The 57,671-nt window shown below is 70.1% G+C and carries 44 protein-coding genes (2 of these 44 only partly in view); 31 read left to right on the top strand and 13 right to left on the bottom strand.

From position 1 onward, the window contains the following. Positions 1–4,510, bottom strand: the 5' portion of a protein-coding gene (locus tag ASF25_RS20805) for a type I polyketide synthase (RefSeq protein ID WP_056306633.1). Its footprint begins 1,961 nt before the window's first position; 4,510 of the gene's 6,471 nt are visible here — the first part of the coding sequence; its start codon is at positions 4,508–4,510; its stop codon lies beyond the left edge, outside the window. A 298-nt stretch (positions 4,511–4,808) separates the two neighbouring features. Here ASF25_RS20805 and ASF25_RS20800 point away from each other — a divergent pair, with 298 nt between their 5' ends. The 3 genes from ASF25_RS20800 to ASF25_RS20790 all read left to right on the top strand — a co-directional run bounded on the left by ASF25_RS20800 (position 4,809) and on the right by ASF25_RS20790 (position 13,010). Beyond that, positions 4,809–9,425 (top strand): MupA/Atu3671 family FMN-dependent luciferase-like monooxygenase, encoded by a 4,617-nt coding sequence (locus ASF25_RS20800; RefSeq protein ID WP_082503006.1) that lies wholly within the window; start codon positions 4,809–4,811, stop codon positions 9,423–9,425. Positions 9,426–9,820: 395 nt separating this feature from the next. Further along, positions 9,821–11,149 carry a polysaccharide biosynthesis/export family protein gene (locus tag ASF25_RS20795; RefSeq protein ID WP_162238653.1) on the top strand — a complete coding sequence of 443 codons (1,329 nt, stop codon included), beginning with the start codon at positions 9,821–9,823 and terminating at the stop codon, positions 11,147–11,149. A 118-nt stretch (positions 11,150–11,267) separates the two neighbouring features. Then, positions 11,268–13,010, top strand: coding sequence for a tyrosine-protein kinase domain-containing protein (locus ASF25_RS20790; RefSeq protein ID WP_056306630.1), 1,743 nt, complete (start codon positions 11,268–11,270; stop codon positions 13,008–13,010). 146 nt (positions 13,011–13,156) lie between these two features. Here the strand turns inward: ASF25_RS20790 and ASF25_RS20785 are convergent, their stop codons facing one another. Next, the gene (locus ASF25_RS20785) at positions 13,157–13,372 is read right to left on the bottom strand and encodes a hypothetical protein (protein WP_056167296.1); all 216 of its coding nucleotides are present in this window, start codon (positions 13,370–13,372) and stop codon (positions 13,157–13,159) included. A 1,655-nt stretch (positions 13,373–15,027) separates the two neighbouring features. Here ASF25_RS20785 and ASF25_RS20780 point away from each other — a divergent pair. From ASF25_RS20780 to ASF25_RS20755, 6 genes are all read left to right on the top strand, one after another. Continuing rightward, on the top strand, positions 15,028–15,822 hold the full coding sequence (locus tag ASF25_RS20780) for a response regulator transcription factor (RefSeq protein ID WP_082479327.1): 795 nt from the start codon (positions 15,028–15,030) through the stop codon (positions 15,820–15,822). Between the two features lie 243 nt (positions 15,823–16,065). Then, complete coding sequence (gene poxB / locus ASF25_RS20775; RefSeq protein WP_056306629.1) at positions 16,066–17,826, top strand: ubiquinone-dependent pyruvate dehydrogenase; 1,761 nt, start codon at positions 16,066–16,068, stop codon at positions 17,824–17,826. 75 nt (positions 17,827–17,901) lie between these two features. After that, positions 17,902–18,645, top strand: coding sequence for a (Fe-S)-binding protein (locus ASF25_RS20770; protein WP_056167303.1), 744 nt, complete (start codon positions 17,902–17,904; stop codon positions 18,643–18,645). Next, positions 18,642–20,186: a lactate utilization protein B gene (locus tag ASF25_RS20765; protein ID WP_056267334.1), complete on the top strand. Its 1,545-nt coding sequence runs from the start codon at positions 18,642–18,644 to the stop codon at positions 20,184–20,186. Before ASF25_RS20770 ends, ASF25_RS20765 begins: the two co-directional genes overlap by 4 nt. Then, positions 20,183–20,776 carry an LUD domain-containing protein gene (locus ASF25_RS20760; RefSeq protein ID WP_056267332.1) on the top strand — a complete coding sequence of 198 codons (594 nt, stop codon included), beginning with the start codon at positions 20,183–20,185 and terminating at the stop codon, positions 20,774–20,776. Before ASF25_RS20765 ends, ASF25_RS20760 begins: the two co-directional genes overlap by 4 nt. Positions 20,777–20,910: 134 nt before the next feature. Beyond that, positions 20,911–21,771: a transglutaminase family protein gene (locus ASF25_RS20755; protein ID WP_056167310.1), complete on the top strand. Its 861-nt coding sequence runs from the start codon at positions 20,911–20,913 to the stop codon at positions 21,769–21,771. Positions 21,772–21,830: 59 nt separating this feature from the next. On the opposite strand, the gene ASF25_RS23325 is transcribed toward ASF25_RS20755, so the two are convergent. Then, on the bottom strand, positions 21,831–22,322 hold the full coding sequence (locus tag ASF25_RS23325) for a hypothetical protein (RefSeq protein WP_056306628.1): 492 nt from the start codon (positions 22,320–22,322) through the stop codon (positions 21,831–21,833). A 247-nt stretch (positions 22,323–22,569) separates the two neighbouring features. Between ASF25_RS23325 and ASF25_RS20745 the strand changes: the two genes are divergently transcribed. Further along, positions 22,570–23,829, top strand: coding sequence for a glycosyltransferase family 87 protein (locus tag ASF25_RS20745; protein ID WP_056306647.1), 1,260 nt, complete (start codon positions 22,570–22,572; stop codon positions 23,827–23,829). 172 nt (positions 23,830–24,001) lie between these two features. Here the strand turns inward: ASF25_RS20745 and ASF25_RS22360 are convergent, their stop codons facing one another. From ASF25_RS22360 to ASF25_RS20700, 8 genes are all read right to left on the bottom strand, one after another. Then, entirely contained in the window at positions 24,002–24,370 is a 369-nt protein-coding gene (locus ASF25_RS22360; protein WP_244473120.1) for a PilZ domain-containing protein, read from the bottom strand. 174 nt (positions 24,371–24,544) lie between these two features. After that, positions 24,545–26,128 carry a cytochrome c gene (locus ASF25_RS20730; RefSeq protein WP_056306627.1) on the bottom strand — a complete coding sequence of 528 codons (1,584 nt, stop codon included), beginning with the start codon at positions 26,126–26,128 and terminating at the stop codon, positions 24,545–24,547. 34 nt (positions 26,129–26,162) lie between these two features. Further along, on the bottom strand, positions 26,163–26,510 hold the full coding sequence (locus tag ASF25_RS20725) for a hypothetical protein (protein WP_082479323.1): 348 nt from the start codon (positions 26,508–26,510) through the stop codon (positions 26,163–26,165). A 4-nt stretch (positions 26,511–26,514) separates the two neighbouring features. Then, positions 26,515–27,009 carry a TspO/MBR family protein gene (locus ASF25_RS20720; RefSeq protein WP_056168846.1) on the bottom strand — a complete coding sequence of 165 codons (495 nt, stop codon included), beginning with the start codon at positions 27,007–27,009 and terminating at the stop codon, positions 26,515–26,517. After that, positions 27,009–28,190 (bottom strand): geranylgeranyl diphosphate reductase, encoded by a 1,182-nt coding sequence (locus ASF25_RS20715; RefSeq protein WP_056168843.1) that lies wholly within the window; start codon positions 28,188–28,190, stop codon positions 27,009–27,011. Before ASF25_RS20715 ends, ASF25_RS20720 begins: the two co-directional genes overlap by 1 nt. 14 nt (positions 28,191–28,204) lie before the next feature. After that, positions 28,205–29,542, bottom strand: coding sequence for a BCD family MFS transporter (locus tag ASF25_RS20710; protein ID WP_056306626.1), 1,338 nt, complete (start codon positions 29,540–29,542; stop codon positions 28,205–28,207). 129 nt (positions 29,543–29,671) lie between these two features. Further along, entirely contained in the window at positions 29,672–31,126 is a 1,455-nt protein-coding gene (gene ppsR, locus ASF25_RS20705) for a transcriptional regulator PpsR (RefSeq protein WP_082479319.1), read from the bottom strand. A gap of 35 nt (positions 31,127–31,161) precedes the next feature. Then, the gene (locus ASF25_RS20700) at positions 31,162–31,989 is read right to left on the bottom strand and encodes a cobalamin B12-binding domain-containing protein (protein WP_082479345.1); all 828 of its coding nucleotides are present in this window, start codon (positions 31,987–31,989) and stop codon (positions 31,162–31,164) included. Between the two features lie 365 nt (positions 31,990–32,354). Here ASF25_RS20700 and bchF point away from each other — a divergent pair, with 365 nt between their 5' ends. The 20 genes from bchF to ASF25_RS23320 all read left to right on the top strand — a co-directional run bounded on the left by bchF (position 32,355) and on the right by ASF25_RS23320 (position 54,665). Further along, positions 32,355–32,861 carry a 2-vinyl bacteriochlorophyllide hydratase gene (gene bchF, locus ASF25_RS20695; protein WP_056306625.1) on the top strand — a complete coding sequence of 169 codons (507 nt, stop codon included), beginning with the start codon at positions 32,355–32,357 and terminating at the stop codon, positions 32,859–32,861. Continuing rightward, positions 32,858–34,141, top strand: coding sequence for a ferredoxin:protochlorophyllide reductase (ATP-dependent) subunit N (locus ASF25_RS20690; RefSeq protein ID WP_056306624.1), 1,284 nt, complete (start codon positions 32,858–32,860; stop codon positions 34,139–34,141). Before bchF ends, ASF25_RS20690 begins: the two co-directional genes overlap by 4 nt. A gap of 4 nt (positions 34,142–34,145) precedes the next feature. Continuing rightward, positions 34,146–35,723 (top strand): ferredoxin:protochlorophyllide reductase (ATP-dependent) subunit B, encoded by a 1,578-nt coding sequence (bchB, locus tag ASF25_RS20685; protein WP_056306623.1) that lies wholly within the window; start codon positions 34,146–34,148, stop codon positions 35,721–35,723. Then, entirely contained in the window at positions 35,698–39,459 is a 3,762-nt protein-coding gene (locus ASF25_RS20680) for a magnesium chelatase subunit H (protein WP_056306622.1), read from the top strand. Before bchB ends, ASF25_RS20680 begins: the two co-directional genes overlap by 26 nt. Continuing rightward, complete coding sequence (bchL, locus tag ASF25_RS20675) at positions 39,456–40,349, top strand: ferredoxin:protochlorophyllide reductase (ATP-dependent) iron-sulfur ATP-binding protein (protein ID WP_056168789.1); 894 nt, start codon at positions 39,456–39,458, stop codon at positions 40,347–40,349. The genes ASF25_RS20680 and bchL overlap by 4 nt, the downstream gene beginning before the upstream one ends. Before the next feature lie 14 nt (positions 40,350–40,363). Further along, positions 40,364–41,080, top strand: a complete 717-nt coding sequence (gene bchM, locus ASF25_RS20670; protein WP_056306621.1) for a magnesium protoporphyrin IX methyltransferase — start codon at positions 40,364–40,366, stop codon at positions 41,078–41,080. Next, positions 41,077–42,516: a BCD family MFS transporter gene (locus tag ASF25_RS20665; RefSeq protein ID WP_056306620.1), complete on the top strand. Its 1,440-nt coding sequence runs from the start codon at positions 41,077–41,079 to the stop codon at positions 42,514–42,516. Before bchM ends, ASF25_RS20665 begins: the two co-directional genes overlap by 4 nt. A 17-nt stretch (positions 42,517–42,533) precedes the next feature. Beyond that, on the top strand, positions 42,534–43,310 hold the full coding sequence (gene puhA, locus ASF25_RS20660) for a photosynthetic reaction center subunit H (protein ID WP_056168782.1): 777 nt from the start codon (positions 42,534–42,536) through the stop codon (positions 43,308–43,310). Beyond that, the gene (puhB, locus tag ASF25_RS20655) at positions 43,307–43,984 is read left to right on the top strand and encodes a photosynthetic complex putative assembly protein PuhB (protein WP_056168779.1); all 678 of its coding nucleotides are present in this window, start codon (positions 43,307–43,309) and stop codon (positions 43,982–43,984) included. Before puhA ends, puhB begins: the two co-directional genes overlap by 4 nt. Positions 43,985–43,996: 12 nt before the next feature. Then, the gene (gene puhC, locus ASF25_RS20650; RefSeq protein ID WP_244473119.1) at positions 43,997–44,461 is read left to right on the top strand and encodes a photosynthetic complex assembly protein PuhC; all 465 of its coding nucleotides are present in this window, start codon (positions 43,997–43,999) and stop codon (positions 44,459–44,461) included. Continuing rightward, positions 44,458–44,760 carry a hypothetical protein gene (locus tag ASF25_RS20645; RefSeq protein WP_056306618.1) on the top strand — a complete coding sequence of 101 codons (303 nt, stop codon included), beginning with the start codon at positions 44,458–44,460 and terminating at the stop codon, positions 44,758–44,760. The genes puhC and ASF25_RS20645 overlap by 4 nt, the downstream gene beginning before the upstream one ends. A gap of 23 nt (positions 44,761–44,783) precedes the next feature. Continuing rightward, positions 44,784–45,839 carry a magnesium-protoporphyrin IX monomethyl ester (oxidative) cyclase gene (gene acsF, locus ASF25_RS20640; RefSeq protein WP_280137371.1) on the top strand — a complete coding sequence of 352 codons (1,056 nt, stop codon included), beginning with the start codon at positions 44,784–44,786 and terminating at the stop codon, positions 45,837–45,839. 4 nt (positions 45,840–45,843) lie between these two features. Then, positions 45,844–46,707 carry a putative photosynthetic complex assembly protein PuhE gene (gene puhE / locus ASF25_RS20635; RefSeq protein ID WP_082502998.1) on the top strand — a complete coding sequence of 288 codons (864 nt, stop codon included), beginning with the start codon at positions 45,844–45,846 and terminating at the stop codon, positions 46,705–46,707. A gap of 69 nt (positions 46,708–46,776) precedes the next feature. Continuing rightward, positions 46,777–47,994, top strand: a complete 1,218-nt coding sequence (gene hemA / locus ASF25_RS20630) for a 5-aminolevulinate synthase (protein WP_056267292.1) — start codon at positions 46,777–46,779, stop codon at positions 47,992–47,994. A 63-nt stretch (positions 47,995–48,057) separates the two neighbouring features. After that, on the top strand, positions 48,058–49,209 hold the full coding sequence (gene bchI, locus ASF25_RS20625; RefSeq protein ID WP_082483845.1) for a magnesium chelatase ATPase subunit I: 1,152 nt from the start codon (positions 48,058–48,060) through the stop codon (positions 49,207–49,209). Beyond that, the gene (locus ASF25_RS20620; protein ID WP_056306617.1) at positions 49,206–50,912 is read left to right on the top strand and encodes a magnesium chelatase subunit D; all 1,707 of its coding nucleotides are present in this window, start codon (positions 49,206–49,208) and stop codon (positions 50,910–50,912) included. Before bchI ends, ASF25_RS20620 begins: the two co-directional genes overlap by 4 nt. A gap of 10 nt (positions 50,913–50,922) precedes the next feature. Beyond that, a complete protein-coding gene (bchO, locus tag ASF25_RS20615) occupies positions 50,923–51,819 on the top strand; it encodes an alpha/beta fold hydrolase BchO (protein ID WP_056306616.1) in 897 nt (298 codons plus the stop codon). 44 nt (positions 51,820–51,863) lie between these two features. Next, positions 51,864–53,390, top strand: a complete 1,527-nt coding sequence (locus ASF25_RS20610) for a phytoene desaturase (protein WP_056306615.1) — start codon at positions 51,864–51,866, stop codon at positions 53,388–53,390. Further along, positions 53,371–54,516, top strand: coding sequence for a phytoene/squalene synthase family protein (locus ASF25_RS20605; RefSeq protein ID WP_056306614.1), 1,146 nt, complete (start codon positions 53,371–53,373; stop codon positions 54,514–54,516). Before ASF25_RS20610 ends, ASF25_RS20605 begins: the two co-directional genes overlap by 20 nt. Next, positions 54,513–54,665, top strand: a complete 153-nt coding sequence (locus ASF25_RS23320; RefSeq protein WP_200918887.1) for a hypothetical protein — start codon at positions 54,513–54,515, stop codon at positions 54,663–54,665. Before ASF25_RS20605 ends, ASF25_RS23320 begins: the two co-directional genes overlap by 4 nt. 36 nt (positions 54,666–54,701) lie before the next feature. On the opposite strand, the gene ASF25_RS20600 is transcribed toward ASF25_RS23320, so the two are convergent. Together ASF25_RS20600 and crtD are read right to left on the bottom strand one after the other, a co-directional pair. Then, positions 54,702–55,562 (bottom strand): carotenoid 1,2-hydratase, encoded by an 861-nt coding sequence (locus ASF25_RS20600; protein WP_056306644.1) that lies wholly within the window; start codon positions 55,560–55,562, stop codon positions 54,702–54,704. After that, entirely contained in the window at positions 55,559–57,085 is a 1,527-nt protein-coding gene (crtD, locus tag ASF25_RS20595; RefSeq protein WP_056306613.1) for a 1-hydroxycarotenoid 3,4-desaturase CrtD, read from the bottom strand. The genes ASF25_RS20600 and crtD overlap by 4 nt, the downstream gene beginning before the upstream one ends. A gap of 109 nt (positions 57,086–57,194) precedes the next feature. On the opposite strand from crtD, the gene ASF25_RS20590 reads away from it, so the two are divergent. Further along, positions 57,195–57,671, top strand: partial view of a polyprenyl synthetase family protein gene (locus ASF25_RS20590; RefSeq protein ID WP_056267276.1) — the 5' portion only. The gene runs 393 nt beyond the window's last position; the window shows 477 of its 870 coding nt (coding positions 1–477); its start codon is at positions 57,195–57,197; its stop codon lies beyond the right edge, outside the window.

Below are 57,671 nucleotides of genomic sequence, written 5' to 3'. Positions count from 1 at the left end.
ACCCCGTCCGGGCGCCCGCCGACACGAGGCTGCGCACGTCGAGGCGGAAACCGTCCCGTTCGGGCTCCAGGCGCACCTGAACCCGGCAGGCTTCACCGTCCGGCACGTGGAGCGGGCGGAGGAAGATCAGATCCTCAAGGGCGAACCCGCCCTCGATGCCGTGCTCGCGCAGGGCCTGGGCGGCGATTTCCAGATAGCCGGTCCCGGGCCAGATCGCCTCGCCCGTGGCCATCCGGTGCTCGTCGAGAATCCATTGGTCCGTCGCGCTCCAGCGCCCTTCCAGACAAGTGCCGCCGGCCCCGTCCTCGGCCCAGGTCGTGAACAGCGGACCGCGCGGTGCCGGCCGCACCGGCGGCGTCCGCGCGGGCGCGACGGAGCGGGCGGCGAGGCCGATCTCGTTCCAGATGCCCCAGTGGATCGCCACCGTCCGGCAGGTGCCGTGCCCGGCGGCCGCCTCCGCGAAGGCGTTGAGGTAGGCGTTGGCCGCCACGTAATCGACCTGACCGGCCGGCGCGGTGTCGGCGCTGGTGGAGGAGAACAGCACGAACAGATCGAGGGGGTCGTCGCGCAGCAGGGCGTGCAGATTCTGCGTGCCCTGAATCTTCGGGGCGAACACCGCCTCGATGTCGGCCTCGGACTTCATGGCGACGAGGCCGTCCCGCACCAGGCCGGCTGTATGGATCACGCCGTTGATCGGCCCGAACCTGGCGTGGGCCCGCGCGATGATCGCGCGCAGTTCCTCCGGATTGCTGACGTCGGCGCACCCGTAGAGCACCTCCGCCCCAAGGGCTTCCAGCTGGCGGATCCGCGCGATCGAGCGGCCGGTCCGCCCCTCGATGCCATGGACCCGCAGGAGATCGTCCCACAGGTCGCGCTCGGGCAGGATCGAGCGTCCGACCAGCACGAGGCGCGCCCGGTACTGCCGCGCCAGCGCCTCGCAGATCGTGCCCGCGATGTCGCCGAGGCCGCCGGTGACGAGGTAGACGCCACCCTCGCGCAGACGCGCGCGGCCCGCCTCCGCCGCGTCGAGGGCGAGGGGGGCGAAAGCTTGCGTCCAGCGCCGCGCACGCTGGTAGGCCACCGTCTCGGTGCCGGGCTCGGCGATGAGATCGTCCCACAGCCGTTCGAGGTCGCCGCCTTCCGGCGCTGCGGGGCGGGGCCGCCGGCCGAGGCGTGCCGGAGCGGCGGGTTCGGGCCAATCCATGTCGATGGTGCGGATGGTGACGCCCGCCATCTCCTTCGGAATGACCAGGGCGGGCCCGAGCACCGTCGCCTTGTCCGGATGGGCGGGCACACGACCGCCGACGGCCTGCATCCCGTTCGTCACCACGGTGACGTGGACCGGCGCGGCCTCGCCCAACGCCTGCATCAGCCCGACGAGGCAGGAGAAGCCGCGTTCCAGGGTGTGGTGGAAGGCGCTCGACCCGGGCCGGACCCGCTCTTCGCGGGTCAGCAGCCACAGGTGGAGGATCCGGTCGGGCCGGCGTCCATCCGCGTCGAGGGCCTGGACCAGGGCTTCGTAGGCGGGCCGGCCCTCTTCGGCGCAGAGTGCGTAAGAGTCGAGGCCACGGCGGCCGAACTGATCGCCCGGCACCACCTCGGTGACCCTATGGCCGGCGGTGCGCAGGCGGGCGATGAGATCCGGGCCGACGCCCTCCCCATCGTGGAACACCAGCCACGTGCGGGGCAGGGGATCGCACTGTGCCTCCAGGGTCGCCGCCGACTGGCGCCAGACCGGTCGGTAGCCCCATTCGGCGATATCGGGCCGGCGCGTCGGCACCGCCTCGGCCGGGTCGGACGCACGCCGTGCCACGGCATCGAGGAAGTAGCGCTTGTGCTGGAACGGGTAGGTCGGCAGCGCGACGCGCCGGCAACCGCGCCCGGCCCACAGCCGGCCCGGATCGAGCGTCAGGCCCGTCGCCCACGCCCGGCCGAACGCGGCGAGGAACGACAGGCGGGCATCCGTCGCCTCGTCGGGGTGCGGCAGCGTGTTGAGGATGGCATCGGCCGGGATCGTCCCCTGTGCTTTCACGACGGACGACAGGGCGCGACCGGGGCCGACCTCGACGTAGACGCGTGCCCGGTCGGCGGCGAGGAGCGCAAGCCCGTCGGCGAAGCGCACCGTCCCGCGCAGGTGCGAGACCCAGTAGAGCGGATCGCGGGCCTGGGCATCGGTGAGCCATGCTCCGGTGAGGTTCGAGACCACCGGGATCATGGGCGCGCGCAGGTCCAGCGTGCGCAGGTAGGCTTCGAAGCGCGGCAGGATCGGGTCGAGCATCCGCGAATGCGCGGCGATGGCGATGGCGACGGGGGCCGCCTCGACGCCCTCGGCGGCGAGCGCCGCAGCGAACGCCGCGAGCGCGGCCTCGGGGCCCGAGACGACGCACAGGCCCGGGCCGTTCACGGAGGCGAGGTCGAGGTCCGCCGGCAGCCGGGCGCGCAAGAGGCTGGCGTCGAGGGCGACGCTGAGCATGCCGCCGCCCGTCACCGTATCGAACAATTCGCCGCGCAGGCGCACGAGACCGACCGCCTCGCGGAAGGTCATGACCCCGGCGACGCAGGCGGCGGCGTTCTCGCCCATGGAATGGCCGATCAGCGCCGCGGGCGTGAGGCCCCGGCTCGACCAGAGCCGGGCGAGGGCGACCTCGCAGATCAGGATCGCCGGAAGCTGGCGGGAGGGGCGCAGCAGCCACGCGGCGGCCTCCGCCCCGTGCGACGACGCGCCGAGCCAATGCGCTCGGATTTCGGAAGCGACCGCCAGCGGCAGGTAGCAGAGGCCCTCGTCGGCGGCGGCACGGAAGACCGGCTCGCCGTCGTAGAGTCCGCGCGCCATGCCGGGGTGCTGCGCACCCCCGCCCGGAAACTGGAAGACGGCGCCGGACACCTCCGGCACCACCGTATGGGTGTGGCTGCGGCGGCTGTCCCCGCCGGTCAGGAGCGCGATCGCCTCGGCCCGGTCGGCGACCACCAGGACCCGGCGGTGCTCGAAGTGCCGGCGGCCCGAGAACAGCGTGTAGGCCACGTCTCTGAGCAACAGTCCGGGCCGGCGTTCGAGCTCGGCCGCGAGGTCGCGGCCCGCCGCGTCGAGGGCAGCGCGGTTCCGGGCCGAGAGCAGGATCAGCTCCGGGCCGCCGGACCCGGCGGGTGACGCGGCGATCTTGGGAGGGGCTTCGAGGATCGCATGGGCGTTGGTGCCGCCCACGCCCAGGGCGTTCACGGCGGCCCGGCGCGGACCCGTGATCCGCGGCCAGGGCGTCAACCGGTCGGCGACCGCGAACGGGCTGCCGGCGAAATCGATGGACGGGTTCGGCCGCTCGAAGCCGAGGCTCTCGGGGATCTCCCCGTGCTGCAGGGCGAGCAGGGCCTTGATCAGGCCGACGACACCCGCCGCCGTGTCGAGATGCCCGATATTGGTCTTGACCGAGCCGACGCGGCAGAAGCCGCTGCGCCCGGTGCTCTGGCGGAATGCCTGGGTGAGCGCCGCGATCTCGATGGGATCGCCCAAGTAGGTACCGGTGCCGTGGCACTCGACGTACTGGATCGCGTCGGCGCCGATCCCGGCGAGGCCCTGCGCCTCGACGATGGCGCGGGCCTGCCCGTCGATGCTGGGGGCGAGGTAGCCGGCTTTCTCGGCACCGTCGTTGTTGATCGCCGTCGCCTTGATGATGCCTTGGATCGGGTCCCCGTCGCGCAGGGCGTCGGCGAGCCGGCGCAGCACCACGACGCCGACGCCGGAGCCGAAGACGGTGCCGGCGGCCCGATGATCGAAGGCGCGACAGACACCGTCCGGAGCGAGGATCTCGCCGTCCTGATGGAGGTAGCCGCGCCGGTGCGGCAGCTCGATGGTGACGCCGCCGGCGAGCGCCATGTCGCATTCACGGGCGAGCAGGCTCTGGCACGCGGCGTGGACCGCGACGAGGGAGGTCGAGCAGGCCGTCTGCACGCTCACGCTCGGCCCCTTCAGGTCGAACAGGAACGAGGCGCGCGTGGTGAGGAAGTCCTTGTCGTTGCCGGTGTGCCGCAGCAGGAACAGGCCGGTCTGCTCGACCAGATCGCGATGGCTGAGGACGTTGTCGTAGAAGTAGCTGCCCATGCCGCAGCCGGCGAAGACGCCGACCGGCCCGGCCTCGCTCTCCGGCGGTCGGGCGGCGCTCTCCATCGCCTCCCAGGCACATTCGAGGAAGTGGCGGTGCTGGGGGTCCATCACGGCGGCGTCCTTCGGGCTCATCCCGAAGAAGTCGGCGTCGAACATCTCCATGTCGGGCAAGTCGGCGGAGACCGGCACATAGTTCGGCAGGCTATAGCGGGCGGGCGATTCGCCGGCGGCGTCGAGCTCCTCCGTCGAGAGCCGGCGGATCGAGGAGACGCCGCCGCGCAGGTTCTCCCAGAATTCCCGCGTGTTGCGGGCCCCCGGGACCCGCAGCGCCATCCCGATGACGGCGATGTCGGTCTCCGAGCTGTCGACGCCGTGGATTTCGGCTTCCGGTGCCTGCTGCGTGAACGCGGACATGGGACGTACGGGCTCCCTTGCGACGTGACCCTGGTTCCGGCTCCTCCTCGCGGCGGGGCACCGGGCATGGACCTCACGCTAGCGAGGCCGGCCCCATGGGCGGTCCGGCCAAAAAGGCGGCCTGCCCGTTCCCCATGCGGTGAATCCCCCTGTCCACAAGGCGTAGGCGTCGCCCGATTGAAGGCGTGGAGCCTCGCTCGGCCCCCGACCTAGACCGGAGGCGGCCCGGCTCGAAAAAGGCCCCGGACACGGGCCGCAGCCGTTTGGGCCAGCGCATTCCGAACCGAGGTGACGTGCGATGAGGGCTCCCTCCGAAATCCGGCTCGTTCTCATGGGCGACCAGTCGCTGCTCGTGCAGTGCGGCGCGATCGCGCTCCACCGCGGGTACCGCGTGATGGCGGTGGTCACGGGGAGCGATGCGGTCGCGCGCTGGGCCGAGGGCGTCGGGTTGAGCGTCGTCGGCGCCGAGGGCGAGGTCGCGGCCTCGCTGGCCGAGTTCGACTACGACTGGTTCCTCTCCATCGCGAACCTGCGCATCGTGCCCCGCAGCGTCTGGGGCAGAGCCCTGGAGGGAGCGGCGAACTTCCACGACGGTCCGCTACCGCACTACGCCGGCGTCAACACACCGGCCTGGGCGATCCTGAACGGCGAGACGGCGCACGCGATCACTTGGCACGCCATGACCGACACGATCGATGCGGGCGGTGTCTACGTCGCGCGCCACTTCGACATCGCCCCGGACGAGACCGGTTTCACCCTCAACAGCCGCTGCTTCGAGGCCGGAATCGAAGCTTTCGGCGAATTGCTCGACGGGATCGAGGCGGGCGGGCTCGTACCCCGGCCGCAGGATGCGGGCGCCCTCACGATGTACCGCCGGCATCGGCGCCCGGCCGCCGCCGGTCTGCTCCGGTTCGACCGGTCCGGAGCCGATCTCGCCCGGTTCGCCCGCGCCCTCGATTTCGGGCCCGGATACGCCAATCCCCTGGTTACTCCGAAGATCCGCATCGGCGCGGACGCCTACGCTGTGGCCTCCGTGGCGCCCACCGGCGCATTGACGCTGTCCCCCCCCGGGACGGTGCTGGGCGTCGATTCGGACGGGCTCACGGTGGCGGCCCTGGACCAGGCCATTCGGATCGAGGGTTTGACCGATGGGGACGGCGCACCCGTGAATCCAGACACACGGTGTGCCGTCGGCGATACCCTGGCGGTGCCGGATGCCAACGAACTCGAACGCCTCGCCGCCATGACGGATGCGGCGGCCCGCAACGAGGCCTGGACGCGGGCACGCCTCGCCAGTCTGGCACCGCTGGCACTGCCGGAGATCCGGCCCCCGGGGACGGGAGCGGCGGTCATGCGGAGCCTGCCGCTCGCGCTGCCGCCGGAGCTGTCGGGCGTCCGCGCCATCGCGGCGCTCGCCGCCTATCTCGCCCGCGTCTCCGGGGAGCCCCGCTTCGACGTCGCCTACGCGGACGCGACGGTGGGGGCGGCCGGGCGCACCGATCCGGGGCTGTTCGCCGCCGTCCAGCCGATGCGGATCGAGGCCGAGGGCGTGTCCGGGGCGGCCCTGGAACGCGCGGTCGCGGCCGAGATCGCCTCCCTGCGGGCGCATGCCACCGCTTTCGCCGACCTGCCACGGCGTACCCCGGGGCTCTCCCCCTCGCGCTACGGGATCGGCCTCGTCGAGGCCACAGCCCCCGCGCCGGAGCACGCGCTCCCGGATTGTCCGCTCACCCTGGTGGCGGGCACGGGGCAGGCCTTGATCGTCTACGATGCCGGTCGCCTGCCGGCGGCGGAGGCCGAGGCCCTGGCCGAGCGTCTCGAGACATTGGCGGCCGCCTACGCGGCCGAACCCGATCGTCCGGTGGAGGACCTTCCGCTGATCTCGGAGGCGTTGCGCAAGCGGATGCTGTTCGACTGGAACAGCACCGGGACGGCGTACGACGAGACCGCCTGCCTCCACACGCTGATCGAGCGCCAGGTCGATCGCACGCCCGATGCCACCGCCCTCGTGTGCGGTACGCAGACCTTGCGCTACCGCGACCTCGACGGGCGCGCCAACCGGGTCGCCCACGCGCTTCGGGCCCATGGCGTCGGGCCGGACCAGCCCGTCGGGCTCTACGTCGCCCGGGGGCTCGACCTCGTGGTCGGGGCGCTGGCGATCCAGAAGGCCGGCGGCGCCTACGTGCCCCTCGACCCCGACTACCCGCGCGAGCGCCTCGCCCTGATGATCGCGGATAGCGGCCTGTCCGTCGTCCTCACACAGGAGGCCCTCGCCGGTCTGGTGCCGGGCACGCCCGGGACGGTTCTGTCCATCGAGGACGCCGACGCGACGGATCTCCCGGAAACTCGCCCCGAATCCGGCGTTACGGCGGCGCACGCCGCCTATGTCATCTACACCTCGGGTTCGACGGGGCGTCCGAAGGGCGTGGTGATCGAGCATCGCAACGTCGCGAATTTCTTTACCGGCATGGATGCGCGGATCGCACACGACGAGGCTGAGCCGACCTGGCTCGCTGTGACGAGCCTGTCCTTCGACATCTCGGTGCTGGAGTTGTTCTGGACCCTCGCGCGCGGCTTCAAGGTCGTCGTCGCCGCGGCCCCGACCGGTGCGGCACGGGCGCGAACTGCCGGTCCGATGGCCTTCAGCCTGTTCCACTGGGGCCAATCGGACCGGTCCGACGCGCAGATGTATCATCTGCTCCTGGAGAGCGCGCGCTTTGCCGACGCCCACGGCTTCACGGCGGTCTGGACCCCCGAGCGCCACTTCCACGATTTCGGTGCGCCCTACCCGAACCCGGCGGTGACCGGTGCGGCGGTGGCGGCGGTGACGCGGCGGGTCGAGATCCGGGGCGGCAGCTGCGTCCTGCCCCTGCATCATCCGGCCCGCGTCGCCGAGGAATGGGCGGTGGTGGACAACCTCAGCGGGGGACGTGCCGGCATCGCCTTCGCGTCCGGCTGGATGCCCGAGGATTTCGTGCTGCGGCCCGAGAATGCGCCGCCGCGCAACAAGGAGGCCCTCCTGCGCGATGTCGAGACCGTGCGGCGCCTGTGGCGCGGCGAGGCCGTGCCGTTCGAGGCGCCCGGCGGAGGAACGGTCGACGTGGTGACGCAGCCGCGCCCGGTCCGGAGAGAGTTGCCGGTCTGGATCACCACCGCCGGCAACCCCGAGAGCTTTCGCGAGGCCGGACGCCTCGGCGCCAACCTGCTGACCCATCTGCTCGGGCAGTCCATCGACGAACTGGCCGAGAAGATCGCCCTCTATCGCGGCGCCCTGGTCGAGGCCGGCCACGACCCGGCCGCCCACACCGTCACGCTGATGCTCCACACGTTCCTCGGTGAGGACCGGGACGCCGTGCGGGCGCTGACGCGGGAACCGATGCGGGACTACCTGCGCAGTGCCGCGGCCCTCATCAAGCAGTACGCCTGGGCATTCCCGGCCTTCAAACGCCCGACCGGCATCACCCAGCCGATGGCCATAGACCTGCGGGCCGTCGCCCCGGAGGAGATGGACGCGATCCTCGATTTCGCCTTCGAACGCTACTTCGAGGACAGCGGCCTGTTCGGAACCGAGGCCGACGCCCTGGCGCGGGTGGCGCAGCTCAAGGACGTCGGCGTCGACGAGATCGCCTGCCTCATCGATTTCGGCCTCCCGACCGCGACCGTGCTCGACGGCCTCCGCCCGCTCGCCGCCGTGGTGGCCACCTGCAACGTCCCTTCCACGGCAACGAGCGAGCCCGAAGGGCTCGGCACACAGATCCGGCGGAACCGGGTCACGCACCTGCAATGCACGCCGTCCATGGCCGGCATGATGCTGATGGCGCCCGAGGACCGGGCGGCGCTGGCGGGCTTGTCCCACCTCTACGTCGGCGGCGAGGCGCTGTCCGGGGATCTGCTCGCCGATCTGCGGGCGGCGGGCATTGCCGAGATCACCAACATGTACGGCCCGACCGAGACGACGATCTGGTCCGCGACGCAGGAGGCCGTGGCCTGCGCCGGGACGGTGCCCCTCGGCCGCCCCATCGCCAACACGCGGCTCTACGTCCTCGACGCGCGGATGCGGCCCATGCCACCCCGCTGCCCGGGCGAACTCTACATCGGGGGCGCCGGGGTCGCGCGGGGCTACCTCGATCGCCCGGACCTCACGGCCGAGCGCTTCCTCGACGATCCCTTCGTGTCGGGCGGACGGCTCTACCGGACCGGCGATCTGGCGCAGTTCGAGGCGGACGGCACCCTGCATTTCCTCGGACGCCTCGACCATCAGGTGAAGCTGCGCGGCCACCGGATCGAACTCGGGGAGATCGAGGCGGCCCTGCGGGCCTGTCCGGGGGTGCGTGAGGCGGTCGTCACCGTGCGGGAGGACAGGCCGGGCGATCAGCGCCTCGTCGGCTACCTCGTCCCGGACGGGCCGGCCCCGGCGGCGGAGACGTTGCACACAGCGCTCGGCCGCACCCTGCCGGAGATCATGGTCCCGACCCATTTCGTCGCCCTCGACCGCCTTCCGCTGACGCCCAACGCCAAGATCGACCGCAAGGCGCTGCCGGCGCCCGTCGCGGCGATGGTGGCGCCCGCGGTCGCGGAGGCCGGCGAGCCGGGCAACGCCCTCGAAGTCGCGATCGCCGAAGTCTTCCGCCGGGTGCTCGGCCTGGAGCGGGTCGGTCCGGGCGACAGCTTCTTCGCCCTGGGCGGTCACTCGCTCCTCGCGGTTCAGGCCCATCGCGACCTGAAAGCCGGCCTCGCGCCCCGTCTCGCCATCACCGACCTGTTCCGCTTCCCCACGGCACGGGCGCTGGCCCGCCACCTCGCCGACGGCGCCGCCGCCGGAGCGGCGCTGGCGAGCGTCTCCGACCGTGCCGCCCAGCGGCGCAACGCGCTCCGGGCCCGCGCGGGTTCGGTGCGCGATACGGCATCCGGCTGAAGCGGCCGGACGCCGTATCGCCGAGCCGGCGGAGCGTCCCAAATCACCGGGGCGTCTCAGATCGGCGGCGTTCCCGAGCGAAGGGGGCACGCCGGGTTCCGACGACACCCGCGATGCCCATCGACGGCATGCGGACCGGCCATCACGGGGCCGGCTTCACGGCGAGCGATTCGCCGGGGGCCGGCCCTACGCCGTCCCGGAAATCCCGGCTGGAAGTCACCGTGCGACCGCCCCGCGCCGGGCCCTCAGTCCAAGGGGGTAGTCCCGGCCCCATTGGACGGATCCCTGTCCCACGAGTGATCCGTCCTTTGCGCTCCGATCCTCGAATGGCCGAGTCCGGGCCCGATCTTGGCCGCAGCTATGATCCTCCGGCGACCGGCAGCGATGGGTTGGCCATGTTCCCCTCAAGCATCACCTCGTCCGTCAATCACCTGCGCGCCGCCCTGTGCCTCGGGCTGTGCGTCATCGGATCGACCCCGCTTCGGGCCACCGATGCCGTGCAGTACCGGCTCGGCGCCCAGGACCGCCTGCGCATCCACGTCTACGAATGGCCGGCCCTCACCGGCGAATTCACCGTCGGCGCGGACGGGCTGATCTCGCTGCCGCTCATCGGCGACGTGCCGGTCTCCGGCCTCCAGCCGGCCGACCTCGCCCAGGAGATCTCGACGCGCCTCAGGACGCGAGCCGGCCTGTCGGAACCGCCGAACACCGCCGTCGGGGTGGCGCAGTACCGCCCCTACTACATCATCGGAAGCGTCGAGCGCTCGGGCGAGTACGCCTATCGGCCGGGCATGCTGGTGCTCAACGCCGTCAGCATCGCCGGGGGGGCCTACCGCCGGCCGGACGCAATGACCTTCTCGGTGGTCCAAGAGCGGCTGAAGACCGAGGGAGAGCTGCCGATCCTCGCCCAGAGGAGCCGGGAACTCGCCGCCCGCGAGACGCGGCTCAAGGCCGAGATCGCCTGGCTCGAGAAACCGGCCGCCGCCATCGGTGGGGCGGAAGCCGCGCCTGAGACCGCGCCGGGCCTTTCCGGCAGCGAACAGTCGATGCTGCGCGCTCAGCGCGGGCACCAGCAGAGCGAATTGCGGGCCCTGCAGCAGTCCATCACCCTGCATCAAGACGAGATCGTCTCCCTCAAGGGACAGCGCGAGGCGACGGAGAAGCTCCGGCAGTCGGTCCTGCGCGAGCTTGCCGAAGTGCGTGATCTCATCGTCCGCGGCCTGACCGCGACGTCGCGCGTCCTGCCGCTGGAGCGCACCCTGGCCCAGATCGAGCGCGAGCAGAAGGAGTTCGACACCCTGGCCCTGCGGGCCCGCCAGAACATCAACACCGCCGAGCGGACCCTCGCCACCGTTCGCTCCGAGCGTACGGTGGCCGCCCTGCGCGACCTTCTGGAAACCCAGACGCAGATCACCGAGACCAACGGCCGGATCGCCTCGGCGGAGCGCATCGTGCGCGAAAGCCTCGCTCAGGCCGGCGAAGGCACCTTGAGCGCTCGGGGCGAGCCCACCGTGCACTTCACGTTCTCGGTCGTGCGGGTCGAGGATGGCGAGACCCGGGAGTTCGAGGCGTTCGAGACGACGCCCGTGCTGCCCGGGGACATCCTCAAGGTGCAGCTGCAGCGCCGCGAGGGATCGACGCCCGCCATGGCTCAGACCCGCCCCCCGGTCCCGCGCGTCGCCGAGGAGGCGCGGGCGAAGCGCACCGCCGACGTGGTGCGCTGAAACCGCCGAGGGAGAGCCGGGCGCCGGACGCTCCGCGGCAGGTATTCATACGGGCAACCCGGGGCGAAACGGCCCTGACGCCCCCGACGAAACCCGCTTCAATCGAAGGCCGAGAACGATGCTGCACGTCAAGGGAAGTCCCGCCAGCCTCGTGGGCAACCCGCTCTTCCTCGGGGGGGAGGGCGAAACGATCGACTGGCGCTGGATGATGAGCGCGGTCCACCGCCGGCTCGGTCTCATCGTCAAGCTGGCGCTGGTCTGCGCGGCGCTGGCGGCGGTCTACGTCGTCATGCGACCGGTGATCTACAAGTCGCACACCCAACTCCTGCTGACGAACCTGAAGCTGACCTTCAGCCGGGACGACGCGCTCTTCGCCGAATCGCTGCCCGATCCGTCCTTCCTCGAGACGCAGATGCAGATCGTGCGCTCCGAGAGGATCGCCCTTGCGGTGGTCGATCGTCTGCGGCTCGCCGAGAGCAGCACGGAGATGCCCGGTCTCGTCGAGCGGCTCCGTGAAGGCGCCGCGAGCTGGGTCTCCGGGCTCATCCCCGAAGAACCGGACGGTGCGGCACGCAGCCCCCTCGACGGCGCATTGCGCGGCATCGCGGAGGCGCTCCAGCCCGCCGCAGCGGATGGGCCCCGCAACCCGGGGGAGATGCGTCGCGCTGCCATGCGACGGCTGCAGCAGGATTACAGCGTCGAACGGGTCGGCATGAGCAACATCGTGATGATCGTCGCCACCGCCCCGGATCCCGAAGAGGCGGCGCGGATCGCCAACGAGATCGCTCGAGCCTATGTCGACGATCAGGTCGCCGCGCGGATCGAGGCGGCGCAATCGGCGAGCATCTGGCTGCGCGAGCGTCTGCGCGATGTCGGGCCGAAGACGCGCATCATCGCCCAGGGCGCCCCTCCCACCGACAAGAGCAACCCGCGCGGTCTCCTGATCGTCGCGCTCGCGGCCTTGGCCGGATGCGCCTTCGGGGTCACCTACGCCCTGCTGCGGCAGATGCTCGACCGCACCGTGCAGAGCCCCGAGCAGATCGTGCGGGCCACCGGGGCCGAATGTCTCGGCATCGTGCCGCGGCTGCACCGTGTCGCGCGGTTGCGCAGCTGGCGCGAGCGCCTGCGCCGCAAGGGCCCGTTGCTGCGGCAGCTTCCGCTCAGCGGCTACGCCGCGAAGCATCCGTTCTCGGCCTTCGCCCAGACCATGAGCCACGCCAAGGTCGCCATCGACGCGGGCCTCGCCGGCCGGGTTCCGCGCTGGATCGGTGTGACTTCGACCTTCCCGGGGGAGGGCGCCTCCACGGTGGCCGCCAACCTCGCGCACGTCATCGCGGCGTGCGGCGAGCGGGTGCTGCTCATCGACTGCAACGCCACGGATTCCGGGCTCACGAAGCGGCTGCTGCGCCAGTCGCAGGACGGCCTGATCGAATGCCTCGCGGTCGGCAAGGCGCGGCCCGCCGACCTCGTGCAGACCGACCCCGCGGACGGGCTCCACTTCCTGCCCATCGGCCACGCCACGTCCCACTGCAGCGCGCCGATCTGGACCGAGGCGATGCACACCCTGCTCAAGGGGACGAAGAAGGACTACGATTACGTCATCTGCGACCTCGCCCCCCTCGCGTCCGGCGCCGAGGTGCGAGCGGCGGTACAGTATCTCGGCGGCGTCATCCTGGTCGCGGGCTGGGGACAGGTCGAGGCGGAGCATCTGGGTATCGGCGTCGCGCAAGCCGGCCTGCTTCGGGACAAGCTGCTGGGCACCGTCCTCAATCGGGTGAACGTCGCCGCACTCCGCCGTGCGGGCTCCCCGGCCGCCGCCTTCCTGTACCGTGCGAGCGGCCGGGCCGGTGCTCGCGCCTGATCGGTGCATTGGATCGGACCGGCGGACCCGGTCTCATTTCCCCGGTGCTTCCGGGGCAGCGGGTTGCCGTCCATGCCGGGCGGTCAGGCGGATGCCCAGCGGTCAGGCGGATGCGGGGGCTCGGCCTGTCTGATGGGCGATGTCGCTCAGACCGGCACACGCTTCCTGACGATGCCGTCCGCGTCCCGGACGACGAGGAACCAGCCCCGGCCGGCCCCCTCCAATTCACCGGAGGCGCGCATCTCCTCGACGCCGGAGACGACCTGTTCGAGCGCGCACGCAAGATCGGCCGCCAGAACGCCCTCCTCGTCGCGGATCGCCTCACGCTTGTTCTCAAGGTCGAAGTGAAAGCGAGACTGCAATTCAACCTCCCATGGATGCAGGCTGCATCTCGACAACGGGAAGAATACCTTCGTATCCGGAGAAGGCTCCCGTACCAAATCCGACCGATACTCATCAGATCATATAAATTAATTTACTGTCTGACATTGATCAGGCCGATATCATTGCAATATACTTCCGGAGCATGCACTTTGGAGGTACGGACCGGTATCACGGTTTCATCCCGATCGACGTGCGTCGGTAGGCCCACCCTGCACGATCCACGCGCAAGCTGCACCGGAGAACGCGCATCGAGATCGCGATGCACATCGGATCCCGTCGTTCCCCAAGGCGAGCCGCAGGCGGTTCGGCCCGAGTATGAACATCGATCCTGTCGCCCCGGAGGCGAGACTTATACGAGCCAGGCCAGTGCCTTCTACCCCGGAGAAGGGGCTCGAGTGCGCGATCTATTTGCGGAGATCCAGTGCCGTCGAGCGGCACAGGCGACGCGCCATGGCATCTAGGGCTGATTGTCGTTCGATTTCCCGCTCCGCGACAGGCGCTTCAAAATCTTGCGGAGATGCGCGCGCACCGCTTCCCGCTCATCGGCGATGGGGTCCGGTGTGGAACTGCCATTGTCATGAACGAGGGCCCACATCGGCTCAGACCTCCCTTGAAATCTGTCGTCGGGATTAGAACACCCGGGATATCCGTACGTCCAAAAGCAGACATCAAATGCAGCGATGTTTCGCCGTAAGACGGACACTATCATCTCGCAACGGAGAATTTAAGTCTCAAGGTGAGCGAATCCCAAGCCCGCCGCCGGATGCGGCATGTTTCGGGTGCGGATGATTACTGACTTCGTCTCTGCATGCGGGCGATCGGCTGTTCAGCCCACGGTGACGCCGGCCACTGGGGCGCGGCGAAACCGGATGAGGCCCGCCGTCGACGGTGCCTCGGCGAAGCGTTGGGCGAACGTGGAGGCGATACGGCAGATGAGGACCGCCAGGGTGCCCCCCCAGCCGTGGCGGTCGCTCGCGCCCACCGCCACGAGGGCGGCGAAGGCGAGACGAGCTGCGCCGGAGCGACCAGCGCACCCTCGTCGGCTGCGGGGCGGCCGCCGCCATCGCGGCAGCCAGGACCAGGACAGCCCTGGGGAGCGCCCTCCAGGCCCCCGTCGGGATGCCGGGGAAACCCAGCAACGCCCTACACAGGAAGCCGGCGATCGCGACGGGTGGAAGCGGGGGCGGCAGTGGACGACCGTTGCGTCATCAGTATCGCCGTCGACTGCCGCCCCCAGGAACTCGAACTGAAGCGTATGGGTCGGCCCCGCGAAGGACGATCCTTTTTCCCGATGATGAGAAACCGACAGAAGACATGGCTCCTACGAATGGGTTTGTCGTCCGCGGCTGGAGAAATGCGATAGGCACCATTTCATCGAAAACACGGCCGAGACTGCATTCGGTGATTCCATCCCAAGGCATTCGACCAGACGAACACCAGGACAAGGACGCGAATACGCCAAAAGGGGTAATGAGTTAGCTTGACAAATCCGTTAAGATTTCACTAACATCTCTCATCGCCGATGGCGTGTCGGATCGTGGAGATGGGTACGAGCGTCAAGGCTCGGGCAAAAACTAAAAATTGTCAGAAAATAGTATTGGTATCTAGATTTATATTAAAGAGGGGCTTTATCATGAGCAATATTGATATTGTGCGTGCCGGCCTCTCGTCCGGACAAAATTTCAAGTTCGAAAGTCACTTGAATCGTCATCATACGCTCCCCTCGGAGAATGACCTGACGGCGGCCGGCGTGGTTCTGGCCAACGCGATCGGCAACACGATCATTCTAATCGATCGCCGTCCTCTGGTCGGACAGTGCCTCCTCGCCTCGCTTCGCACTGCCGACAAGATCTCGACCTTCGAACTGTATCCGAGTCTCGACCAATGGAAGAGCGAGGTCTCGCGTCTGGCTGCCTGCCTCGTGGTGTTCTGCCTGCCTGGACACCAGGCGGCGGACGCGGACCTCGCCGCCATCAGCCACGACCTGGCCGAGCTCGGCGCCTGGAACGAGACGATCCCGACCATGGTGATGTCGGACAGCGAGAGCCCCGAAACCATCGTCAAGATTCTTCAGTTGGGCGTGAAGGGCTATATCCCGACGACCAGCTCCCTCGACGTTGCCGTGCAGGCCCTGCATCTCGTCCGTGCCGGCGGCGTCTATGTGCCCGCGGCCTGCATGCTGAACGCCCTGGCCAACGCTTCCGCGAAGCCACAACCGGTGAGGACGGACGATGAAGCGTTTTCCCCGCGACAGATGAGCGTCGCCCGCGCCCTGCGGAAAGGCACGCCGAACAAGATCATCGCCTACGAACTCAACATGTGCGAGAGTACCGTAAAGGTTCACGTTCGCAACATCATGAAGAAGCTCAAGGCCAAGAACCGCACCGAGGTCGCCTACCTCACGAACAAATACTTTACCAACGAATAGCTGTCGGTGACGATACCCTCCGGGTGTTCGTCTCGGAGCGTCCGAGGTCGTTGCGCGGTGCAAGAACCGGCTGCGGCGACGTTCGGCGCAGACACTTCGGGGTTTGGCCGCGCACCACCTCCGTCCGCCGGCAATTTCCGCGACGGCCCGGCGGACAGCGCGCTTGACTTTGCCGCAACGCAGCAATCCGGGAACGCGCGGCGATCCCGTACGGTTTGAAATCCCAGCAGAGGGATCAAGCCCATGAAGATCGTCACCGTCGCAGACCTTATCGTCGAGACCCTCGAGCAGGCGGGCGTCGCCCGGATCTACGGCCTCGTCGGCGACAGCCTGAACGCCCTGACGGAATCCCTGCGGGCCCGCGACACCATCGAGTGGGTGCATGTGCGCCACGAGGAGGTCGCGGCTTTCGCGGCCGGAGCCGAGAGCCAGATCACCGGCGCACTCTCCGTTTGTGCCGGCTCGTGCGGCCCGGGCAACCTGCACCTCATCAACGGCCTGTTCGATTGCCATCGCTCGCGGACGCCGGTGCTTGCCATCGCGGCCCACATCCCGTCTGCCGAGATCGGCTCCGGGTACTTCCAGGAGACCCACCCCGAAAACCTGTTCCGCGAATGCAGCCATTACTGCGAGATGGTCTCGGACCCCTCGCAACTGCCACAGGTTCTGGAGAACGCCATGCGGGCGGCCATCGGGCTGTCCGGCGTCGCCGTGGTGGTGATCCCGGGCGATGTCGCCCTGAAGGACGCGCCGGAGCGGGACATCGCGCCGAATGCCGGCCTGATTCCGAGAAAGCCGATGGTGCGCCCCGCCACCCGGGAACTCGACGCCTTGGCCGACCTCCTCAACGGTTCGCGCCGCGTCACACTCCTGTGCGGTCGGGGCTGCGCCGGAGCGCATGCCGAGTTGCTGCAGCTCGCCGAGACCCTGAAGAGCCCCATCGTCCACGCGCTCGGCGGCAAGGAGTTCGTCGAGTACGACAACCCCTACGATGTCGGCATGACGGGCCTCATCGGCTTCTCGTCGGGCTACGCCGCCATCATGGGCTGCGATACCCTGCTGATGCTCGGCACCGACTTTCCCTACCGGCAGTTCTACCCGACGGATGCGAAGATCGCCCAGGTGGATCTCCGCCCCGAACAGCTCGGCCGCCGGTGCAAGCTCGATCTCGGCCTCGTCGGCGACGTGAAGGACACGATCGCGGCCCTGATGCCGAAGCTCGCCCCGAAGGACGACCGCAAGCACCTCGACGCGGCGCTCAAGCACTACGCCAAGGCCCGCGAGGACTTGGACGACCTCGCCACCGGCGCCCCGAAGAAGGGCTGGTTCGGACTGAAGGCCGGAACGAACCACATCCACCCGCAATACCTCACCAAGCTCCTGAGCGAAGCGGCCGCCGAGGACGCGGTCTTCACCGCCGATGTCGGCACGCCGACGATCTGGGCGGCGCGCTACCTCAAGATGAACGGCAAGCGCCGCCTGCTGGGCTCGTGGGTCCACGGCTCCATGGCCAACGCCATGGCGCAGGGCATCGGTGCGCAGGCGGCGCAGCCGGGGCGGCAGGTGGTCTCGCTCTCGGGCGACGGCGGCTTCACCATGCTGATGGGCGACCTGCTGACGCTGCGACAGGAGAAGCTCCCCCTGAAGGTGGTGGTGTTCAACAACGGCACGCTGGGCTTCGTCGAGATGGAGATGAAGGCTGCCGGTTACATCGAGACCGGGGTCGCCCTCGACAATCCGGACTTTGCCGCCATGGCCCGGGGTGCGGGCATCCATGCCGTGCGGGTCGAGGACCCGGCCGAACTGGAGGGCGCCGTGCGGGAGGTGCTGGCCCATGACGGCCCCGCGCTCCTCGATGTGGTGGTGGCCCGCCAGGAGCTGTCGATGCCGCCCAAGATCGACGGTCAGCAGGTCAAGGGGTTCAGCCTCTACGTCATGCGTGCGGTCATGAGCGGGCGCGGCGATTCCGTCCTCGACCTCGCCAAGACGAACTTGCTTCGCTAGAACCGGAACCATCGTTTCGAATGTTTCCAGGGTGGGCGGCGCTCCGGCGCCGCCCACGAAATGAAGAAAAACGCCATGCGCATCGGACTGTTCGTGCCGTGCTACGTCGATGCCTTCGAGCCGGAGGTGGGCATCGCCACCCTCGAACTGCTCGAACGCTTCGGCCTCGACGTCCATTACCCGTTCGACCAGACCTGCTGCGGCCAGCCGATGACCAACACCGGCTGCCATGCCGAGGCGGCCGCCACCGAAGCCTTGTTCGTGAAGAACTTCACCGGGTTCGACTACGTCGTCACGCCGTCGGGCTCGTGCGCGCATCAGGTCCGCGAGCACCTGACCGCCATCCCGCAGACGGACGACGTGAAGGATGTCCGGGCAAAGACCTTCGAACTGGTGGAATTCCTGCACGACATCCTGAAGGTCGAGGAATTCCCCTGGGCCTCCTTCCCGCACAAGGTCGGCTACCACTCGAACTGCAACGCCCTGCGGGGCATCCACCACGCCCGGCCGTCCGAGCTGAACAAGCCCTACTACTCCAAGCCCCTCGACCTCCTCAGCAAGGTCAAGGGCATCGAGATCGTCACGCCCGCCCGCCCCGACGAGTGCTGCGGCTTCGGCGGCACCTTCTCGGTGTTCGAGCCGGCCGTCTCGGCCAAGATGGGCTACGACAAGGTGACCGACCACGCCCAGGCCGGCGCCGCCTACGTGGTCTCGGCCGATTCCTCCTGCATGATGCACCAGAAGGGCTGCGCCGCCCGGCTCGGCACGCCCCTGAAGTTCATCCACATCGCCCGCATCCTCAACGGAGCCGCCGCATGAGCATCGAGGATCAGGGCCTGCGCGAGACGGCTCCCGAGAGCGACCACGGCCAGGACGGCCGGCGCCTCCAGCACGCGGAAGCCGCGACGAAGCCTGTGGCGGTGAAGGCGCCCCGCGAACCGCAGCCCCGCGGCGCGAAGATCCGCGGCGACCGGCCCATCGACCAGGCCGAGGCCGCCGAGCGCTTTCTGGCCGCCCCCCTGCACCAGAAGGCGCACGATGCCCGCCTGTGGGACCTGCGCGGCAAGCGCGATGTCGCGGCCTTCGGCATTCCCGAATGGGAGGAGCTTCGCGAACTCGCCTCCCAGATCAAGACCCACACCCTGTCGAACCTCGACAGATACCTCGAGGAGTTCGAGGCGAACGCCCGGGCCAACGGTGTTCACGTCCACTGGGCGGCGGACGGGGCCGACCACAACCGCATCGTCCACGGCATTCTCAAGGATCACGGCGCGAAGACGCTGATCAAGTCCAAATCCATGCTCACGGAGGAGTGCGGCTTTCGCCATTACATGGCCGGCACCGGCATCGAAGTGATCGAGACCGATCTCGGCGAGCGCATCCAGCAACTCGACAACGAGGAGCCGAGCCACGTCGTCGTGCCGGCGGTGCACAAGACCCGGTTCGACGTGGCGGAAGTCTTCGCCCGGACCATGGGCACCGACCCGGAGAACGACGACGCTCACTACCTGGCCGAGAGCCAGCGCATGCACACGCGTCCCCTCATCCTGGAGGCGGATGCGGGGATGACCGGCTGCAACTTCGCCATCGCGGAAACCGGCACCGTCGTCACCTGCACCAACGAGGGCAATGCCGACCTCTCGGGCAACGTGCCCAAGCTTCAGATCCACTCCATCGGCATCGAGAAGCTGATCCCGCGCATCGAGCATCTCGGCGTGTTCATCCGCCTGCTGTCGCGCTCGGCGCTGGGCTCGCCGATCACCCAGTACACTTCGCATTTCAGGGGGCCGCGTGAAGGCACCGAAATGCACATGGTGCTGGTCGACAACGGCCGTTCCGAGCGCCTCGGGATGGAGGAGTTCTGGACCTCGCTCAAATGCATCCGCTGCGGCGCCTGCATGAACACCTGTCCGGTCTACCGGCGCTCGGGCGGCCTGTCCTACGGCGCCACCTATTCGGGACCCATCGGGCTCATCATCGACCCGACCTTCAACAAGCGCAAGTATTCGACCCTGCCGTTCTCCTCGACCATGAACGGCTCCTGCACCAACGTCTGCCCGGTGAAGATCAACATTCACGAGCAGATCTTCGCGTGGCGCAAGGTCCTGGCCGAGGAGCACCAGATTCCTTTGCTAAAGCAGGGAATGATGAAGGCGGCGGGTCAGGTGTTGAGCCGGCCGGCCGCCTACCGCGCCGCCATCGGGGCGGCCGATTCCGCCCTCAGGGCCCTGCCGCGCTTCGCCGTCTACAACCCGCTCAACACCTGGGGGAAGGGCCGCGAGATGCCCGAGACCCCGCGCCAGAGCTTCCATAGCTGGTACAAGCAGAACCGGATGACCAAGCAGGACGGCGCCAAATGAGCGCCCGTGACGACACCCTGGCCCGCATCCGGAAGAACCGCCCGGCGGGCGACCATCCCCTGCCGGAGGTGCCGGTGTTTCCCCCCCTCGTGGGCGACGACCACGTGGCGGAGTTCGGCGAGCGCCTGAAGCGCATGGGCGGCCGCATCGCCGCCCCGGTCCCAGGCGCCGATCCGTTCGCCGCCGTGCGCGAGCGTCTCGACACGGCGGCCGTCATCGCCTCCGCCGTGCCGGAGATCACGGGAAACCGTGATCTCGGAGCGGTCGCCCGCCCGCAGGACCTCGCCGACGTCGATGTCGCCATCGTGCGCGCGGTGTTCGGTGTCGCCGAGACCGGCTCGGTGCTGTTCACCCAGGACGAGTTGCAGGTGAACGCCGTGGCCTACCTCGCCCAGCACCTCGTGGTGTTGCTCGATCCGGCCGATATCCTGGTCAACATCCAGGCGGCCTATCGCCGGCCCGATTTCGGCCGCGCCGCCTACGCCGTGCTCCACACCGGCCCTTCGGCCACCGCCGATATCGAGGGTGTGCTGATCCATGGGGCGCAGGGCGTGCGCTCCCTCACGGTGATCCTGCTGCCCCGGGCCTGAGCGATCCGAGCATGGCGCGCGGGGAGGGCAGGGGTGGCTCGATCGCGGAGCTTTTCCGTCCGAACGGGCGTAATCCTTGCACCCGTGCGGGCACAAAGGCTTGCACCCGTGCGGGCACAAAGGAAGGAGCTTCCATGCGCTACACCCTCGGCTGCAGCCTGTCGTACAACATCCTCTCGGACACGACCTTCATCTTCAACCTGGAAGTCGCCAAGCTGCGGAGCCTGGAGATCCTCAGTGAATCCCTGGTGCTGACCCCCAATCTCAAGCGCGACATCTACACGACGCCCGATCTCCTGAACCGCTATCTCGGCGTCAACGTGCCGATGGGGCAGTTCGCGCTGGAATACAACGCCGAGGTCGAACTCACCGTCCACCGGGCCGACCCGGCCACCATCAACGAGACGCCGATCGGCCAACTGCCCCTCGACATCCTGCCCTTCCTGCTGCCGAGCCGCTTCGTCTCGTCGGACCGCCTGACACCCTTCGCCCAGGCCGAGTTCGGCGCCCTGCCCAAGGGCCATGCCCGCGTGAACCAGATCTGCAACTGGATCCACGACCACCTGACCTACCAGCCCGGCACCAGCGACGGCGAGACCACCGCCGACGAGAGCCTGCTGAAGCGCGCCGGCGTCTGCCGCGACTTCGCACATATCGGCACGGCGTTCTGCCGGGCGCTCGGCATCCCCGCCCGCTTCGTGAGCTGCTACGCCCACGGCCTCGTGCCGAGCGACTTCCACGCGGTTTTCGAGGCCTATCTCGACGGGCGCTGGTGGCTGTTCGACGCGACGCGACAGGCCGACCTCGACGGTCTCGTCCGCATCGGCGTCGGCCGGGATGCCGCCGAGATCGCATTCTCGACGCCCTACGGCAACATGCAGCCCATCAACCAGCAGATCCGCATCGTCCGCTCGGACGGCCTGGGCAGCCCGCCCCAGCGAACGGTGGACGCCATCTCGACGGAGGTGCCGGCGCCGCATGCGGGTGCCGCCTGACGTTCATCGGAGCGCCGACGCGGCTGGTCGCCCCGCCGGAGCGTGACCGAGCCACAGATTCAGTACCGGCCGGAATCCCGATCGCGCCGGGGACGCTCGTAGGCATCCGAGCCGCGCCGGTCGTAGCCGTCCGACCGGCGCTCGGAATCGCCCCGACCGCGGACGCGATCATCACGGTCGTCGTCGCGCTCGTCCCGGCGATTGTCGCGGCGGCCACGCCCGTCGTCATCGCGAAGATCCCGTCCCCGGGGCTCCTCGCGACGGCCGGAGGCGGCCAGCGGCGCGTACCAGCACATCTTGCTGAGGCCCGGAGCCGGATCGCCGAAGGTCGAGACGGCGCACAGGATCGAGCCGCCCTGCGGGAAGGGGCGCCCGTTCGTGCGGCCGGTGACGCCGAAATAGACGTTGGTCGCGTGGGGCATGCGGCAGACCTGCCCTTCCTGCGCGCAGGGAACGAGATCGTCGATATCGAGCTGCGCCCGGGCCGGAACCGAACCGAAGAGGGCCGCCCCGAGGAGGGCGCCGAGGAAGACGGCAAGTCCAGAACGCACGATCTCGATCCTCTCCGATGGTGCCCACCGCCGACATGGATCGGCCGCACCTGCGCAACGCGGGCCGCACCCCGCCGCCGACGTGCCGATGTCCTATCACGTCCGCCGGCCCGCGCCAGCGATCCGCCGAGGGCCCACGCAAAGCAGCGGCACGGCCCATTTCACGGACTCTTAAAGGACTATCGGCAAGGGTCGGCGCACGATGACGGGGTTCGGCTCGCCGCCGGTCCCAACCGAGACGAAGATCATGCGCACTGCCCTGGCCGGAACCTCCGACGATCCGGCCGTCGCCCGATCCGTCGCGGATCCGATCCGGTCGCCCCTGCTACAAAGGGTGATCTTCTCTCTCCTCTTCGTGCTGCTGGTCACGAAGGCGATCGAGCTCACCTGGCCACCGCTCGGGCGGATCACGGCGCTCATCGATTTCGACGCGTTCCTGATCGCGGGCCGCCTTGTCTGGCGCGGAGAGGTCGAACAGGCGTACCATTTCACGACGCTGCTTCTGGCACAGCGCACCCTCGGGGCGCCCGATACCTTCCTGCCCTGGACCTACCCGCCCGTCTTCAACCTGGTGGTGGCGCCCTTCGCGCTCCTCCCCCGTGGACTGGCCTACCTGCTGTTCACGGGCGGCACCCTGGCGGCTTATCTGATGGTCCTGCGGCGTCTGGCCCCACAGCATCTCGGCGCGCTCCTCGCCCTCGTGTTTCCCGCCTTGATCGTCACCATCGCCTGCGGCCAGAACGGGTTCCTGAGCGGCAGCCTCATCGGCCTGGCCTGCCTCTATCTCGCGCGCCACGACCCGCGCGCCGGGCTGCCCCTGGGCCTGATGGCGATCAAGCCGCATCTCGCCGTCGGCTTCGCGCTCCAGGCCGCGATGACCCGCGACTGGCGCACGGCACTCATCGCCGCGGGCGTGGCGGGCGCATCGGCCGCGCTCGCCACCCTGGTGCTCGGCCCGTCCGTCTGGAGGGCGTTCCTCGGTGGTGTCGCCGAGGCGGGGGCCTTCCTGGAACAGGGGCTCTATCCCCTGTTCCGGATGATCTCGGCCTATGCCGTCGTGCGGACCCTCGGCGCGTCCGCCGCGGTGGCCATGGCGGTTCAGGCCTGCGTCGCATTCCTCGCCCTCGGTCTCGTGGCCCTCGCCATCCGCCGCCGGATGCCGACCCGCCAGGTGATCGGGCTCACTGCCGTCGCGAGCCTTCTGGTGAGCCCCTACGCCTACGATTACGATCTTCCGATCCTCGGTGTCGGCTTGGCGCTCCTCGCCCCCGATCTCATGGCGCGCACGACGGCGCGCGAACGGACGGCCGTCTTCACCCTCGCCTGGATCGCCTCCGGATGGGGCTTGGCCATGACGGGTGCGTTGCGTGTCAGGTACGGCGAAGAAGGCCTCGCCCTCGGGGCGATGCCCCTGTCTCTGGCCGGTGTTGGACTGGTGGGACTGGTGGGACTGATCTGGCGGGTGCTCCAGCGCCCGCCCGCACAGGCCGTACCGGAGATGTTGTGAGACCGGCGCTGCGGTTCACGCGGCCCGGAAACCGCAGCGGTCGGATATGCCGAGCCTTCGCGCGTGAGGCGTGCCGTCTTCGCTGTAGAGCGCTTCGACGATGCGAAGGCCGGTTGTTCGGAAGGCGCGTGACCCACATCCCCGATCCGGCTCGAAACGAGCGGGCAGAAGCCTAGAACGCCGAGATACCGCGTGCGCGCCGAAGGCCCCCGGACGAGGGCGTGCTCTGCGGCTCGTTCACGGGCGGGGTAGGGGTAAGCACCGGCGCCTCCACCGGGGCAGCCGGCGTCGGCACCTTGCCGACACGCTCGATCCGCACGCCGACGTAATCACCCCGGCGCCAGGCCAGACGGACGAGGCAGAGGAAATCGCGGCCGATGATCCGCAGCATGAAGACATCCGGCAACGCCAAACTCGCCGGAACGCCAATCTTCGCACCCGATTTCGATACGTCCTTCACGGTGCACGGAACCTCTGTGCCGTCGCGAAACCGAATCGTCGCGATCCAGTTCGTTTCGCTGCGCACTTCGCGCCGCGCCAATTCCGTCGCGCTCTCGGCACTCGCTGTCACGCGCATCGTCCTTCGCTGAACTCCTCACCAAGCACAGTGAGCGGGAGAGATTTACGAAGCGATACCGTACAAACGCTTTGCGATCACAGCCCCGTGATCGCAAACAAGTTCGATGGAATTCCACCCCCAGCTGCAGTCGCGAGTCTAGTTCGGACGGGGCGCTCCGGGAGAAATCGGTCCAGGGGTCGAAGCCTGCTTCTCTGGATTCTTGATCTGACTATAGGCGACATTCGAAAAACTTCCGATGACTGCATGCCAGCCGGTTTTCCGGTAGGCCGGATCGTCACGGCTCGCCTTGCAGAAGGCCGTGGTGACCGCGTTGACGATGTCGTCGTCCTTGGCTCCCGGGGCCGCCGCCTTGATGCGGGGCAAGAGAGCGTCGAGACGCGGAATGAAGTCGGCCGGCGTCAGGCCTTTCAGAGCTTCGTCAGCCCCGGCTTCATCGAGGGCCTTGGCGACCTCGGGCTGCGCGACCTCGGCGCATGGCGCACTGCCGGCCAGCATGGTCTGCGTCTTCTCCCGCGCCGCGGCCACCACGCCGCGTTCGGTGATGACGGGGGCGCTGTTGCCCCAGGCATTGCGGATGTAATCGGTGACGTCGGCCACCTCCGCATCGGTCATGCCGGCGCCGATGGCGGGCATCGGGGCGTAATCGTTCTGGGCGGCGAGGCCGCCCAGGATGACGCGGATCACCGTCTCGGGCCCTTGTGCCTGAACCGAAGTGTTGCCGGCGAGAGCCGGAATCGCGCCCTCGACGCCCTTGCCGTCCGGTTTATGACACGAGGAACAGTAGCTCAGGTAAGTCCCGGCGCCCGGCGCTCCGGCCGCGTTGAAAGCCTGGAGATCCTTGGTCTTGTAGGTTTCCTTGGCCTTCTGTGTGCGCAGATACGCGACCATCGCCTTGAGGTCGGCATCGGTCATCTTGGACAGGGATTCCTGGATCGTCTGGCGCATGGGGCCAGCGGCGACGCCGGGGCGGTCACCCGGAGCGGTTCCGGTCTTGAGATAGGTCACCACCTGCTCATCGGTCCAGGCGCCGATGCCCGTGTGGTCGTCGGGCGTGATGTTGGGCGCATACCAGCCGTCGATGACGCCACCGCCGAGCTTGCCCGCCAAGCCGCTGTTGCCGACGATCTTGTTGGCGTTGTGACACATGCCACAATGGCCCAACCCTTCCACGAGGTAGCCGCCCCGGTTCACTTCGGCGGACGATTCAGGGTCGGGCTTGAACTCCCCCGGCGTGAAGAACGCCGTGCGCCACGTGATCAGAGCCGTGCGGATGTTGAACGGAAACGGGATCTCGGAAGGCTTGCGGACCTCGCGCACGGCTTCGAGGGACTGGAGGTAGGCGAAGATCGCGTCGGCATCCTCCCGGGTGACCTTCGTGTACCAGGCGAAGGGGAACGCCGGGTAGAGATACGATCCGTCCTTGGTGATGCCGTCGTGGAAGGCGCGGTAGAACTCGTCGGCACTCCAATTGCCGAGCCCCGTCTCCTTGTCGGGTGTCAGGTTGGGCGTGCGGATCTTGCCGATGGGCGTATCGAGGACATAGTTGCCGGCAAACGGCTTGCCGCCGGGAGCGGTATGACAGGCGACGCAATCGCCCGCGGTGGTGAGATACTCGCCGCGCTTGATCAACGCGGCCTGGGCGTCCTGGGCGGCTGCCGGCTCGATCGCGGAGCATAGGAGAAGGCCAGGGCCGAGGCCGAGGGCGACGAGGCGATGCATCACACCTGTTCTCCACACGATCAGAAATCTGGAACTATATTAACTCATGGCTCGGGAACGCGACGGTTTTCGGCATTGTTCCGCCAGCCGATCCGGGTGCGTTGCCGCAGGCGGCGCACGCTTTGGTGGCAGTTCGCAGACGCAGTCCGAGCTCCGTCGCGTGCGCCAGGAACGAGAGGAACAGGCACGCGGCAGTCGTCCACCACGGCCCGCCCGTCAGCGCCGTCCGGACGGCGAGCATCAGGGCCGCGCCCGAGGCGAGGTTGAACAGGAGGGGGCGCAGGGCGAGCCGGCGCCCCCATGCCACGAGGACGAGGGCTTCGCAGGCGACGAGGACGAGGATGGCGTCGACGACGTGCCCGGAAGCGAACAGCCAAGCCATCGCCTCACGCCGCCCCGAACGGGCCGTTGAGGCGCACGATGGCGCGGTTGAGCACGGCCGCGATGCCGACCCAGGCGAGGTAGGGCAGGAGGAGCACAGCTCCGAGGGTGGAGACCCGCAATGTCACGAGGATCAGGGCGAGGATCGACAGCCACAGCAGCACCACCTCGGCGAGCGCCCAGTCGGGTCGGCGCATCCGGAAGAAGATCGCGCTCCAGGCGATGTTCAGGACGGCATTGACCGCGTAGGCGACCAGGAGCGCGCTGCGCCGCTCCGGGCTCGCATCGGCGTTCCAGGCCAGGACGGCCGAGATCGCCGCGAGGGTGAAGATCGTGGTCCAGATCGGCCCGAACGCCCAATCCGGCGGTTTCCAGTCCGGGCGGCGCAGGCTTTGGTACCAGGGACCGATGGTGGTGAGTACGCCGCCGGCCACCGCGACCACGAGGGCGATGCCCGCCGCCACGGCGATCGGCGTCCAGTTCCACTGGCCGGATTCCATCACGGTGAAACCCACCGGAACAGATGGGCGAGGTCCTTGAAGAAGATCCGCACGTGGGCGACGGGCTTGGCGCGGACCAGCTCCTTGTTCATGTAGGAATCCCAGGTCAGCTGCTGGACGTCCTTGTCGCGGCAGATGGCGACGAAGCGCTCGCGCAGGGAATCGTTGCGATACCAGACGCCCTGCATGATGCGCAGGATGAAGAAGATGCGGCCATGCAGGCGCATGAACCGCTTACGGGCCAGGGCCAGGGCCGAGGCCTTGCCGGTGACGAGGAAACGCTCGGCGGCCTCCGCCGCCAGCCGCCCGCCGAGCATCGCGTAGTAGATGCCCTCGCCCGAGGCCGGGGCGACGATGCCCGCGGCATCCCCCGTCAGCAGCACGTCGCGACCATTGTCCCATTTGCGCAGGGGCTTGAGGGGCAGCGGGGCTCCCTCGCGGCGCACGGTCTGCCCGGCATCGAGACCCGTGGACGCCCGCAATTCGCGGATGGCGCCGCGCAGGGAGAACCCCTTGCGGGCGCTGCCCGTACCGATGCTGATGGTATCGCCGTGGGGAAAGACCCAGGCATAGAAGTCGGGCGAGAGCTTCCCCTGATAATAGACGTCGCAGCGCGTCGCCTCGACGTCGCCGCCCTCGGGCGGCAGGCGGACGATCTCGTGATAGGCGAAGACCTGTTTCATGGCGGCGTGACCGGGGATCTCGGCCCGCCCCACCGTGGAACTCGCCCCGTCCGCCCCGATCACGAGGCGGGCTCGCACCCGGCGCGGCGCGTTGCCCTGCCGGTAATGGACCGTCGCCAGCCCTTCGGCATCGCGGTCGATCCGGTCGAACGTTGCCGCGCGCAGGTCCGCCCCGGCGAGGACGGCGCGATTGCGCAGCCAGGGATCGAAATGCTCGCGATCGACCATGCCGACGAAGCCGTCGCCGATCGGCATGTCCACCCGCTGGTCCTTCGGCGAGATCATCCGGGCGGAGCGGACCTTGGCCACCAGCAGATCGTCGGGGATCGCGAAGTCGCGGATCAGGCGCGGCGGGATCGCACCGCCGCACGGCTTGATCCGGCCCGGCTTGTCGAGAAGGAGGACCCGCCGTCCCGCCCGGGCGAGATCGGTGGCGGCCGTGGCCCCGGCGGGACCGCCGCCCACCACCACCACGTCGAAGGTTTCCGGCTCGGACATGCTGAACATGGACGTCACCTCGTGGACAGGCTCGGCGCGAAGGGAGCGTGATCGGAGCGGGGCGCGCGGCGCGCGGCCGGGGTGTGGGCGACGCGCAGGGCGAGGGCTGCGCCGACGAGGAACAGTGCGGCCTCGGCCGCGAACACGCCGGCATAGGCCTGAACCGGCGGCAGGACGAGGCGGGCTGCGTCCACCGCCACGGTGCCGAGAAAGCCACCGGCACCGAAGGCGACGCCTTGCGCGGCGCCCCACACGCCCATCCGGGTGCCGCGCTCGGCCTCGCCGCCGGCTCCGGCGAGCCCCATCATCGACCCGATGGCAGCCACCGCGAAGACGCCGTTGGCGAGCCCGAGGGCGAACACGGCGGCGCGCAGCGGGAAGTCCGGGCCGACGAGACCGCCGCCCGCGATGGCGAGGAGCGCCGCCGCCGAGCCGACGCACCCGAGCGTCGTCCAAACCTTGAGGGAGCCGAGGACGGGGCCGCCGATCCCCATGGTGAGCCCGGCCACCAGCAGCATGCCGGCGAGCACGCCGCCGTGCTGGAGCCCCGCGAGTTTGGTGGTTCCCCCAGGCGTCATCGCGAACACGTGGCCGGCGAAGGGTTCGAGGATGAGTTCCTGCGCGCTGTAGGCGAGCATGGCCACGAAGATGAACACCGTGAAGCGCCGCGAGGCCGGCTCGGCCCACACCTGGGCAAGCACCGCCCGGAACGGCTTCTTCGTCGTGGCGTCCCGCGTGTCGCGGGCCGCTCCGACGGGCTCAACACCGCGCACGGCCAGGGCCGCGACGCAGAAGGCGATGGCCGAAACCGTGCCGGAAACGGCGACGAGGCGCGCACCGGAGAACGGATCGAGGAAATGGCCGGCGAGCGGTGCGGTGATGGCGAAGCCCGCGATCATCATCACCCAGACGACGGTGGCGGCCGCCCCCCGGCGCCGGTCCTCGACCCCGGTGGCGAGGAGAACGAGAAGCGAGGTGCCGGCCGCGCCCGCCCCCATGCCGACGGTGAGGAAGGACAGCACCGCGAGGGCGAGACCGGCCGTCTGATGCGTCTCGGCGAGGGCCGTGGCCACGGCGGCGCCGAATCCGCCGAGTGCCAGGGCGGCCATGCCGCCGACGATCCATGGGGTACGACGGCCGTGCACATCGGAACCGTAGCCCCAGCGCGGCCGGAGAATCTGGACGGCGTAGTGGAGGGCGACGAGGCCGCCGGGGACGATGGCCGGCAGGGCGAGTTCCACCACCATCACGCGGTTGATGGTCGAGGTCATCAGGACGACCACCGAACCGAGCGCAGTCTGGACCAAGCCCAGGCGAACGATCTGCCACCAACTGAATGCGAACGGTGCCATCCACCGGCCTCCCTGGCGCCATCGGCACTTCGGCCGAGGCCGACACCACCCGGGAACGCTAGTGACCGACACCGATCGGTGTCAAGTTTGATTTACACACTCCGCATCACGATTCCGGTGCCGGAGCGCTCACGCCTCGTCGGTGGTATCCGGTCCGTCGAGGTCCCCGATCCCGTAGCGGCGCAGCTTGGCGTAGAGGCCCTGCCGGCTGAGGCCGAGCATCTCCGCCGCGGAGGCGCGATTGTCGCGTGTGATGCGCAGGGCCGCTTCGATGCACAGACGCTCGATGAGATCGGTGGATTCCCGCACGAGGTTCTTCATCGAGACCCGTCCGACGAGTTCGGTCATCTGCTCGACGGAGCGCGGCAGTTCGCGGCCACCGGACGCCACCGGCGTCGTGCGTCGCGGGGCGCTGCGAATGGTGAAACCGAGGCAGGGCTGCGCACCACCCGGGACCGAGACGGCGGCCACCTCGACATCCTCCACGGCCCCGTACTCGCCGCGAAAGCTCGTCGCATAGTGCCGGACGGAACCGTGTTGGACCAGCGTCGCGAACAGGGCGGCGGCCTCGGTCTCCTCGCGCCCGAGCCAGCGGTCGAGGGGCTCGCCCCGCACCTGCTCCTCCGTGGCGAGCTGCGCCAGATCGAGGAATGCCGGATTGGCCGCGAGGATCCGCCGCGCCGGATCCGTGACCACGAACCCCTCGGGCAGGTTGTGGAGAACGTCGAGGGTGCCGGCGCTGGAGCGGCTCGGTCCGGCCTCGGAGGCATGATTCGCGTCGGGCGTGAGACGCAGGAGGACGCTCGTCGCACTCTCCTGCCGGAACAGGGAGGCGGAGAGCCGCACGGCGCCGCGCGCATTGCCCAGACGGGCATCGAGATCGCCCGCCTGGCCCGTGACCCGCAGGCCGGCGAACAGCGATTCGAGGTCGCGGGTGCTGGTCGCGTCGAACAAGTCCACGGCATCGTGGCCGACGATGCGCTTGTCGGCCTTGCCGAGCAGGCGTGCGGCGGCCGGATTGACCTCGGTGACCCGACGGGTCGACGCGTCGACCACCAGAACCGGCTCGGCACCGAGCTGGAACAGCAGTCGGTAGCGCGTCTCGGCTCCGCGCATGCGCAGGTAGTCGCGTTCGAGGGCCTGCTGGGTCTCGGCCAGGGTGCGCTGGAGCGAGGCCATCGCCCGCAGGTTCCGCCCGATGACGATGACCGGGCCGTCGCTCTTCAGGCGCATGGCGGCGTAGCGCACGGGCAGATCGATGCCCTTGGCCGACATGTGATTGACCTGCCGCCAGCGGGTCACGGAACCCGGTTGCGCATCCTTCAGCAAGGCGGCGATCTTGGGCCGACTCTCGATGGTGACGGTATCGGCCCAGCGCTGGCCGAGCCAGGTCTCGCAGCCCTCGCCCACGAGATCGCTACTGCCGAAGGCCGCGTCGCAGATCACGCCTTCACCGTCGACGACGAGGGACAGATCCGTCGCGGCCGCGACGAGGAGCCCGGCGGCTTGAGCGTCGAGGGGGCCGAGGGTTTTGTGAAGCGCCGCGAACGCGTCGCTCGCGGCTGGAAGCGCCAGGCTATTCAAGGTGCACCACGTGGTAATGTGGTCGGGCGGGTCTTTCAGCAGGGTCTGGCCGGAAGATCAAGCAAGCTTTCGGCGATGCTGATCGCTTGGCGAGCGTCACCTGCGGTTGCATCCGCACCAACGCATTTGCAGGAATCCGGAGCGGCCGTGAAGACCGGTCCACCGACCATGACACGAACCCCACGATTCTGCGAATTCCGCCGCAGGCCGGCGACGGCGTCGTTCAGACTCGGCAGCAGCGCCTCGCAGGCCAGGGACAGGCCGATGACATCGAACCATGTGGTCCGCACCCGCGCGAAGGGGTCGCCCTCAGGATCGCGCGCGGTGCTGGTGACGTCCCAGCCGGCATCGCGGAAGAACTGCTCGACCACGGCGAGACCGAAGCTGTGCATCTCGCCCGGGCACGGCAACAGAAGGATGCTGCGCCCGTGCCGGTGCTGCGGGGTCTCGCCGCCGAAGCGCCGGGTGACTTCGTGCATGATCCGCTGCAGCCGGCCCATGGCCACGGTCACTTCGGCGAAATCGCACAGGTCCTCTTCCCAGAGGACGCCGAGGTGGCGTGCGGTCGGCGCCAGGAGGTCGAGGAGTAGGCTTTCGGGCGTGAGCCCCTCTTCGATCAGCGCTGCGATCCGAGCCTCCACGGCGTCGCCCGCGGGTGCGAGCATGAGCGTGCTGAAGGTCTCGATCTGCTCAGCGCTAGGCAATATACTACATACTTCACCGCGCGGCTCGGGCCGGTGAACGATCATCAGGCGGGGAATGATCTCCGCTTCGACGAGGCGCGCGAGCTCATCGCCCCAGTGTCCCCCTTGGGCGACGCGGCTGAGCCTGGACTCGAGGCTCGATCGACAGAGATCCGGCATGTCGCCGCCAGATCCCTCGTAAGCGAAGCCCTCAACGGACTGCCTCATCTCATCCATTGGAATCTCCCAATGTCGCTGACGGCATTCTTGCTTCGCTACGATCTTGATCGTCGAGCTTCCGCGTCCTCAAGCACGTCTTTTCGGGGGCTTCTCAAACCCTCGACAGCGACCGTGGCCGTGTCGGTGCAGGCCGCGACGATACGCTTCGGAACCATTTTGACAATCCCAAAGCTGTAACTATTCTGCATTCAATCAGTAAATCTCCATTGACGTAAAGCCAGCTTGACACTCGTCCTGGCCGTTCCTAACCTCCCCTCAGCGACCCCCCTGTGAGGGGTCGGACGGGTGGAACAGGGGCGCGGGCGATGAGCCAGAGAGAGGGCCGGCACAGACAGCCTCTCTACGACGCGCAGCAACGGGCGCGCCGCGACGCCACGGCCTGGACCCTTGTCCAAGGCATTCTGGCCCCGCTTCAATTCCTCGTGTTCCTGGTCAGCCTCGCCCTCGTCCTGCGCACTCTGGCTACGGACGAAGGGGCCTTTGCGGCCAATGCGTCCATCGTCGCCAAGACGGGGCTCCTATACGCGATCATGGTCACGGGCTCGATCTGGGAGAAAGTCGTCTTCGGACGTTACCTGTTCGCCCCGGCCTTCTACTGGGAAGACATGGTCAGCATGCTGGTGCTGGCCCTGCACAGCGCCTACCTCGTGGCCCTGGCGACGGGCTGGCTCGAGACCACCGGCCTGATGCTCCTGGCGCTTGCCGCCTACGGCTCCTACGCGATCAACGCGACGCAGTTCCTCCTGAAGCTGCGGGCCGCGCGTCTCGAGGCCGGACCCGCCTCCCGCCTCGCCGCGGAGGGCGCCCGATGAACGCCCACGCTCCGATCCCCACGGCCGATGCGGGCTGCGGCGTCACCATCCGCCAGGAACGCGGGCAGCGCGCGGTGTTCTGCGGGCTCACGGGTATCGTCTGGCTGCACCGCAAGATCCAGGACGCGTTCTTCCTCGTGGTCGGCTCGCGCACCTGCGCCCACCTCATCCAGTCGGCCGCAGGCGTCATGATCTTCGCCGAGCCGCGCTTCGCCACCGCCATCATCGACGAGCGCGATCTCGCCGGCCTCGCCGACATGAACGAGGAACTCGACCGGGTCACCCGCCGCCTCATCGAGCGCCGGCCCGACATCCGCCTTCTGTTCCTCGTCGGCTCGTGCCCCTCGGAGGTGATCAAGCTCGATCTGCCCCGCGCCGCCCAGCGCCTGTCGCAGAGCTTCGCTCCGGACGTGCGGGTGCTGAGCTATTCCGGCAGCGGCATCGAGACGACGTTCACGCAGGGCGAGGATGCATGCCTCGCAGCCCTCGTGCCCGAACTACCGCGCACGGCGGCCGAGGCCGCCCCCTCGCTCCTCGTCGTCGGCGCCCTCGCGGATGTGGTGGAGGACCAGTTCGCTCGCCTGTTCGCCGAGATGGGCCTGGAGCACGTCGCCTTCCTGCCCGCGCGGCGGGCGGGCGCGATGCCGGCCGTTGGGCCGAACACCCGCATCCTGCTGGCCCAGCCCTTCCTCGCCGATACGGCACGGGCGCTCGAAGCGCGCGGCGCGACCCGTCTGCCCGCCCCGTTCCCCCTCGGGGCCGAGGGGACCACCGCATGGCTGCGGGCGGCGGCCGACGCGTTCGACGTCGAGCCCGGGCGGTTTGCCGACGCCACCGCGCCGGGCCTGCGCCGGGCCGAGCAGGCGCTCGCCCCCTATCGAGCGCTGCTCGGGGGCCGCCGGGTGTTCTTCTTCCCCGATTCCCAGCTCGAGCTACCGCTCGCCCGCTTCCTGTCGCGCGAGATGGGCGCCACGCTCATCGAGGTCGGAACGCCCTACCTGCATCGCGGCCACATGGCCCCGGAACTCGCCCTGCTGCCGGCGGGCACCGAGGTGGTCGAGGGCCAGAGCCTCGACGCACAGATGGACCGCTGCCGCACGGCGCGGCCCGACCTGACCGTCTGCGGCCTCGGCCTCGCCAATCCGCTGGAGGCCGAGGGGCTCGCCACCAAGTGGTCCATCGAGCTGCTGTTCACGCCGATCCAGGGCTACGACCAAGCCGGCGACCTCGCCGAGCTGTTCGCCCGCCCCCTCGTTCGCCGCACCCGGCTGGAGGTCTAGGACCATGCAGCTGACGCTCTGGACCTACGAGGGACCGCCCCATATCGGCGCCATGCGGGTCGCCACCGCCATGCGGGGCCTGCACTACGTGCTGCACGCCCCCCAGGGCGACACCTACGCCGACCTTCTGTTCACCATGATCGAGCGGCGCGACGCCCGCCCGCCGGTGACCTACACCACCTTCCAGGCCCGCGATCTGGGCGCCGACACCGCCGCGATCTTCCAGACCGCCGTGTCGGACGCCTACGCTCGGTTCCGGCCGGAAGCGATGATCGTCGGCGCCTCGTGCACGGCCGAACTGATCCAGGACGATCCGGGCGGCCTTGCCCGTGCCCTCGACCTGCCGATCCCGGTGATCCCCCTCGAGCTGCCGGCCTACCAGAAGAAGGAGAACTGGGGCGCCTCCGAGACCTTCTATCGGCTGGTGCGGGCGCTCGCCGGCCCCAAGGCCGAGCCCGCACCGCGCGCGGGCCGGCGCCCGCTCTGCAATATCCTGGGCCCGACGGCGCTCGGATTCCGCCATCGCGACGACCTCGTCGAGATCGAGAAGCTCCTGGGCGCCCTCGGCATCGACGTGAACGTCGTCGCCCCGTGGGGCGCCAGCCCGGCCGATCTCGGACGCCTGTCGGCGGCGGACTTCAACGTGGTGCTCTATCCCGAGATCGCCCGCGCGGCGGCCCAGCACCTCCAGAAGACCTTCGGCCAGCCCATGGTCGAGACCGTACCCATCGGCGTCGGTGCCACGATTCGCTTCGTCGAGGAGGTGGCGGCGCTGGCGAACGTCGATCCGGCCCCTGTCCTTGCCGGCGCCCCCTCGCGCCTGCCGTGGTACTCGCGCTCCGTCGATTCGACCTACCTCACGGGAAAGCGGGTCTTCATCTTCGGCGATGCCACCCACGCGCTGGCCATCGCGCGGGTCGCGGCGGCGGAACTCGGCTTCAAGGTCGTGGGACTCGGCACCTACACCCGCGAATTCGCCCGGGAGGTACGGGCGGAAGCCGCACTCCACGGCATCGAGGCGACGATCACCGACGACTACCTCGACGTCGAGGCGGCGATCCAGGCAGCGGGGGCCGAACTGGTCCTGGGCACCCAGATGGAGCGCCATATCGCCAAGCGCTTGGGCGTGCCCTGCGCGGTGATCTCGGCTCCGATCCACGTCCAGGATTTCCCCGCCCGGCACTCGCCGAAGATGGGGTTCGAGGGCGCCAACGTCCTGTTCGACACCCTCGTCCACCCCCTGATGATGGGGCTGGAGGAGCACCTGCTCGGCATGTTCCGCGAGGATGCCGAGTTCCACGACGGCGCCGCGCCCTCGCACCTGCCCCGGCACGGGACGGCCCCCTCCGTGCCGGCGGCAGTGGAGCCGGCCGCTCCCGCCATCGAGATCCCGCTGACCGCACCGCCCTCCGACGACGCACCGGCCGCCTGGGAGGCTTCGGCCGAGAAGGAACTGAAGAAGATCCCGTTCTTCGTGCGCGGCAAGGCCCGCGCCAACACCGAGCGGTTCGCCCGCGAGCGCGCCCTGTCCCGCATCACCGTCGAGACGTTGTACGATGCAAAAGCGCATTTCGGCCGCTGAGGCCATTCCCATGCGTGTCGTCATCGTGACGATGGACACGCATCTCGCCAGTTCCGTCGAGCGGGCGGGCCGGATCCTGCGCCGCGAGGCCCCGGGCCTCTCCATCGTCCTGCACGCGGCCACCGAGTTCAGCACCGACCCCGAAAAGCTCGCGCGCTGCCGGGCCGACATCGCCACGGCCGACATCCTGCTCTGCGCGATGCTGTTCATGGAGGACCATTTCCAGCCGGTCCTGGGCGAGCTCGCCGCCCGGCGTGCCAACTGCGACGCCCTCGTCTGCATGATGAGCGCGACGCCGGCCACCCGGCTCACCCGCATCGGCGCCTTCAGCATGGACGGCAGCCAGACCGGGCCGATGGCGCTGCTGAAACGCCTGCGCGGCTCGCCGAAGACGCGTGCCGCCAGTTCGGGCGCCGAGCAGATGAAGATGCTCAAGCGCCTGCCCAAGATCCTGCGCTTCATCCCCGGCACCGCCCAGGACGTGCGGGCCTACTTCCTCACCCTGCAATACTGGCTCGCGGGCTCGGACGAGAACGTCCTCAACATGATCCGCGCCCTGGTGGACCGCTACGCCGACGGTCCGCGCCGGATCTATCGCGGGCGGCTCAAGGCCAGCCCGCCCGTCGCGTATCCCGAGGTCGGCGTCTACCATCCGCGCCTGCCCGGCCGGATGGGCGAGGATGCCGGCGCGCTGCCGGGTCACCAGGGTCGGGGCAACCGCGGCACCGTCGGCGTGCTCGGCCTGCGCTCCTACATGCTGGCGGACAACGCCGCCCATTACGACGGGGTCATCGCCGCCCTCGAAGCGCGCGGCCTCACGGTGATCCCCGCCTTCGCCAGCGGCCTCGACGCGCGCCCGGCCATCGAGCGCTACTTCCTGAAGGATGGCGTGCCGGCCATCGACGCCCTGGTCTCGCTCACCGGCTTCTCCCTCGTCGGCGGCCCGGCCTACAACGACGCGGCCGCCGCCCAGGACATCCTGGCCCGCCTCGACGTGCCCTACATCGCCGCCCATCCGGCCGAACTGCAGACCCTGGAGCAATGGGGCGCCTCCGACCGCGGGCTGCTGCCGGTGGAATCCACCATCATGGTGGCGATCCCCGAACTCGACGGCGCCACCGGCCCCATGGTGTTCGGCGGCCGCTCCGACAAATCGGGCGCGCCGTGCCGGGGCTGCCACGTCGCCTGCGTCTTCCCTGCGGGCGCGGACGACCGCGACATGCATCCTTGCGTCGAGCGCGCCGGGATGCTCGCCGCCCGCGTCGAGAAGCTTGTCCGCCTGCGCCGCTCGGAACGGGCCGAGCGCAAGGTCGGCCTCGTGCTGTTCAACTTTCCGCCCAACGCCGGCAACACCGGCACCGCCGCCTACCTGTCGGTGTTCGAATCCCTTCACCACACCCTCGTGGCCATGAAGGCGGCGGGCTACGACGTCGCGGTGCCGGGCAGCGTCGAGGGCCTGCGCGAAGCCGTGGTCACGGGCAACGCCGCCCGGTTCGGGGCCACCGCCAACGTCCACACCCGCATCCCCACCGACACCCACGTGCGGCGAGAGCGCTACCTCGCCGAGATCGAGGCACAGTGGGGTCCGGCTCCGGGCCGGCAGCAATCGGACGGCGCCTCGATCTTCGTGCTCGGCGCCCAGTTCGGCAACGTCTTCGTCGGCATCCAGCCCGCCTTCGGCTACGAGGGCGATCCGATGCGGCTCCTGTTCGAGAAGGGGTTCGCGCCGACCCACGCGTTCTGCGCCTTCTACCGCTGGCTGCGCGAGGATTTCAAAGCCCACGCCCTGATCCATTTCGGCACCCATGGCGCGCTCGAATTCATGCCCGGCCGCCAGACCGGCCTCTCGGCCGCCGACTGGCCCGACCGCCTCATCGGCGACGTGCCCAACATCTACCTCTACGCCGCCAACAACCCCTCCGAGGGAGCACTCGCCAAGCGCCGCTCGGCCGCGACCCTGGTCAGCTACCTCACTCCGCCCATCGCCCATGCGGGGCTCTATCGCGGCCTCGTCGACCTCAAGGGCTCCATCGAGCGCTGGCGCGGCCTGGACCCGGAATCAAACCGTGAGCGCGGCGACCTCGCCACCCTGATCCAGGCGCAGGCCGCCCTGGTGGAACTCTCCCCGGCCGAACCGGCCTGGACCGACTCCGGGGCCGAGATCGCCCGCATCGGCCGCGCGGTGCTGGACCTCGAGTACACTCTGATCCCGCACGGCCTCCACGTGGTCGGCGCGCCGCTCTCGACGGAAGCGCGGGTCGACATGCTCATCGCCATGGCGGATTCCATCCACGGGGTCCGGCTGGAGCGCGCCAGCGTCGCCGCCCTGGTGGCGGGGGCGAGCCCGGAGGCCGCCCTAAGGGCCGGCAGCCCGATCCCGCGGGCGGCCGACCTCGCCATCCTTCGCGAGCTCGGGGCCACCGACGCGCTGCTCGGGCAGGACCACGAGATCCCCGCCCTCCTGCGGGCGCTCGATGCCCGCTTCATCCGCCCCGCCCCCGGCGGCGACCTCCTGCGTACCCCGGCGATCCTGCCGACGGGGCGCAACCTCCACGGCTTCGATCCTTTCCGCATCCCCAGCGCCTTCGCGGTCCAGGACGGCGCCGCCCAAGCCGAGCGCCTCCTCGACCGCCACCGCGCCGACGGCCTGCCCCTGCCGCGCTCCATCGCCATCGTGCTGTGGGGCACGGACAACCTCAAGAACGAGGGCGGCCCCATCGCCCAGGTCCTGGCGCTGCTCGGCACCCGGCCCCGCTTCGACGGCTACGGCCGGCTCGCCGGCGCCGAACTCATCCCCCTCGAAGAGCTCGGCCGACCGCGCATCGACGTGGTGGTCACCCTCTCGGGCATCTTTCGCGACCTGCTGCCCCTGCAGATCAAGTTGCTGGCCGAGGCCTGCCTGCTCGCGGCCTCGGCCGACGAGCCGGTGGAGCGGAACTTCGTCCGCCTCCACACCCTCGAATACCAGCGCGTCCACGGCGGCGACTTCGAGACGGCCGCACTCCGGGTCTTCGGCAACGCCGAGGGCGCCTACGGCTCCAACGTCAACCACCTCGTCGAGAACGGCCGCTGGGACGCGGAAGACGAACTCGCCGAGACCTACTCCCGGCGCAAGGGCTTCGCCTATGGCCGCGACGGGCGCCCGGTGCAGCATTCCGCGCTCCTGAAGAGCGTGCTCGCCGACGTCGATCTCGCCTATCAGAACCTCGATTCCGTGGAACTCGGCGTCACCACCGTGGACCATTACTTCGATACGCTCGGCGGCATCAGCCGGGCGGTGAAGCGGGCGAAAGGCGGGGTCGAGGCACCGGTCTATATCGGCGACCAGACCCGGGGCGAGGGCTGCGTCCGCTCCCTCAACGAGCAGGTCGCCATCGAGACCCGCACCCGCATCCTCAACCCGAAATGGTACGAGGGCATGCTCGCCCACGGCTACGAGGGCGTGCGCCAGATCGAGACCCACGTCACCAACACCATGGGCTGGTCGGCCACCACCGCGCAGGTCGATCCGTGGGTCTACCGCGAGATCACCGCGACCTTCGTCCTCGATCCGGCCATGCGCGAACGCATGGCGGCCCTCAATCCGACGGCGTCGGCCAAGGTCGCCAACCGCCTGATCGAGGCACACGAACGCGGTTTCTGGCAGCCCGACGCCGCCATGCTCGACGCCTTGCGCGAGGCCGGCGACGAGCTCGAAGACCGTCTCGAAGGCATCACCGCAGGGGTCGCAGCATGAACATCGCCATCCGGAACCCGGTCGCGTCGCGGCAGTCTGAAGGAAGCGTTCAGGTCGAACTCGACCCGAACCTCAAGATCGGCACCGCCAAGGTGTTCGCCGTCTACGGCAAGGGCGGCATCGGCAAGTCCACCACCTCGTCGAACCTCTCGGTGGCGTTCTCGAAGCTCGGCAAGCGCGTCCTCCAGATCGGCTGCGACCCGAAGCACGACTCGACCTTCACGCTGACGAAGCGGTTGGCACCCACCGTGATCGATGCCCTGGAGGCGGTGCAGTTCCACTCCGAGGAACTGCGCATCGAGGACTTCGTGGCGGAAGGCTACAACGGCGTCATGTGCGTCGAGGCCGGCGGCCCGCCCGCCGGTACGGGCTGCGGCGGCTACGTCGTCGGCCAGACGGTCAAGCTCCTCAAGGAGCATCATCTTCTGGAAGACACCGATGTGGTGATCTTCGATGTGCTCGGCGACGTGGTCTGCGGCGGCTTCGCCTCGCCGCTCCAGCACGCAGACCAGGCGCTCATCGTCACCGCCAACGACTTCGATTCGATCTTCGCCATGAACCGCATCGTCGCGGCGATCCACGCGAAGTCGAAGAACTACAACGTCCGCCTCGGCGGCGTCATCGCAAACCGCTCGGCCAAGACCGACGAGATCGACCGCTTCAACGCCGCCGTCGGCCTGGAGCGCATCGCGCACTTCCCCGACCTCGACGTGGTGCGCCGCTCGCGCCTCAAGAAGTCGACCCTGTTCGAGATGGAGCCGACGCCCGAGCTCATCGCCGTCACCGACGAGTACATGCGGCTGGCCGCCCATCTTTGGGCCGGCGGCAAGCCGCTGGCCGCGCTCCCGATGAAGGACCGCGACCTGTTCGAGTTCCTCGGCTTCGATTGAGGGGAGGGCGCGCCATGACCAGCTACGCGACCCGCCGCTCGCAGCTCACCACCTACTTCGACCGCACCGCCGTCGACGCCTGGGCGCGCCTCACCTCCGACGCGCCGGTGTCGAAGATCCGCGCCACCGTGCGGGCCGGGCGCGACGCCATGCGGGCGAACCTCCTGTCCTGGCTGCCGGAAGACCTCACCGGCCGGCGCGTCCTCGACGCCGGCTGCGGCACCGGAGCGCTCAGCATCGAGGCGGCGCGCCGCGGCGCCGAGGTGGTGGCCATCGACGTCTCGCCGACCCTCGTCGGCCTCGCCCGCGAGCGCCTCGCCGAAGTCCCCGAAGCCGCCCGCATCGACTTTCGCGTCGGCGATATGCTCGATCCCTGGCTCGGCCGCTTCGACCACGTCGTGGCGATGGATTCCCTGATCCACTACGCCACCCCCGACATCGTCCGGGCGCTCGCCGAACTGTCCCTGCGCACCGACGGCTCCGTGGTGTTCACCGTGGCCCCGCGCACGCCGCTGCTCACCCTCATGCACTGGGCCGGCCGCGCCTTTCCCCGCGCCGACCGGGCGCCCGCCATCGTGCCGGTGGCGGAGAAGACCCTGCGCCGCCGGGTCGCCGCAGAACCGGTGCTCTCCGGATTCGGGCTCGCCCGGACGCACCGGGTCAACAGCGGCTTCTACCTGTCGCAGGCCTTCGAGCTGACCCGCACGTCGCCGGGGAGGGGGACGCCATGACCCGCCTCGGCGAGACCATGGCCCGGGGCTTCATGAAGCTCGGACCCAGCATCCTGCCGTTCGCGGATGCGGCCACCGTCGAGCTGCCCATGGGGCGCCTGCTGCGTCTGGCCCTGTTCCAGGTCACCGTCGGCATGGCCGCCGTGCTCCTCATCGGCACCCTCAACCGGGTGATGATCGTCGAGCTCGAAGTGCCGGCCTGGATCGTCGCCGTGATGCTGTCGCTGCCCCTGGTCTTCGCCCCGTTCCGGGCGCTGGTGGGCTTCCGCTCCGACACCCACCGCTCGGTGCTCGGCTGGCGTCGGGTGCCCTACATCTGGTTCGGCACCCTGCTGCAGTTCGGCGGGCTCGCCATCATGCCGTTCGCCCTCCTCATCCTGTCGGGCGACACCACCGGGCCGACTTGGCCGGGCCATGTGGCGGCCGCCCTGGCTTTCGTCCTCGTCGGCGCCGGCCTCCACACCACCCAGACCGTGGGCCTGGCGCTGGCCACCGACCTCGCGCCCGCCCATGTCCGCCCGAAGGTGGTGGCGCTGCTCTGCGTGATGCTCCTCCTCGGCATGCTGGTCAGCGCCGTGGTGTTCGGCTTGCTGCTCGCCGATTTCTCGGCGCTCCGCCTCATCAAGGTGATCCAGGGCGCGGCCGTCGTCACCATCGTGCTCAATGGCATCGCCCTGTGGAAGCAGGAGGCGCGCGATCCGTCGCGCACCGACAAGCGCGCGCCGCGCCAGACCTTCTCGCAATCCTGGGCGGCCTACGCCAACAACGGCCTCGCCCGCCGGCGCCTCGTCGCCACGGGGCTCGGCACCGCCGCCTTCTCCATGCAGGACATCCTGCTGGAGCCCTATGGCGGGCAGATCCTCCACCTGCCGGTGGCGGCGACCACGGCGCTCACCGCGATGCTGGCGGCCGGCGGCGGCCTCGGCCTGCTGCTGGCCGCACGCTGGCTCGGCCGGGGCGGCGACGCGTTCCGGGTGGCGGCGGCGGGCGCCGGCACCGGTATCCTCGCCTTCTCCGCCGTGATCTTCGCCGCTCCCCTGAACTCCATTCCCCTCTTCGCGCTGGGCGTCACCCTCATCGGCCTCGGCGGCGGCCTGTTCGCCCACGGCACCCTCACGGCCTCGATGGCCAAGGCGGGCCCGGAGGAGACGGGGCTGGCGCTCGGCGCCTGGGGCGCCGTGCAGGCGAGTGCCGCCGGTGTCGCCATCGCGGCGAGCGGCATCCTGCGCGATCTCGGTTCGTACCTCGCCACCTCCGGCGCCCTGGGGGAGGGGATGAACCAGCCCTCCACCGGCTATCTCATGGTCTACCACCTCGAGATCGCGCTGCTGTTCGCGACCCTCGTCGCCATCGGCCCCCTGGTGCGCGACCCCGCCACCCGGCGCCGCGCGGGGCGTTCCGCCTCGCCCGTCGCCCTACCCAACCCGTCAGCTTGAGAACCGGGAGACACGTCATGGGCAGAGGTGAAATCACGGGCTATGTCGACGTCGCGCAGGTGGTCCTCTACGCGTTCTGGATCTTCTTCGCCGGCCTGATCTTCTACCTGCGCCGCGAGGATCGGCGCGAGGGCTACCCCCTGGAGGCCGAGGGGCTGCCGGGCCGGCGCGCCACCCCGGACCCCATCCTGATCCCGACGCCGAAATTCTTCCACCTCTCCAACGGCGAGGTGAAGACCGCTCCGCCGCACGAGGGTCCCAACACCTGGAACTACCGCGGCCACAAGCACGAGGTCTGGCCGGGCGCCCCCCTGGAGCCCGACACCGACGGTCTGCACGACCAGATCGGCCCCGGCTCGTTCGCCGACCGAGACGATTCCCACGACCGCACCTGGGACGGCGACAAGCGGATCGTTCCCCTGCGGGTGGCCGAGCATTTCGTCGTCCACGAGGACGGCCCCAACCCCATCGGCATGACCGTGTTCGGCGCCGACCGGCAACCCGCCGGCACCGTCTCCGACCTCTGGGTCGATCGGGGAGAATCCATGGTGCGCTACTACGAGGTGGAACTCGGTGCCGGCGGTCGGCGCGTGCTGATGCCCAACACCTTCTGCCGCACGGGCCGCTTCTCGCGCACCGTGAAGACCGAGGCGCTGCTGGCCCACCAGTTCGCCGACATCCCCGCCCACAGGGACCCGGATTCGGTGACCCTTTACGAGGAGGAGCGGATCATGGCCTTCTTCGGTGCCGGCACCCTCTACGCGACCCCCGGACGACAGGAGGCCTTCCTGTGACCCGAGCCCTCAGCCAGACCCACGGCGTCCCCGCCAACCGCTTCGACGCGCCGCCCGGCCTGCCTGCCCCGCTGCCCGCCGGCGAACACATCCTCTGGCAGGGCCGCCCCGGCGGCCTCGCCATCGGACTGCGCGCCCTGCACATCCGCCTCGTGGCCCTGTGGTTTTTCGGATTGGCCCTCTGGGCGGCCGTCCCCCTCGCGGCGGAGGGCCGGCTCGTCGAGGCCGCGATCGCCGCCGGGCCGACGCTCGCCATCGGCACCGGCGCCGTGGCGCTCCTCGGCCTCCTCGGCTGGCTCTCGGCGCGCTCGACCACCTACACCATCACCAACCGCCGGGTGGTGATGCGGGTCGGCATCGCCCTGCCCATGACCCTGAACCTGCCCTTCGGCCTCGTGGACGGCGCCGGCTGCCGGCACTTCTCCGACGGCACCGGCGACCTCGCCCTGCGGGTGAAGCCCGGCAACCGCATCGCCTATCTCCACCTCTGGCCCCATGCCCGACCGTGGCACGTGACGGCCCCCGAGCCGATGATGCGCTCGGTGCCCGACGCGGCCGATGTCTCGGCCATCCTCGCCCGCGCCCTCGCGGCGGCCCGGGAGGTCGAAGAGGAGGCCGCCAACCCGGTGATCCGGCCCCGCGCCCGCGGCCCCCGTCTCGCCACCGCCAGCTGAAGGAGCCATCCCGTGAGTGGACGCACTCTGAACGCCCCCATGGGCCGAGCGAGCTGGTTCCCCGTCGGCGCCGGCCTTCTCCTCGTCTTCGCCCTCGGGACCATCGGCATCGCCCGGCACGAAGGGGTCGGCCTGACGCGAATGCCCCCGGCACAGCCCGTCCGTACCCTGCGCCTGACCGCCGAGGACCGGGCGGACGGGGCGATCCTCCTGCGCGACGCGGTGAAGGGCACCCTCGTCGCCACCGTGGAGCCGGGCCAGGACAACTTCATGCGCGCCACCCTGAGGGGCTTCGGCCAGGCTCGCCTGCGTGCCGGGTTCGGCCGTGAGGCACCGTTCCGCCTCACCCATTTCGACGACGGCAGCCTTGCCCTCGACGACGAGCTCACCGGCCGCGCGGTCAATCTCGGCGCCTTCGGTCCGTCGAACTTCGTCGCGTTCGCCCGCCTGCTGCCCGAGCCCGGAGCCCCCCGATGATCGCCTGGCTGAACGGCCGCCGCACCGTCGAGGTGCCCTGTACCGTGGAGATCGAGCAGACGCCCGAGAGCCTCCATGCCCACGTGACCCTCGACGCCGACTTCGACATCGAGCCCGGCGACGAGGTCCTCGTCCACGATTCCCCCGTGAGCGTCCCCTACGGCGAGCGTCTCAGGGTCCGCCGCACCGCCACGGTGATCCGGGCCGGGCGCCTTGAGCGGCTCTGGACCAAGCTCGCCGGACACCTCGAACTCACCGAACTCTACGAAGTCAGCTTTTCCGAGAGGAGGCGCCTGTGACCGTCTCGATCCAGCACCAGACCGTGAAGCCCAAGCTGCCCATGAATGAGGGCACCAAGGCCGCGCACGAGACCACCTTCCTGTCGCCGCGCTTCTACACCACGGACTTCGAGGAACTCGACCGCACCGACGTCGAGCCCGTGCGCGCGGACTGGGACAAGCTCATCGCCGAGTTGCGCGACGACCCGAACAAGCGCCACTTCACCCGCAATTCCGATTTCGACGCCGACATGTCTGGCCTCGACCCGGAGCTGCGCAAGGAGTTCATGGACTTCCTCGTGTCGTCCATCACCGCCGAGTTTTCCGGCTGCGTGCTCTACGCGGAGATGCGGAAGCGCGCCAAGAACCCCGATATCCGCGAACTGTTCGGCTTCATGAGCCGCGACGAGGCCCGCCACGCCGGGTTCATCAACGACGTGCTGAAGGACTTCGGTATCGGCGTAGACCTGGGCTTCCTGACCAAGTCCAAGAAATACACTTTCTTTCGCCCAAAATTCATCTTCTACGCCACCTACCTCTCCGAGAAGATCGGCTACGCCCGCTACATCACCATTTTTCGCGAATTGGAGCGCCATCCCGAGCGGCGCTTCCACCCGATCTTCAAGTGGTTCGAGAAGTGGTGCAACGACGAGTTCCGCCACGGCGAAGCCTTCGCGCTGCTGATGCGCGCCAACCCGAAGTTGACCACGGGCGTGAACCGCTACTGGATCAAGTTCTTCCTGCTCGCCGTGTTCGCGACCATGTATGTGCGCGACCATTGCCGCCCGGCCTTCCACAAGGCGCTCGGCGTCGATCCGACCGATTACGATTTCAAGGTGTTCCGCATCACCTCGGAGATCTCGAAGCAGACCTTCCCGCTCACCCTCGATCTCGAGAACCCGAAGTTCAAACGTGCCCTCGACCGGCTGCTCGCCTGCTCCAACGGGATCGCCGACGCCAAGGCGCAGGGCGGACTGATGGGCAAGCTCAAGCACGGCGCCTGGATCGCGGCCTCGGCGGTGAACTTCGCCCGGCTCTACGCACTGCCGACCCTCGACAATCCGATGCCGGCCGAAATCCGCCTCGAGCCGGTCTGGTAGGGCGATGGCCGCCTACGCCGTCCCCGCCCTCTACGCGGTGGTGATCTGGTGGTTCTCCACCGGGCTCATCATCCTGCTCGATCACCGCCCGCGCTCCACCCATCCCTGGAGCATGGCGGGCGGCACCCTGGTGCTCGCCGGAGCCCTGTGGGCCATCGGCACCAGCGCGGCGGACACCACCGAAGCGGGGGCCTACACCGCCTTCACCGGCGCGCTGCTGGTCTGGGGCTGGCAGGAGATGAGCTACTACATGGGCTTCGTCTCCGGGCCACGCACGGTGGCGTGCCCACCGGGCGCACGCGGGTTCGCCCGCTTCCGGGCGGCGCTGGCCACCAGCCTCTGGCACGAGGTCGCCATCATCGCCGGCGGCCTGGCGATCCTGTGGCTGACCTGGGGCGGCCCCAACCTCTTCGCGCTGTGGACCTACCTCATCCTGGCGGCCATGAACCTCTCGGCCCGGCTCAACATGTTTCTCGGCGTGCGCAACCTCAACGCCGAGTTCCTGCCCGCCCACCTCGCCTATCTCGCCGGCTTCCTGCGCAACCGGGCGATGAACCCGCTGTTCCCGCTTTCCGTCGCGGCGGCCGCGTCCGGCACCCTCTGGCTGGCCGCCGCCGCCCTGGGGGAGGGCATCGGCGCCCACGAGCTCGTCGGCTTCACCGTCGTCACGACGCTCATGGCACTCGCCACCCTGGAGCACGGCTTCCTCATGCTGCCGCTGCCCTCGGCCGCCCTGTGGCAGTGGAGCCTGCCGGGGAAGAACGCCGCCCCGCGCGCAGCCCCCATGGGCGGTGGGGCGGATTACGGCGCGGTCGCTACGCCACCCCTCACGGCCCGGAGCCGGGAGGCGCACGAAACCGTCGGCTGAGCGTCGCCTCGCGACCTTCGCCACAAGAACGGGCAAAGACCACTGCAGAGAACGGGAAGGGGACAGGCCATGAACTACGAAAACTTCTTCGCCGCCGAACTCGACGGCCTCCACCGCGAGGGCCGCTACCGGGTGTTCACGGACCTGGAGCGGCACAACGGCCGCTTCCCCCACGCCACGCATCACACCCCCGGCGGCACCCGCCCGGTCACCGTGTGGTGCTCCAACGACTATCTCGGCATGGGCCAGCACCCGGTTGTGCTCGATGCCATGCACGAGGCCCTCGACCGCTGCGGCGCCGGGGCCGGCGGCACCCGCAACATCTCGGGCACCAACCATTATCACGTGCTGCTGGAGCAGGAGCTCGCCGACCTCCACGGCAAGGAGGCCGCGCTCCTGTTCACCTCCGGCTACGTCTCCAACTGGGCGGCGCTCGGCACCCTCGCGGGCAAGCTCCCGAACTGCGCGGTGTTTTCCGACGCCGAGAATCACGCCTCGATGATCGAGGGCATCAAGGCGAGCCGCGCCGAGCGCCACATCTTCCGCCACAACGACCCGGAGGATCTCGACCGCAAGCTGCGTCTGGTCGACCCCTCCCGCCCGAAGCTCGTGGCCTTCGAGTCCGTCTACTCCATGGACGGCGACATCGCCCCCATCGCGGAGATCTGCGACGTGGCGGAAGCCCACGGCGCGCTCACCTACCTCGACGAGGTCCACGCGGTCGGCCTCTACGGGCAACGCGGCGGCGGCATCTCCGAGCGCGACGGCCTCGCCCACCGCCTCGACGTCATCGAGGGGACGCTGGGCAAGGCGTTCGCGGTGCATGGCGGCTACATCACCGCCTCGGCCAAGCTCTGCGATTTCGTCCGCAGCTTCGCCTCGGGTTTCATCTTCACCACCTCGCTGCCGCCCGCCGTGGCGGCGGGCGCGGCGGCTAGCATCCGTCACCTCAAGGCCAGTGGATCGGAGCGTACCCGGCATCAGGAGCGGGTCGCCACCGTCCGCGCGCGCCTCGACGCGGCCGGCATCCCGTACCTGCCCAACGACAGCCACATCGTGCCGGTGATGGTCTGCGACCCCGTGCTGTGCAAGGCGATCAGCGACACCCTGCTCGACACGTTCGGCATCTACGTCCAGCCGATCAACTATCCCACGGTCCCGCGCGGCACAGAGCGCCTGCGCATCACCCCGTCCCCGCTCCACACGGATGCCGACATCGACCACCTGGTGAATGCGCTCAGCACCATCTGGGGCCGGATGGGCGTCGAGCGCGCGGCAGCCGAGTAGACCCTGCTCCCCATCACACGGGGAGATGCGAACGACGCGTCGAGACAAGGTGAAATCGGCCCCATGATCGTCAACGGATCGACCCACGCGGTGCATCGTGAACCGGCCTCCGTCGCACCCCCGAACGCTGAGACCGGCGTGATCCGGGCGGCGGGACGGGCGAAGCCGGCGCGTCCGGACACGGCGCCGTACGCGCCGGCCCCGAGCTTCCCGTTCTCGGCCATCGTCGGCCAGGACGAGATGCGCCAGGCGCTCCTCATCGCGGCCGTGGACCCGTCCGTCGGCGGCGTCCTCGTCTTCGGCGATCGCGGCACGGGCAAATCCACGGCGATCCGGGGGCTCGCCGCCCTCCTGCCGCCCATGCGGGCGGTGGCCGGGTGCCCCTATGCCTGCGATCCCGCACGGCCGGGCGATCTGTGCCACCTCTGCCGCGACCACGCCGGCGGCCTGAAGGTCCACACCGTCCCGGTGCCGGTGGTGGACCTGCCGCTCGGCGCCACCGAGGACCGGGTGGTGGGCGCCCTCGACCTCGAACGGGCGCTCGCCCACGGGCAGAAGGCGTTCGAGCCGGGGTTGCTGGCGCGGGCCAACCGGGGCTTCCTCTACATCGACGAGGTCAATCTCCTCGACGATCACCTCGTCGACCTCCTCCTCGATGTCGCGGCGTCGGGGATCAACACCGTGGAGCGCGAGGGCCTGAGCATCCGCCATCCCGCCCGCTTCGTGCTGGTGGGCAGCGGCAACCCGGAGGAGGGCGAGTTGCGCCCGCAGCTCCTCGACCGCTTCGGCCTCGCCGTCGAGGTGACGACGCCGACGGACCTGCCGACCCGCATCGACGTGGTGCGTCGCCGCGACGCCTACGAGCGCGATCCGGAGGCGTTCTGCGCCGCCCATGCCGGGGCCGACGCGGCGATCCGCGAGACCCTCACCCGCGCCCGCGCGCACCTGCCGTCGCTCACCGTGCCCGACGCCACCCTGGAGGCGGCCGCCCGGCTCTGCCTCGCACTCGGGACCGACGGACTGCGGGGCGAACTCACCCTCATGCGCACGGCCCGGGCGCTCGCGGCCCTGGAGGCGGCCGACACCGTCGGCGTCGATCACCTCGCCCGCATCGCCCCGGCGGCCCTGCGCCATCGCCTGCGCCGCAATCCGCTCGACGAATCCGGGTCCACCGCCCGCGTCACCCGGGCCGTGGCGGAGGTTTTCGCCCCGTGACCACCTGGGCCGACGCGGTGCTGGTGGCGCGCCTCGCGGCGGCCGATCCACACGGGGTCGGCGGCGTGGTCGTGCGTGCCGGCGCGGGCCCCGTACGCGAGGCCTGGCTCGCAGCCCTGCGCGTAGCCCTTCCGAGCGACAGGCCGATGAGGCGGATGCCCGGCAGCATCACCGATGCGCGCCTGCTCGGCGGCCTCGACCTTCCCGCCACCCTCGCGGCTGGACGTCCCGTGGCGGAGACCGGGCTTCTGGCCGAGACCGATGGCGGCCTCCTCGTCGTTCCCATGGCCGAACGCCTGTCACCCGGGCAGGCGGCCCGTCTCGCCGCGATCCTCGACACCGGCACCGTACGGGTGGAGCGCGACGGCCTCGGACGATGCCACCCGGCACGCCTCGGGGTGATCCTTCTCGATGAGGGTCAGGGCGACGACGAGGCCGTGCCGGACGCCCTGGCCGACCGCCTCGCCCTGCACATCGATCTCACGGACGTCCCCTGGCGCGATGCGGTCCCGGTGGACGACCCGTCCCACGCCGAAGCGTCCGATCCGGGGGCAGAGGACGTTCTCGGCGCCCTGTGCCGGGCCGCCGACGCCCTCGGGGTGGTGTCGCTCCGCGGGCCGCTCCTGGCCGCCCGGGTCGCGCGGCTGCTCGCCCGTCTCGAGGGGCGTGCGGTTCCGGGCGAGAACGATACGATCCGGGCCGCACGCCTCGTCCTCGGCCCGAGGGCGACGCGGATGCCCACAGCCGAACCGACGCCCGAGGCCGCCGTGCCCGAGGAGTCCGCGCGGGAGGAGACCACGCCCGAACCGGATACCCCCACCGAGCACGAGGAGACCTCCGCCTCCCTCGACCAGCGCATGGTCGAGGCCGCGCGCAGCGCCCTTCCGCGCGATCTTCTCGCCGGGCTCATCGCGGCGGGAGCACGCCCGCGCCAACCGCGGGCCGGCAAAGCGGGGGCCGCCGCCGCGTCGCCGCGCGCCGGACGGCCCCTGGGCGCGCGCGCCGGCGATCCGCGCCAGGGACGCCTCTCCCTCGTCGACACCTTGCGCGCCGCCGCACCCTGGCAGCGTTTGCGCCGGACGGCGGGCGAGCCCCAGGGCATCCGGATCCGCCCGGAGGATCTACGCGTCACGCGCTTCGTCCAGCGCACGCAGACCACGACGATCTTCGCCGTCGATGCCTCGGGTTCGGCCGCCCTCGAACGCCTCGCCGAGGCCAAGGGCGCCGTGGAGCTGCTCCTGGCCGAAGCCTATACCCGCCGGGACCGCGTCGCCGTCCTGGCGTTTCGCGGGCTCGGGGCCGAGTTGATCCTACCACCCACCCGCGCCCTGGCGCGGGCGCGGCGGGGTTTGAGCGCGCTGCCCGGAGGCGGGGGCACGCCGCTGGCTGCGGGCCTCGATGCAGCGGCGGCACTCGCCCGGAGCGTGCACCGGGGCGGGGGAACGCCGGTGGTGGTGGTGCTCACGGACGGACGCGCCAACATCACGCGCGCGGGTGCGGCCGGCCGTACGCAGGCAGGCGCCGACGCCCTCGCGGCAGCCACGGCCCTGCGGGCCGACGGGGTCCGCGCCATCCTCATCGACACGGCGGCCCGGCCGCAGGACACCGCCCGCCGCATCGCCGAGGCCATGGGTGCGCGCTATCTCCCCTTGCCCTACGCCGATGCGGGGGCGATGCGTGCCGCCATCCGGGCGGCGACCTGAGGGAGCGATCATGTCCGCGCCGAGCGATCGACCCGCCTGGGAGCGCGAAGGCGCGGATTGGCCCCACCGCGAGGCCAGCCGTTTCGTCGAAGCCTCTGGCCTGACCTGGCACGTCCAGACCTTCGGCGACGCCGCTGCTCCGGTGCTCCTGCTCCTGCACGGCACCGGCGCGGCCACCCATTCGTGGCGCGGCCTCGCTCCCCTGCTGGCGCAGGATTTCTTCGTCGTGGCGCCGGATCTCCCCGGCCACGCCTTCACCGATCCGCTGCCCGCGAACCGCCTGTCCCTGCCCGGCATGGCGGCGGCGATCCGTGATCTCCTCTCCGCCCTCGGGGTGGTCCCGGAGGTGATGGTCGGCCACTCTGCCGGCGCCGCGCTCCTCGTCCGGCTCTGCCTCGACGGCCTCGCCCCCCGCCACCTCGTCGCCCTCAACGGGGCGTTGACGCCGTTTCCCGGCCTCGCATCCGTGCTGTTCCCGAGTCTCGCCCGGATGCTGTTCCTCAATTCGGTGACGCCGCGAATCTTCGCCTGGACCGCCGACCGCCCGGCGGTGGAGCGCCTCATCCGCGGCACCGGCTCGCGTCTCGATGCCGGGGGGCTCGATCTCTATCGGCGCCTGTTCCGCTGCCCCGGCCACGTCGCCGGAGCACTCGGCATGATGGCGAACTGGGATCTGGCGGCGCTGGACCGCGCCATCACCCGGCTCACCGTGCCGACGACCCTGGTGGTGGGCGGCGACGACCGGGCGATCTCGCCCGACACCGCCTTCGCCCTGCAGAAGCGCCTGCCCCATGCGCGGGTCGAATTGCTGCGCAACCTCGGCCACCTCGCCCACGAGGAGGCGCCCGCGGCGGTCGCCGGGATCATCCGCCAGCTCAGCCCGGCACGGGCCGCGGCAGAGGCGTAAAACAGCGCTTGCGTCCCGTCGCGGACGCGGATTAGTGTCACCTTATGTTGACACTCGCCGACATGCCGAACCCTGTGACGAGCTCCGATCCGCGCGCCCACGCGGTGGTGATCGGCTCCGGCTTCGGCGGTCTGGCGGCGGCGATCCGCCTCGGCGCCCGGGGTTACCGGGTCACGGTGCTGGAGCGCCTGGAGCAGCCCGGCGGTCGCGCCCGCGTCCACCGCCAGGACGGATTCACCTTCGACGCCGGCCCGACCATCGTCACGGCGCCGTTCCTGTTCGAGGAGCTGTGGCGCCTGTGCGGCCGGCGCATGGACGACGATGTGACGCTCGTGCCCATGCGGCCGTTCTACCGCATCCGCTTCGACGACGGCGCCACCTTCGACTACAGCGGCGACATCGCCGCCATGCGGGCCGAAGTCGCGAAGTTCTCATCCGCCGATGTCGCCGGATACGAGGCCTTCATGGCCCGCTCCGAGGCGATCTGCCGGGTCGGGTTCGAGGAACTCGGCCACGTGCCGTTCTCGTCGGTCACCGACATGCTGCGGATCATGCCGAGCCTGCTGCGCCTCGGTGGTCACCGCTCGGTCTACGACCTCGTCGCCAGCTACATCCGCGACGAGCGCCTGCGGACGATCTTCTCCTTCCACCCGCTGCTCATCGGCGGAAGCCCGTTCCGGGCGAGCGCGATCTACTGCCTCATCGCCCATCTCGAGCGGCGCTGGGGCGTCCACTTCGCCATGGGCGGCACCGGACGCCTCGTCGACGGCCTATGCGACCTCATCTGGGGGCAGGGCGGGGCGCTACGCTGCGGCGCCGACGTCGCCCGCATCACCGTGGCGGGTGGAAAAGCCACGGGCGTCACCCTGGCGAATGGCGAAGCGATCCCGGCCGAGATCGTGGTGTCGAACGCCGATTCGGCCTTCACCTACGGGACTTTGCTCGGCGGCACCGCCAAACGCTGGAATGCCCGGCGCCTCGGGCGCGCGCATTCCTCCATGGGCCTGTTCGTCTGGTACTTCGGCACCAGCAAGAAATTTCCCGATGTCGCCCACCACACCATCCTGATGGGCCCGCGCTATCGCGGCCTCATCGAGGACATCTTCACCAAGAAGCGTCTGGCGAAGGATTTCAGCCTCTACCTGCATCGGCCCACCGCCACCGACCCGATGCTGGCCCCGCCCGGACACGACGCGTTCTACGTGCTGTCGCCGGTGCCGAACCTAGACGGCGGCCAGGATTGGGCGGCGCTCGCCGAACCCTACCGGGAGGCCATCGCGCGGCATCTGGAAGCCACGGTGATGCCGGGGCTCTCCGAGAGCCTCGTTACGTCGAAAGTCACGACCCCCAACGACTTCGCCAGCGATTTCCTGAGCTATCGCGGATCCGGCTTCGGCCTCGAACCCGTGCTGACGCAATCGGCGTGGTTCCGGCCGCACAATGCGTCCGAGAACGTGCGCAACCTCTACCTCGTCGGGGCCGGCACCCATCCGGGCGCCGGACTGCCCGGCGTCCTCTCCTCTGCCCGAGTCCTCGATTCCGTGGTGCCGGATGCGCGCGTCTTCGCCTGAGGCCGTCAGGCCGTCCTTCTGGGCAACCCCCGAGCCCGACAGGCCGCCCCTCTGGGCGACGCCGCACGCCGACGCCGCCGACCGGGCCGCGTGCCGGAACGCGATCCGGGCGGGCTCGCGCAGCTTCTTTGCCGCCTCCGCCCTTCTGCCGGCCCATGTCCGGCGCCCGGCCTACGGGCTCTACGCGTTCTGCCGCCTGTCCGACGACGCCGTCGACGACGTGGCGCCCGTCGCCCGGACAGCGGCCGCGGCCCGCCTGTCCGCCCGCCTGACCCGCGCCTATGACGGGCGCCCCGCCGACGCCCCCGCCGACCGGGCGCTCGCCGACCTCGTCGTCGCCCACGCCATCCCGCAGGCCCTGCCCATGGCGCTCATCGAGGGGCTGGCCTGGGATGGGGAGGGCCGGCGCTACGCGACGCTCTCCGACCTCACCGCCTACGCCGCCCGGGTCGCCGCCAGCGTCGGCGTGATGATGACCCTGATCATGGGGTCACGCGATCCGGCCGTCCTCGCCCGGGCCTGCGACCTCGGAATCGCCATGCAGTTCACCAATATCGCCCGCGACGTCGGCGAGGATGCCCGTGCGGGCCGGCTCTACCTGCCCGTCGACTGGCTGAGAGAAGCCGGGATCGAGCCGGAGGCCTTCCTGACCGACCCGCACCCGAGCCCGGCCCTGGCGGGCGTCGTCGCCCGGCTGCTCGCGGCGGCGGACCTCCTCTACATCCGCTCGGAAGCGGGCCTCTCCGGCCTGCCGCGCGCCTGCCGGCCGGCGATCCGCGCGGCCCGGCTCATCTACGCCGAGATCGGACGGGAGTTGGAGCGCCAGGACCTCGATCCGGTGACCACCCGGGCTCGCGTCGATGGCCGGCGCAAGGCGGCGCTCCTGGCCCGCGCCACCCTGACGCCCACCTTCGCGCCCGCGCAGGATCGCCATGCGCCGCCCCTGGCCGAGGTCGCGTTCCTCGTCGCGGCCGTGGCCGCACAGCCGGTGCCCGCCGGTCCGGCCTGGTGGGACGTGCCCGGCCAGATGGCCCGGGTCCTCGACCTCGTCGAGACCCTGCGCGAGCGCGAGACCTTTGCGGGATCCGCCTTCGCGCCCGAGGGGTCCTCGCACGCCGTCCCGTGAGCGACCCGTTCTTCGCCGCCCTCGACATCGGCCTCGTGTTCGGCCTGGCGCTCGGTCTCGCCCTCTGGCAGCTCGTGGCGCTCAAGCGCGGCATCCGCCGCGACCGGGAGGCGGCCGCCCGCGCGAAGGCCGAGGCCGGCGATTCGTGAACGCGACCGACCATCCGTCGGACACGAAGGCCCGCCTCACCCGAGCGGGCGCGGCATCCGGAACGGCAGCATCCAGCGCACCAGGGGGTTCTTGAACCGGTCGAGCGACAGGCTCTCGTGGACCGGGCGCACCCGTTGCCCGCAGAGGGTCGTCTCCAGCAGGGAGCGGGCATAGAACGGCGTGTCCTCGAAGGTCCGCACCACCCGGGCCGTGCCATCGTCGCTGCGGGTCGAGCGGGGAATGCGCCACAGGCGAGTCGCCGGCAGGGCGGCGGGGCGGGGTGGATCGATGTCGCGCGGCGCGCCGGTGGCGTCGAAGCGCAGGGACAGGTTCTGAACGGTGCCGTCGCGGCGCCGCACGTCGTAGAGAATCGCGGCGCCGTCCGTGAGATCGGCCCGGCACCAGGTCCAATCCGTGAAGGCGTCCTCAAGGGGCGTATCGCCGTGGTTGGTGTCGAAGTAGGCCGTCCCGGTCCAGGTCAGCGACGGCTCGGTGAGGGCGACCTCGACGGGCGAGGACGGCGCCATCGGCCACCAGCGATGCCGGCCCTGTCCATCGAGGCTGAACGGGCCGGGGGTGAGGCCGGTGGGGCGAACCCGCACGGTGCCGCGGACCCGTGAGGGGATCGGTGCCGTCACCTCGTCGAGGTTGATGGTGAGGGTGGTGCCGTCCCAGGCGAGATCGCTCGGACCGATGGCGAGATGCGTCGCGTCCCGCGACACGGCCCGGCGCCCGCGCTCGGTCATGCAGAAGCGGTTCGACCGCTCCCCGTAGAGCACCACGTTGACGGCGCAGTGCCGGAACGGGTCGCGGCTCCTGTCCCAGGCGTAGTAGGGCGAGAACACCGAGCCGATGAAGGCGATGATGGTCAGCCCCTGGCGCCCATCGGCACTCAGGGCATCGACGTACCACCAGACGTAGCCGCCGCGGCCGACCGGCGTATCGAAGCGCGGGCGGTGCTCCGGTCCGCCAGCAGGCTGTCCGCCGCGAGCCGGCCCGATTGCGCCGCCATCGGCACCCCCGGCCCCGGATGGACGCTGCCCCCGGCGAGGTACAGCCCCGGAATCGCCGTCCGTGCCCCCGGACGCTGGAACGAGGCCATCCAGCCGTGCGAGGCCCGCCCGTAGAGGGCGCCCCCCGTCCCCGGAAACAGCGCCCCGAACCCCGCCGGCTCCGTCGTCACCGTCGCGGGCGTATCCGTCAGTGTCAGCCCGGAGGCCCCCAGGCGGCGATGAAGGGCGCTCGTGCATGTGGCGATCTCCGTAGGCGTGAAGGTGCCGCCCGCAGGCGCGTTGACGAGGCAGAGCAGGCGCTCGGCCCCGGACACGTCAGGGGCCGTGTCGCCCCGGTCCTGGGCGCAGACATAGACCGTGGGGTCGGTGGGCAGCCGCCCCCGGGCGATGGCGTCGAACTCGGCGGCATAGTCGCCGGAGAAGAACACCGTGTGGCGCAGGAGCGGGAAGCCTTCGGAGCGGGCGTTCATGCACAGGGTCACGGCCGAGAGCGAGCGCTCGGCCGGCGGAACCCGCTCGGCCCCCCGGGCGGCTTTCGCGCCGAGGAGTCCGTCGCCCAGCGCCGCCGCGTCGGCGTTGCAGATGACGGCGTCCGCCGGGATGCGCTCGCCGTCGGCGAGGTCCACGCCGGTGACGCCGGTGCGGTCGGTGACGATGCGTGCCACGTGGGCGCCATAGCGCAGGCGCGCACCGCGCTCGGCGGCCAGATCCGCCACCGCCCGGGCGAGGGCGCTGAGGCCGCCCGCGACATGCCAGACCCCTTGCGATTCGACATGGGCGACGAGCATCAGGGTGGCGGGCGCCCGGTAGGGCGAGGCACCGCAATAGGTGGCATAGCGCCCGAAAAGCTGGCGCAGGCGCGGATCGGCGAAATAATCCCCCAGCGCCGACCACAGGGTGGTGAAGGGCTGGATGCGCCAGAGATCGCCGAGCCCCGACAGACCGGCGCGGCGGGTGAGGGCGAGGGGACCCGGCCGCTGCCCCCGGATGAACGGGCCTTCGAGGGTCCGGTAGACCGCCTCGGCGCGGGCGCGGAAGCGGTCGTAGCCCTCGGCCTCGCGGGCGCCGGCAAACGCCCCGATGGCGTCGCGGGAGGCGCGCGGGTCGGCGAACAGGTCGAGGTGGCCGTCCGGCCCCCAGGTATGCCGCGCCAGGATCGCCGCCGGGCTGAGCGCGACGCGCCCCTCGAGGCTCGCGCCGCATTCCGAAAAGATCTCGTCGAGGACCCAGCGCATGGTGAAGACCGTGGGGCCGGCCTCCACGGCTTGGCCGTCGACGGGGACGCTGCGCATCTTGCCGCCCGGGTGCGCGGCGCGTTCGAGCACGGTCACGTCGAGGCCCGCATGGGCCAGCCGGAGGGCCGCCACCAATCCACCGATCCCCGCTCCGATGACCACGACCCGCACGCGCCGGCTCCTCCGTCACCCAAACCAATCCTTGACGAGTGTCAATATTATCTGACACTTTCAGTTGGCAAGTCAAAAAGACAGATGCTTCCGCCGGGAGAGACGTCAGATGGATGCCAACCGTCGCATCGAGCGCACCCTCGACACCGCCGTGGCCCACGCGGAAGCACCCGGTGCCCCGCCGCGCCTCGCCGAGGCGATCCGCTACGCCGTGTTCCCGGGCGGTCACCGTATCCGGCCGCGCCTGTGCCTGTCCGTGGCGCGGGCCTGCGGCGACGACGACCCGGCGGCCTCGGACGCGGCGGCCGCCGCCATCGAGCTGCTGCACTGCGCCTCCCTCGTCCACGACGATCTGCCGTGCTTCGACGACGCCCCCCTGCGCCGGGGCCAGCCCTCCGTCCACGCCGCCTTCGGCGAGCCCCTGGCGGTGCTGACCGGGGACGCCCTCATCGTCTCGGCCTTCGAAACCCTGGCGCGGGGGGCGACGCGCTCGCCGCAACGCCTCGCCGCCCTCGTCGGCCTCGTCGCCCGCGCGGTGGGCTCGCCCAACGGCATCGTGGCGGGCCAGGCCTGGGAATCGGAGCCG

The sequence above is a fragment of the Methylobacterium sp. Leaf100 genome (assembly GCF_001422845.1).
Lineage (GTDB): Bacteria > Pseudomonadota > Alphaproteobacteria > Rhizobiales > Beijerinckiaceae > Methylobacterium.
The sequence above is the reverse complement of the archived record's forward strand: the minus strand, read 5'-3'. Positions and strand labels throughout refer to the sequence as shown.

Bases quoted from the DNA above. Each gene is read 5' to 3' on its own strand.
- ASF25_RS20800 (WP_082503006.1), top strand. From the start codon at position 4,809: ATGAGGGCTCCCTCCGAAATCCGGCTCGTTCTCATGGGCGACCAGTCG.
- ASF25_RS20795 (WP_162238653.1), top strand. From the start codon at position 9,821: ATGTTCCCCTCAAGCATCACCTCGTCCGTCAATCACCTGCGCGCCGCC.
- ASF25_RS20790 (WP_056306630.1), top strand. From the start codon at position 11,268: ATGCTGCACGTCAAGGGAAGTCCCGCCAGCCTCGTGGGCAACCCGCTC.
- ASF25_RS20780 (WP_082479327.1), top strand. From the start codon at position 15,028: ATGAGCAATATTGATATTGTGCGTGCCGGCCTCTCGTCCGGACAAAAT.
- poxB (WP_056306629.1), top strand. From the start codon at position 16,066: ATGAAGATCGTCACCGTCGCAGACCTTATCGTCGAGACCCTCGAGCAG.
- ASF25_RS20770 (WP_056167303.1), top strand. From the start codon at position 17,902: ATGCGCATCGGACTGTTCGTGCCGTGCTACGTCGATGCCTTCGAGCCG.
- ASF25_RS20765 (WP_056267334.1), top strand. From the start codon at position 18,642: ATGAGCATCGAGGATCAGGGCCTGCGCGAGACGGCTCCCGAGAGCGAC.
- ASF25_RS20760 (WP_056267332.1), top strand. From the start codon at position 20,183: ATGAGCGCCCGTGACGACACCCTGGCCCGCATCCGGAAGAACCGCCCG.
- ASF25_RS20755 (WP_056167310.1), top strand. From the start codon at position 20,911: ATGCGCTACACCCTCGGCTGCAGCCTGTCGTACAACATCCTCTCGGAC.
- ASF25_RS20745 (WP_056306647.1), top strand. From the start codon at position 22,570: ATGCGCACTGCCCTGGCCGGAACCTCCGACGATCCGGCCGTCGCCCGA.
- ASF25_RS20730 (WP_056306627.1), bottom strand. From the start codon at position 26,128: ATGCATCGCCTCGTCGCCCTCGGCCTCGGCCCTGGCCTTCTCCTATGC.
- ASF25_RS20725 (WP_082479323.1), bottom strand. From the start codon at position 26,510: ATGGCTTGGCTGTTCGCTTCCGGGCACGTCGTCGACGCCATCCTCGTC.
- ASF25_RS20720 (WP_056168846.1), bottom strand. From the start codon at position 27,009: ATGGAATCCGGCCAGTGGAACTGGACGCCGATCGCCGTGGCGGCGGGC.
- ASF25_RS20715 (WP_056168843.1), bottom strand. From the start codon at position 28,190: ATGTCCGAGCCGGAAACCTTCGACGTGGTGGTGGTGGGCGGCGGTCCC.
- ASF25_RS20710 (WP_056306626.1), bottom strand. From the start codon at position 29,542: ATGGCACCGTTCGCATTCAGTTGGTGGCAGATCGTTCGCCTGGGCTTG.
- ASF25_RS20700 (WP_082479345.1), bottom strand. From the start codon at position 31,989: ATGCCGGATCTCTGTCGATCGAGCCTCGAGTCCAGGCTCAGCCGCGTC.
- bchF (WP_056306625.1), top strand. From the start codon at position 32,355: ATGAGCCAGAGAGAGGGCCGGCACAGACAGCCTCTCTACGACGCGCAG.
- ASF25_RS20690 (WP_056306624.1), top strand. From the start codon at position 32,858: ATGAACGCCCACGCTCCGATCCCCACGGCCGATGCGGGCTGCGGCGTC.
- bchB (WP_056306623.1), top strand. From the start codon at position 34,146: ATGCAGCTGACGCTCTGGACCTACGAGGGACCGCCCCATATCGGCGCC.
- ASF25_RS20680 (WP_056306622.1), top strand. From the start codon at position 35,698: ATGCAAAAGCGCATTTCGGCCGCTGAGGCCATTCCCATGCGTGTCGTC.
- bchL (WP_056168789.1), top strand. From the start codon at position 39,456: ATGAACATCGCCATCCGGAACCCGGTCGCGTCGCGGCAGTCTGAAGGA.
- bchM (WP_056306621.1), top strand. From the start codon at position 40,364: ATGACCAGCTACGCGACCCGCCGCTCGCAGCTCACCACCTACTTCGAC.
- ASF25_RS20665 (WP_056306620.1), top strand. From the start codon at position 41,077: ATGACCCGCCTCGGCGAGACCATGGCCCGGGGCTTCATGAAGCTCGGA.
- puhA (WP_056168782.1), top strand. From the start codon at position 42,534: ATGGGCAGAGGTGAAATCACGGGCTATGTCGACGTCGCGCAGGTGGTC.
- ASF25_RS20645 (WP_056306618.1), top strand. From the start codon at position 44,458: ATGATCGCCTGGCTGAACGGCCGCCGCACCGTCGAGGTGCCCTGTACC.
- puhE (WP_082502998.1), top strand. From the start codon at position 45,844: ATGGCCGCCTACGCCGTCCCCGCCCTCTACGCGGTGGTGATCTGGTGG.
- hemA (WP_056267292.1), top strand. From the start codon at position 46,777: ATGAACTACGAAAACTTCTTCGCCGCCGAACTCGACGGCCTCCACCGC.
- bchI (WP_082483845.1), top strand. From the start codon at position 48,058: ATGATCGTCAACGGATCGACCCACGCGGTGCATCGTGAACCGGCCTCC.
- bchO (WP_056306616.1), top strand. From the start codon at position 50,923: ATGTCCGCGCCGAGCGATCGACCCGCCTGGGAGCGCGAAGGCGCGGAT.
- ASF25_RS20610 (WP_056306615.1), top strand. From the start codon at position 51,864: ATGTTGACACTCGCCGACATGCCGAACCCTGTGACGAGCTCCGATCCG.
- ASF25_RS20605 (WP_056306614.1), top strand. From the start codon at position 53,371: ATGCGCGCGTCTTCGCCTGAGGCCGTCAGGCCGTCCTTCTGGGCAACC.